Genomic DNA, 57,671 nt, shown 5'->3' with positions numbered 1-57,671 from the left:
GATGGGCCACAACAGGCGCCGCGCCTTGTCCAGGTTGGCATTGTCCGGCCAGGAGTTCAGGGGCGCAAACCGCTGGTTGCCGGTGCCGCCGCCGCCGCGCCCGTCGGCAATGCGATACGATCCAGCGGCGTGCCACGCCATACGGATCATCAACCCGCCATAATGCCCCCAGTCCGCTGGCCACCAGTCCTGACTGTCTGTCATCAAAGCCGTCAGGTCTTTCTTAAGTGCCGCTACGTCGAGCTTTTTGAGTTCCTCCCGATAGTCGAAAGCACGGCCCATGGGATCGGTCTTGGTATCGTGCTGGTGCAGGATGTCGAGGTTCAGCGCATTTGGCCACCAGTCCATGACATCAACGCCAGTTGCAGTCAGGCCGCCATGCATCACGGGGCATTTGCCCTGTGGGCTCATATCATTTCCATCCATGTGGTTCTCCCTCGTTAATCTGGTGGACTCATCCGCCAGTTATTCAATGCGGGTTGCCGTTTGTCGGGATAGTAGGCGGGCTCCCGTTCAGTTTCCGCACACCGTCCCAATGGCCACCCAAGAGGCCTGTCCATCAAAAATCACAACGAGCCGGCCCTTGCCCGGAAAACGGGATGGCCCCGAAAAACGATGGTTTTGGCCTTTCTGGCGCTGATGGTACGCGTGATATACGTGGGTTCGCAAGCGGCGGTTTTTTAGTGTTTTAATCTGAGATTCTTCGAAAACAATGGAGACTGGAAGAGGGGATATTCCAGATGTTGGGGCAGGCCAGCCGAGTATGGGCTGTGCGGGACCGTACAACATACCCGCCCAAGCCGGCAGGGTTGTGATTGACTGGATATCGCTGACAGCGACTCAACACGTCCAATTGCAGCTTATGTCCGCAAACTGACCGGATCTACTCAACGTGCCATCCAAATCGTTGTTTGACAATAAATGGGGGTAGGCTTGGGAAGGCAGCAACACTTGACCGCATTCCCCTTGATGAAGGCCGCGAATATGCGCCATGCACGTTTGGATCAGATGCCGTAAGTCTTTGCGCAATAAGGGAAATGGCGGAGAGGGTGGGATTCGAACCCACGAGACGCTTCCACGCCCGCCGGTTTTCAAGACCGGTGCATTCAACCACTCTGCCACCTCTCCGGCTGTGTGGTGAGGCACCTTTTCGATTATTGGAAAACCAAAGTCAACCGCCTTTTCGGCGCTCTCCCCAAGCTGATTGGAAAAAACTGTCAAGAATGCAGGCCCGTAGACCCCAAGCCCGAAAACTGGTAGCAATATGTACTGCTGCAATTAGCCCTTGAAATCCGAAGGGGAGCACTTCGGTTTGCATCTGGTTAATATTTTTATGTGAAAACTACATCCGTAATCGGGGATCTGCTGCACTGCTTTATCTCTTCCCCTCACTGCGTGATTGTATCGAGTTGAACGCGATGAAAAAAGCTCTGTTGTTCCCTCTCACGGGCGAGAAGGGTCACACTTCGGTCTATGGAAAAGCCGAATCTGCGCCTTCTGTTGTCAAACAGACGCGGTCATTCTTGCTGGTCGCGGCGAGTTGCCTCGTATTGGCTGCTTGTGGTGGCGATTCCAGCAAGGTCAAGTTCAGCGAAAAAGATTATGGCGTGGCTGCCAGCCCGCGTGTCGTCAAAGGGGCAAAACCTGTTCCCAAGGGGGGCGGGCGTGCTGTCGTTGGCAAACCCTACAAGGTTGCCGGAAAGTGGTATTATCCCAAGGATGATCCCAACTACAAGAAAACGGGCATGGCCTCTTGGTATGGCCCCACGTTCCACGGTCGGATGACGGCCAATGGCGAGATTTTCGACCGCAATGGCCTCACGGCAGCTCACACCACCATGCCACTGCCGAGCTATGCGCGCGTTACCAACGTGGAAAACGGTCGCTCGATGATCGTTCGTGTGAACGATCGCGGTCCTTTCCACGGCAACCGTGTGATTGATCTGTCCGAGCGTGTTGCAAACATGCTCGATACCAAGAAGCACGGCGTTGCCAAGGTGAAAGTGGAGTATGTCGGTCGGGCTCCGCTCCATGGACAAGATGAGAGTTACCTGATGGCGTCCTATCAGGGACCAGGTGCTGTTGCGCCGGGAGCAACTCGTCCGGGCACATTGTTGGCATTCAACAAGCCGTCCAGCAGTGGTGTTGTTGGTCGGGCGCCTACGCCCAAGAATCGGCCCTACACGGCCCCAAGTCTGGTGGCCAGTGTCGATGCAACCGGGCTTCCTGCGGCGCGGGTGGCGTCTCTGGACCCGGCATTGGTGTTTGAACGGAATGGAGCCTCCATCCAGGTGGCGTCCAACAACACCTTCCAGCGACAGATCGAACAAACACTTCAGGGGCAACAGCCTGTGGGCTATCAGAGCCAATCAAGCCAGTTCCCCGCGCCGCAGGCTGGTGCAGGGGGGCTACTGCCACCGCCCTCGAAAGGCGTGCCACAACCTGCATGGCAACCCGGCAACGCGGTATCTTCTTATGCGGCTGACAAGCGTGTTTCCGATGCACATGAGGCGTTTGACGTCTTTTCGGGCGGAATGGGATTGAAACAGCTTTTGCTCGCCAATGCAAAAAAGAGCCGGTAACACTTGTTGAATAAATCTCGCCGAGTATCTTGGTCTGAACAAAACACTTTGGTGCATGGGCGATATGGATACTCTGCGAGATTGGTTAGCGATCACGCTAACGAGTTTGCTGTTGGTTTGGGCTTGGTCAGGGCCTGCCAACGCGGTTGAGTTGAGCGCAAACTCCGCGTTCTTGTACGATGCCAACCGCGACGCCTTGGTGTATGCCAAGAATGCGCGTGAGCCCATTGCGCCCGCGAATCTCACAAAGATCATGACTGCGCTGGTGGTGATTGATGCCATTCGCAATGAGGAAATCGCAGCGCAGACTGAGCTGCCGATCTCCGTAGATGCATGGCAACGGGGCGGTGCGCCTGCACGGGTGACGACGATGTTTGCCCGCGTTCGCAGCAATGTGTCCGTTGAAAACCTGCTGAAAGGGTTGGTGGTGCACAACGCCAATGATGCAGCCATCGCGCTGGCGGAAGGTATTGCCGGCGATGAACCTTCTTTTGCCCAGCGTATGACGCAAAAAGCGCAGGAACTCGGAATGACGGAGACCCGGTATGCAAATGCAACCGGCTACCCGGACTCTGGCAACCAGACCACTTTGGCCGATCAGTTGCGGCTCATTCTTCATATCATCCGTGAGGAACCGGAGCTTCACGGGCTGTATGGGGTGGAGCGTTTCACCTGGAACAACATCACACAACGCAACAAGAACCCTCTCATGAGGGAAATTGAAGCACTGGACGGCTTTACGGCAGGCTTTTCCGAAACCGAAGGCTTTGCAGCCCTTGGTACTTTGGAAATGGGTGGGATCCGGTATGTAGCGGGTATAGCGGGAGCCCCGACGGAAAAGGATCGGATTAACGACATGAAGACCTTGTTGGTTTCAACTTTTTCCGGCCTCAGCATTCGTCCTGTATTCACAAAGGGTGAAACGGTTGCAGATGCAAAGGTGTATGGTGGCAGCCAGCCCAGTGTTCCGCTGGTCACTCCGGGTGCCTTGCATGCTTTGATCGATCTGAGCCACAAGGAAGACTACAGCTTTGAGGTGGTTTATGATGGCCCGCTTTCTGCGCCGGTTCAAAAGGGTAAAGCTGTGGGGGAGTTGCGCCTTCTGTCAAAAGACACTGTGATTTTCACATCCCCACTCGTTACTGGTATGCAGGTACCAAAAGGAACGTTGCAACAACGCAGTATGGACGCTATTGCAGAGCTGTTCTGGAGTGTCTTTAGGTAGTAAGGCTTGATAGTCAAGCCGTTGATGGGGGCTTGTGCCGCGTGGCCGGAAAATTCATAACCTTTGAAGGTGGAGAAGGGGCGGGTAAGTCCACGCAGATCAAGCGGCTTCAAACACGGCTTGAAAACGCTGGCGTGCAGGCCCTTGCAACCCGTGAGCCCGGCGGCACAGCCGGGGCCGAAATGGTCCGCAAGGTGTTGTTGTCTGGCGCTGCCCGTGTTTATGGGCCGGAAGCTGAGGCGGTATTGTTTTCTGCTGCAAGGGCGGACCATATCGATACGTTGATCAAACCCGCTCTTGCCCAAGGGACGTGGGTCCTTTGTGATCGATTTGCAGATTCTTCAAGAGTTTATCAGGGCGAAGCCGGCGTATCTGATGTCCTGATCGAACAACTTCAAACACTGGCCATTGATGGCCAGGTGCCTGATTTGACTATTCTGATTGATGTGCCGACCGAAGTCGGTCTGTCCCGTGTGACAACGCGCTCCGAACAAGGAGTAGACCATGCACCCGACCGGTTTGAGCAGGACACGCTGGAAACCCATGAACGTCGGCGCCAACTCTTTCTGGAGATTGCAAAAAACGCCCCGGAACGGTTTGTCGTAGTCGATGGCAGCCAGACTCTGGACGATGTGGAAGAGGCTGTCTGGAGGGCTGTAAACGACAGGTTGGGAGCCCACTTGCCGGTTTCGGCGCAGAAAGGATCTGGGAGCGATGGCTAAAGCCCCTGCAATGGCACCAGCGCCCATTCTAGATGCAATTGAAGGTGTTCCATTGCCACGCGAGCATGGACATTTGTTTGGCCACGGCGAGGCGGAACAAGAGCTGTTGAGCGCGTATCAATCCGAGCGCATGCACCATGCATGGATTTTGGGTGGCCCCAAAGGCGTCGGCAAAGCAACGCTAGCCTTCAGGTTTGCTCGGTTCGTTCTTGAAAATCCTCAGCGAAATTCGCCTGTAGTCCAAACGGCAACGTCATTGAGTGTGCCGGAAACGAGCCATACGGCACGGATGATTGCCGCCGGTTCTCATGCTGACTTGCTTCATCTGAAACGCCCTTGGGATGAAAAAACAAAGCGGTTCAAAAGAGACCTGCCGGTGGATGAGGTACGACGTACTGTGTCGTTTTTCGGATCCACCTCGGCGGGAGGAACCTGGCGGATCTGCATTGTCGACGCTGCCGACGACATGAATGCCAGCGCAGCAAATGCCTTGCTCAAGGTGCTCGAAGAGCCTCCAGAGCGCTCGCTGTTTCTGGTTCTTTCGCACAATCCGGGGCGCCTTTTGCCCACTATCCGCTCAAGATGCCGCCGCTTGGAGCTACGTCGTCTTGATGACGGGCAGATGAGTCAAACACTTGGAGCGTTCGGGTTCTCGCCTGATGAGGCAGGAGCGTACTCGCCGGCCGTTCTTGCCATGGCGGATGGCTGCCCACGCCACGCCATGTTGGCCTTGGGGGGCGAGGGGCGAGAGGTGGCAGACCGCTTCTTTGGACTCATGCAGTCGGTGCCAGCCATTGATATGGCCGAGGGGCATCGGTTTGCCGATCTTGTGGCAGCCAGAGGCTCCGATGATGCCTGGTACACCTTTCTTGATCTTGCGCGCGGCTTTTTGTCTGATAGGGTCCGGAAAGATGCGCAACAGGGGGCAGGCTCTCTTGTCAGGTGGGCCGAGGTGTGGGAAAAGGTCAGCGACGCGGCCGCTGCGGCCGATGCCTTGAATCTTGATCGCAAGCAAGTCGTCCTGAATTTCCTCAAGGACTTACGCGGCTGATGCGCGTGGCTGTGACCCGATCAATCCATTCGTCGAAAGCTTCCAGTGCTCTTTTAGGGAGCTTTTAGTGTCTTACGATCCAACCCTTCGAGATCGATCGAATAACATGACAGAAAAATCGCCTTTCTTTATCACGACTGCGATTTCGTATCCCAATGGCGCGCCGCATATCGGTCACGCCTACGAGGCAATCGCAACTGACGCGCTGGCCCGCTTCCAGAGACTGGACGGCCGTGAAGTACACTTTCTGACCGGTACGGATGTTCATGGTCAGAAGATGCTTCAGACCGCTGTCAAGGAAGGCATGTCTCCCTCCGATCTCGCTGACATGAACTCCAAGCGGTTCCGCGAAATGGTTGAGGTTCTTGGGTGTTCCAATGATGACTTCATCCAGACAAACGAACAGCGTCACTATGAAGCCTGCAAGGCCATCTGGCTGAAAATGCAAGAGAACGGCGATATCTACAAGGATAGCTACGCCGGCTGGTATTCGGTTCGTGATGAAGCCTATTATCAGGAGAGCGAAACGGAAGTTCGCGATGATGGCGTCCGCTATGGTCCGCAAGGCACGCCGGTGGAATGGGTGGAGGAGGAGAGCTATTTCTTCCGCCTTTCGGCTTATCAGGACAAGTTGATGCACCTTTATGAAAGCCAGCCAGACTTTATCGGTCCGGCAACCCGGCGCAACGAAGTGATGAGCTTCGTCAAGGGCGGCTTGAAGGATCTGTCGATCTCGCGGACGACGTTCGACTGGGGTATCCCTGTTCCGAGTGACGAAAAACACGTGATGTACGTGTGGGTTGATGCTCTCACCAACTACATCACCGCACTGGGATATCCGGATATGGAAGGCAACATGGCCAAGTTCTGGCCCGCCAATGTTCATATCATCGGCAAGGATATTATCCGGTTTCATGCCGTCTATTGGCCGGCGTTTCTGATGTCTGCCGGCCTTCCGGTTCCTCATCGCGTCTTTGCTCACGGGTTCCTGTTCAACTCCGGCGAGAAGATGTCCAAGTCTTTGGGCAACGTGATCGCGCCGGCTGATCTTGTGGCGCACTATGGCTTGGACCAGATCCGGTATTTCTTCCTGCGGGAGGTCTCTTTCGGCCAGGACGGCAATTATAATCATGAGGCCATGGTCAATCGGATCAATGCCGATCTTGCCAACGATCTGGGCAATTTGGCGCAGCGTTCGCTGTCCATGATTCATAAAAATTGTGGGGCGCAACTTCCTGAACCAAAAGAGTTTTCCGAAGAGGACAAGGCAATTCTCGCGCAAGCGGACGCCATGCTGGAAACCTGTCGGGCGGCCATGGCGCGTCAGGAGATCCACCAGGCGTTGAGCTGCATTTGGTCCACGGTTGGTGAGGCCAACCGCTACTTCGCCTCGCAAGAGCCTTGGGCGCTGAAGAAAACCGATCCGGAACGCATGGCTACCGTGCTTTATGTCACGGCGGAAATTATCCGGCAGGTAGGCATTCTCGCTCAACCGGTCATGCCGGAGTCTGCATCCAAGCTGTTGGACTTGCTTGTTCTTTCTGAAGACGAGCGCCAGTTTGATCAGCTCGGGGCAGCTGGCCGTCTGGATGCGGGGCGCGCGCTGCCGAAACCTCAAGGCGTGTTTCCTCGGTACGTTGAGCCCGAAACCCCCGCTTGAGGATAAGCCTTTGAAAATCAGAGGAAGGGGTGTTTCGGCACCCCTTTTTTGCGTGTAAACACGGATGGGCTACCGTCAGGAACCTCCCATACCTGTACGGTGGGCCGCACCAATCGATAGGAATTGAAGTCAACCATGCTGATTGACAGCCATTGCCATCTGGACTTTCCGGATTTTGCTGAGGAGCGGGACGAGATCATCCACCGGGCACATGCGGCCGGTGTTGAGTTGATGGTCACCATATGCACGCGCGTGCGTCGGTTTGAGCAAATCAAGGAGATTGCGCACAATTATGCGTCCGTCTTTTGCTCTGTGGGAACGCACCCCCACAACGCCGCCGAAGAGGTTGATGTAACGGCTGAGGAAATACTGAATCTCAGCAAGGATTCGAAAGTGATCGCCATCGGAGAGGCCGGGCTCGACTACTTCTACGACAACTCGCCACGCGAGGAGCAGCGGGCCGTGTTCCGCAAGCATATTGCTGTGGCGCGTGAGACCGGTTTGCCACTGGCCATTCATACCAGAGATGCCGATGAAGACATGGCCTCCATTCTGGAAGAGGAAATGGCAAAGGGAGAGTTCAAGTTCCTGTTGCACTGCTTTTCCTCAGGCCGGGATCTGGCCATGCGTGCTTTGGATCTGGGAGCCTATTATTCCCTTTCCGGCATTTTGACCTTCAAGCGTTCGACCGAACTGCGGGAAATCGTTGCCGATTTGCCAAAGGATCGGCTTCTGGTGGAAACCGATGCGCCTTATCTGGCCCCGCAAAAATGGCGTGGCAAACGCAACGAGCCATCCTATGTTGTTCATACCAATAAGGTGTTGGCAGAGGTCCATGGAGTTGATGAAGAAATCATGGCCGCCCAAACCACCGATAATTTCTTTAGGTTGTTCTCCAAGGTGCCGAGGGAGCTGCATACTCGCTCTGAAGGATAAGTCTTCATGCAAAGCCAGTTAAAATTCACGATTTTGGGGTGTGGGTCGTCCACCGGGGTGCCGCGGATCGGCGGCGATTGGGGCGCATGCGATCCAAGCGAACCGCGCAATCGCAGGCGTCGGTGTTCGCTGCTGGTAGAGCGTATCAGTGCCCATGGACGCACAACTCTGGTCATTGATACTGGCGCTGATTTGCGCGAACAAATGATCAGCGCTGATGTAAAAGCGCTTGACGCGGTGCTCTATACCCATGCCCACGCGGATCATATCCACGGCATAGATGACCTCAGGTTCTTCGCTTTGATGCAGCGGGCGCGGGTACCGGTTTACATGGATGAGCCCACATCAAAGCGCGTCCGAACCGCCTTTGAATACTGCTTCACCACGCCGCCGGGCTCAGGTTATCCGCCCATTCTTGACGAACACCCTTTGGAAGATGCGGTGCCCGTGACCATTGAAGGGCGAGGGGGACCGATTACGGCCCTGCCGTTTCGAGTTCAGCACGGTGATATCACGGCGCTCGGCTTCCGGTTCGCTGATGTGGCCTATTCACCCGACCTGAATGATATTCCCGAAACGGCCTATCCAGCTCTCGAAAATCTCAATATCTGGATTGTTGATGCACTGCGGCACAAGCCCCACCAAAGCCATTTCTGTGTGGCTGATGCGCTGAAGTGGTCTGCTCATTTCAAGCCCAAGCACACGGTGCTGACGAACCTGCATTGCGATCTAGACTATGCCAGCCTGATGCATGAGGTGCCAGAGGACGTGGTTCCTGCCTATGATGGCATGACCCTTTATCAGGATACCTAGTTGGGAAAGTTATGCCCCACGGGGAAACAGTGTTTAGTCTTACCCGTAAATGGCGTGGTGCTACTGACTTGTCACCTTAAGGTGTGGAGATAAAGGACGGAGATCGCTGCGTCAGATTGCGTTCGCATTGATGAGTGGCATTTAACCGGAAGCAACGAAAATGCGCGGAAATTCAATATGATAACGCTGCGTACTCAGGGTATTGTCAGGGCTTCTTGATCTTCGGTTTCAATTGGGCTGGATCCAAAGGGGCAGATCAAAGGTCAGGTTTTAGGCGAGGGACGGGCAATGCGAGATTGGGATAAAGCATATTACAACAGCGGTGCGGTTCCGGAAGCCGAAGCGATCTTCGCAGGCTGGCAAACGAAGGCACAGGAATTCCGGGCAGACTGTCGGGGTGAGTTGTCGGTTGCCTACGGAGACACACCGCGGCAAAGCTTTGATGTGTTCTGGCCTGAGGAAACGCCTCGCGCGACTATGGTTTTCGTTCATGGCGGCTATTGGAAGGCGTTCGACAAGGAGAACTTCAGCCATTTTGCAGGCGGCGCGATGCAGCACGGCTTATGCGTGGCCATGCCCGGTTATGATCTGTGTCCAGCAGTATCAATTCACCAGATCACGCGGCAAATACAAAGGTCGATAGAAACGATTGCGAAAACGTGTCTTGGGCCAATCGTTCTGACCGGGCATTCTGCTGGCGGCCATCTGGTTGCGCGGATGGTTTGCGACGACATTTTGTTTCCAGCGAGCCTGCGCAGCAGGATCAAACGCATCATCGGTATCAGTGGTCTTTATGATCTGAGACCACTTTGTCGAACCAGAATGAATGACACCTTGGGTTTGACTGCTGAGGAAGCTCGTGCCGAAAGCCCGGTGCTGAGCGCACCACATGAACCTTGTGATCTGGTGGCATGGGTAGGCGCTGATGAACTGTCCGAGTTTCGGCGGCAGACTGCGAGCCTCAATAACCTCTGGCGCGGCTTTGATATCCGGATTGAACATCATGAGGCAATGGACCGAAATCACTTTACGGTTCTGGATGATCTTTGCGATCCGGGCTCGCAGTTGATTCAGACTGCCTTGGCCGCTTTGGTCTGATCGTCAACGCTAATGGGAATGTTGGTCATAGATATTTTGTTGGGATGAGCCTTCAGTGTTCATTGAGGTCACAATGGTGATGAACACCGAACGAAGATGCGCCAACCAAAGGCAATTCCGCAGCCTATCTATTTTATTTCCATAATCTGTCTTATGCGTTTTTTGCGTGTAGCCGGGTGCGCGCTATTCCCAAGTGCGACTTCTGTATGAAACCAATAGGTTATCAGGCAGGAGGAATATGTCATGGGATCAAATTACAGCCATCTTACCCTTCATGAACGCCGCAAGATAGAGCGTTGGCGTCGAGCAAATGTGTCTCCGACCCGGATGGCAGAAGTTCTCGGCAGGCATCGTTCGACTATTTTCCGCGAGCTCAAGCGCAATTATTTTGAGGATCATCAATGGCCGGACATCAATGGGTACTATGCTGTAGCCGCTCATGAGGACTGTGCAAGGCGACGCTCCAGAAAGCGAAAACTGATCCAACATGCAGATTTGCGCCGTCTTGTTGAAGAGCACATCAAAGCGGGTTGGACACCAGAACAGATTGCAGGCCGGATGCGTTTGGAAAATGCAGCTCTGCGTGTCTGCCAGGAAACCATCTATCGATACGTCTATTCCAAAGAAGGAATGGCGCAGGAATTGTGGTGGTATTTGCCGACCCATCGTAAGGCACGCAGACCGAGGCGAGCCAGAAAGCGCCTGCCCTCTAAATTTCATCGTGAAGTCAGCATTCTGTTCCGCCCGGATGTAATTGCCCACCGAAAGGAATTCGGTCACTGGGAAGGAGATCTGATGATGTTCATGCAGCATCTGGGTTTGCGGAATGTCACGTCTCTGGTCGAACGCGTGAGCCGATTTACCGTCCTACTTAAAAACGACGACAAGAAGACAAAAAAAGTTCTTGGTAAAGTCATCGACGCGATCTCGCATCTACCCCTCAAATCACGCAAGTCGATAACGTTTGATCGGGGCACTGAGTTTGTCGCCTGGCCACACCTTCAAGCCGAAACGGGAACGCAGACATGGTTCTGTGATCCTTCGTCACCGTGGCAGAAAGGTACCGTTGAAAACACCAACCGGCGCGCACGCAGATGGCTGCCCCGAAACTTAGATTTGAAACATGTCAGTCAAGCAGATCTGAAGACTATCTGTGACAAGCTCAATTCGACCCCGCGCAAATGTCTTGGATGGAAAACACCTGCAGAAGTCTTCAAGGAAAAAATGTTGGCCACATGACCAGCTGCACCCTACCCTTGGCGCCAGCAGAAGTCGCACCTCAAGTATCGCTCACAGTCTGGGCCCCGCTCCGCTCTCGTTGCATCAGGTGTCCTCCCGCGCTTGACGCGGGATCCAGGCGGATGCAGCCACATCGCTCGGACAGGGTTGGCTCTGGATGCCGGATCTGCGCACTGCTTGTCCGGCATGACCTCAGTGGGACTGGAGGCGTATGATCACAGACACATCTCACACGTCCCAGTGCTTCTGCTAGGTGTTCGGCTTTGTCAGCGGGAATGGGTGGCGGGTTATCCCTTTGCCTTTCATGTGTCCTCCCGCGCTTGACGCGGGATCCAGCCGGATAGCAGCCACATCGCGCGGACAGGGTTGGCTCTGGATGCCGGATCTGCGCGCTGCTTGTCCGGCATGCCACCGGTGGGACTGCAGAGCGCGTATCAGGGTTATTTGACGCTGTGGCGTTCCCTCTGCCCGTGCCGATCAGGCATTATCACCAACGGGAGTACCCACATATCCCGCAGTCGGAGCTGCGTGTATGGTTTTGAATGCCTCCTATTTCAAAAACATTCGATGGTGCTACTGGTGTGACCTCAGAAATGAAATGACCGTTCGGCATTGGGGCAAGGCTTGGGTACACCACCGGCGCCAAATGCGTTCAACTTGAAAGTGTTGTGCGACTACGGCCTTTCTCTCCACACATAACCCCGCGTTGGGCAACTACATCCCGCCAATCTCCCGCATCAGGGAACCTGTCGAGGTGAAACCCTGCCCGAAAGCACTCGCACATCGCTGTAATGGCCCGGTAGAAAATGATTCCACCTCACGCTCAAAACGAGTGGAAGTCACCTCATTTAAAACAGATGTATTTAAATCAAAGTTTATTAAAATAAAGGTTGGATCATATTGAAACAGTTTTCGTGATTGCAGAGAGTTTTTCCGCAAAAACTCAATATTATTATGTGAATTTAGGGATTGATTTACTTTTATGGCGATTTGAGAACAGATAAATTAAAAATAGATACAAATAGATGACCGATGAAACGCACAAAGCGACGGCCATCAAGAGAGCTGGCGCCCCACTTTACAGCGGTTCCAGCCCTTAAAGAACGTATCATGACAGGGTTTGGCAACAAGGCGGGTGTCCCGACATGGTTATGGTTCTGGCGGAATCCTTCTTTGAATTCATAGTGATAGCAGTGCTTGGTGTGCTGACGTGTGCTGTTTTGATGAACCATGCACTGAAAGCGCGCGAGGCTGTGGCCGCGCCCTCCTCCGGCCGGGTTGGTCCAACTCGTGCCCAAGGATCAGCGCCCGGTCGCATGGGTACAACCTCAGGCGCACGCCCTCGCCGCCGCTATGATCCGGTACAGGCCGCTCATCCAATCAGCGATCGCCTGCGCAAGGAAGAGCGCAAGCGTATCGTGGACGTCCTGAACCGCTCAACACTTGTTGTGGCCACCCCAAATCATACGGCAGTCGTTTTGCGTTATGAGTTTGGCGATGGGTCCACTCCAACCGTGACCTTGAAGGGAAATAACCTCAAAGGCCTGAAGATCCTTGAAGTGGCTCGGCAACTGGATGTTCCCGTCTTTCGCAGTTCCAAACTGGCAATGCAGCTTTACAACAGCGTCAATGCCAACAAGCCCATTCGTCACGAACACTATGTGCCGGTTGCCGAGCTGGTGTCCCAAGTGGTTTGAAACTCGTTCGGCCCAACAACGATCCGACAGGGTCAGCAAGAACCATGGTGACGTTGTGACCTTGTATGGGCCTGACATTGCGGCCCATGGCACCGGGATGTGCCGCGCGGTGGGGGCGCCCGCCGCACGGCTTTGATCTTTATTCTGATTTCAAGAGGTCCGACAGCGCTTCAGCGACAACGATGGTGGCCGCGCGCAGATCACTCAATTGCAGGTGTTCATCGGCTCCATGGGCGTTGGCCTCCAGAATGGAACGTGGGCCCGCGCCATACAACACCGTGGGAATGCCGGCAGCGCTGTAGTGGCGTGCATCGGTGTAGAGCGGGACACCTGTGGCCTCCACGTCCACACCGAGGTTCGCTTTGGCAGGTCCTTGCAAGGCTTTGACCAACCGATCGACTCCGGGTAGTTCCCGCAAGGGTTCCGCCAGCATGATGCGTCGGCACTCCACTTCGACGCCGGCGTTTTTCGGAACAGCACTCTCGATCAACGCAACCAGCTGTTCTTCAACCTGCTCTCCGTTTTCCTCTGGGATCAGGCGGCGATCAAGGCGCAACGCGACGCGATCCGGCACCACATTCGTATTGATGCCGCCGGATATCAGACCCACAGTGATCTTGGGGCTGTCGATGCCCTTTTGACCGCTTTTGATTTCGGCGAGGCGCGCCCGTTCGCCATAAATGCTTTGCAAAACGGCGGTGGCCGCCTCAAGTGCATCCGCACCGGTTTCCGGCATGGCGGCATGAGCTTGCCGTCCCCGCAAGATGACTTCCATGTGCAGGCAGCCATTGTGTGCGGTGGTGATGGCATAGGAAAAGCCAGCGGAAATGGCCAGATCCGGTTTGCTGAGATCCTGCTCAAGGATCCAGCGCGGCCCAACAAACCCTCCGGCTTCTTCATCATAGGTCAGATGCAGTTCGACCGTCCCGTTGAGGCCCTGCGGGTTCTGCTTGAGGGCCAACAGAGCAAAGGCATAGGTGGCGAAATCGGATTTGGAGACCGCCACACCGCGCCCATACAACGCACCGCCATCGATCTCGGCGCCATAAGGATCCTTGGTCCAACCATCGCCCGGTGGAACCACGTCTCCGTGCGCATTGAGGGCAATAACCGGCCCCTCACCCGAGCCGAACGTCTCCCGCACGATCAGATTGGTAACGGATACCATACCGTTCTGGCGCACGAATGGTTCGGGTACCGGATGGCGTTCCACTGTGAACCCCAGATCCTCAAGCAACTGTGCCGCGTCCAACGCGTGGGTACCCGTATCTCCCGGCGGGTTGTCGCTGGGCCGCTTGACCAGCTCCTGCAAGAACGCCACTTCGTCTTCAAAACGCGCCTCGATGAAGGCTTTCATGATACTGCCCTTTCCTCCTCGGCAATTGTCTCGATCCAGCGGATCAGGGCTTCGACGGCCAGCCCCATGTCGTCTCTGTCCACATTCTCAAGCGGGTTATGGCTGATGCCGCCCTCACATCGGACGAACAGCATGCCGATATCTGTCAGTTTTGCCATGGCCTGTCCATCATGACCAGCGCCCGACATCAGGCGCAGCGGACGGACACCAAGCGTGCGAAGAGCGGTTTCCGCCGCATCCTGGAACCGGTCCGCGCAAAGGCAAGTCACGACCTCATGGTACTGGTTGAAATTGATGGTGAGCCCGTGACGGCTCGCGATCTCTGCGCCCGCTTTCTCGATAGCCCTGGCTGCTTCATGGCGCGGCTCATCCGTTGCCGCTCTCAGGTCAAGCGAGAACACCACATCCTGCGGAATGACGTTGACCGCTCCGGGTGAGACGGACAATTCGCCCACAGTGGCCACCACACCATGGTCACTGGCCTGGCCGGCAATGCGGTGAATGGCGCAAATCAGTTCAGCGGCACCGACCAAGGCATCACTGCGCAAGTGCATGGGAACCGTACCTGCATGACCGGCCATGCCGCTGACGGTGACCGAATATCTGTTGGCCCCCGCTATGGACGTGACAACACCAACGCCGAGCCCTTCAGCCTCAAGAACCGGCCCTTGCTCGATATGCACCTCAAGATAGCCCAGCACGCTGTCCCGGTCCCGGCCAAGGTGCAGCGCGGCTTCTGGTTGGCCTCCAAACGCCGTCAACGCATCTGCAAGGCGGACCCCGCTGGCATCCGTTACTTCCAGATCGGCAGGTGTTACCGTTCCTGCAACACCGCTGGACGACAACAAGGTCGAGGGAAACCTCACGCCCTCTTCATCGCCAAAGGCCAGTATTTCCAGAGTAAACGGCAACTTGATGCCACGAGCCTTGATTTCCTGAGCCGCCAGAATGCCGGCGACGACGCCGAAAGTGCCGTCATAGGCCCCGGCGTTTATCACGGTGTCGATGTGAGACCCGACAAGCAGGGTCTTGTTGCCCGCGTCAGGCTCAGAGGCAGGCAACACGCCACATACGGTGCCAAGGGCATCTTCTCGGACGGTAAGCCCGGCATCCCCCATCCAGTCCGCGACCAGAGTAGCCGCGCGCCTGTGTTCCGGGCTCAGATACAACCGGGTAATCTGGCCCTCATCGGCGCTAATCCGGGCCAAGGCCTCGATCATTTCTTCCGAACGCACTCCCAGGTGACGCAAGCGGTCAGCTCCAGCGGCCTGTGTCATGGCTATTGATCCTTTCCGGTGGGTTCCAGAACCAGCGCTTCCAGTCGAAACCGGAGGATGCGCTCAATTTGACGCAACGCCTCCTGAAACTCAGTGGGGGCGTCATTGTGCAACCGTGGTTCGAAACCTGCAAGAATTTGCTGTTTGGTTGCACCTTTTACCGCAAAAATGAAGGGGAATCCGAACCTTTCCCGGTATAACGTGTTGAGCCGGGTAAATTCCTCATACTCCGCGTCCGTAAGGGAATCGAGACCGGCTCCCGCTTGCTCCTCTCGCGAGGCGGCGGCTACCTCTCCGGCCCGCGCAGCCTTGCCGGCAAGGTCCGGATGGGCTTTGATGAGCGCGCGCTGCCGAGACGGTGTGGCGGCGTGCATTGCCTGTACGAAGGCATCAACAAGCTGTTCCCGGTTGGCGAAGGGCCGCTTGGAACACGCAGCCGCCGCAACCCACGGCGAGTATTCGGCCACATCGGCAAACACACGTCCAAAGGTCTCGGCATCCATGGCGTTGACCGCCTCGATTGTATAGGCCATGACGGTCCCTCCCCATCAAGTGGCAGAAAAAGATAGGCGGGGCTCAGTGGCTGAGAAGCCAGGCCCCCAACCTTTCGCGTTCTTGCGCTGTCATGCCGGTCATGTTGCCAAGCGGCATGGCATTGGAATGGACCGCCTGCGCCAGAACCAATTCCTTGTAGCGTGTCAGATCTGCAGTAGTTTGAAGGATGATGCCTTTTGGAGGCTCTTCAAATGCCGGATCGCTGGGTGTGGGCGCATGGCAGGCGGCACAATGGGTCTGAACCATGGCGACAGCTTCCGCGTCCGCTACGGCGAGCCCTCCGGCACTCAAGTCACGCGGGGCTGTATAGATCAGCGCTGCAATGAGGGCCACGCCCGCCGCAGGCAGGCTCCACCAATAATCTGCAATGGAATCCTGTGCATCGTGCCGGTTGATGAAATGGCGAACCATACCGCCGATCACAAGGATCAGGGCAACAATCAGCCACAACTGCGGATGCCCGGTCAGCATGGGATAGTGATTGCTGACCATCAACAATAGAACGGGTAGCGTCAGATAATTGTTGTGAACCGAACGCTGCTTTCCAATCTGACCAAGCTGCGGATCGGGTGCATCACCCGCCATGAGTGCAGCGGTGATCTTTTTCTGATTGGGGATGATCACACGAAACACGTTGAACGCCATGATGGTCCCAACCAGAGCACCAACGTGGATGAGCGCCCCGCGGCCGGAAAAGATCTGCGAAAAACCCCAGGCTGCGCCAATGACAAGCACAAACAGGGCCGCAGCCAATGCCGGGGTGTGCCTCCCCAGTGGCGACCGGCACAGCATGTCGTAGATGAACCATCCGGCGAACAGTGAGAAAACAGAAAAAACGATGGCCTCGGAAGGATGCAAACGCATGACCGCCGGGTCGATCAGGTAGGCCGAGGCATTGAAATAGTACTGCACCACCAGAAGAGCAAACCCGGTGACCCAGGTCAGATAAGCTTCCCAGCGATACCAGATGAGATCACTGGGCAACTCCTTGGGAGCGACCATGTACTTCTCGACGTGGTAAAAGCCGCCGCCATGGACTTCCCATGCGGTGCCCAGGACGCCCGGTTTCATCTGTGCGCGCTTGCGCAGCGACAGATCAAGGGCGATGAAATAAAAGGAAGTCCCAATCCAGCCAACGCCGACGATCAGATGTGCCCATCGGAACAGCAGATTGAGCCAGTCCATTGCAAACGCTGCGGTCATGGCTCTGCTCGTGTCTATTGCGAAACTACAGCGGTCCGATCAGGGCGGCAAGAAGACCCCACCGCCCTGATCTGGGGTTAGTCGTGCAAGTGTGAGCGTGTCATGCCGCTTATTTCGGCAGTTGGTCGTCTACGCCTTCAATGTAGAAGTTCATGCCCAGAAGAGCTTCATCCGTGGCTTGATCCCCTTCTTCAAGGAAGACGGAGCCATCCTGCTTCTTGATCGGTCCGGTGAACGGAACCAGCTTACCGCTGCGAATGGCTTCCGTGGTTTCAGCAGCCTTGGCAGCCACGTCTTCCGGCAGGTTGGTGTATGGCGCCATGACAACCATGTCCTTGTCCAGACCGCCCCAGGTATCACCGGCTTCCCAAGTATCATCCATAACCGCCTGAACGCGGTTGATGTAGTAGGCGGACCAGTCATCCACGATCGCAGTCATTTGTGCGTTGGGCGCAAACTTGATCATGTCGGAAGCTTGACCAAAGCCCTTGACGCCGCGCTCTTCGGCAACCTGCAACGGCGCCGGACTGTCCGTGTGCTGAACCATGATGTCCACGCCCTGATCGATCAGCGCTTTGGCAGCATCAGCTTCACGGCCCGGATCGTACCAGGAGTTTACCCAGACAACCTTGACCTTGAAATCAGGATCAACGGACTGTGCGCCCAGCATGAAGGAGTTGATGCCGCGCACCACTTCCGGGATTGGGAACGATCCGATGTACCCAGCGGTACCGGTTTCAGAAACCTGTGCGGCGATCTGACCGATAATGTAACGCCCTTCATAAAAACGCGCGCCATAGGTGGACACGTTGTCAGCCTGTTTGTAGCCGGTCGCGTGTTCGAACTTCACATCAGGATACCGCTTGGCCACTTTGATTGTCGGGTTCATGTAGCCAAAGGATGTTGTGAAGATCAGGTCATGACCGGAACGGGCAAGGCGTTCAATGGCACGTTCTGCGTCCGGGCCTTCAGAGACGCTTTCAATGTAGGTGGTTTCCACCTTGTCACCGAAGTGCTCTTCAATGGCCAGACGGCCTTGATCGTGCTGATAAGACCAGCCGTGGTCACTGATCGGACCCACGTAAATGAAGCCAACCTTCAGTGGATCTTCTGCTGATGCAATGCCGGCGGTAAGACCAAGTGCAACAGTAGCCGATGCGGCCACGCTCAACAGTTTGCGCATATTTGCGCCTCCCCTCTCAACAGCAGTCCGAACGCTCGAGGCCTCTCCAAACCGGTCGGACTGCAGCCCGGCCTGGAAAGAATGGCCAAATCTCCTTGGACCCAATGACACTTGCGGACAGGCGCTCTCCTTCGCCATCGACACAAGCCGGTCTTGTCTTGCTTGGGCCGAAGGGCTGTTCGGGGCAGCCCTTCGGCTTGTTTCAAAAGATGTCGAGCGACGCCAGATCAGTTCGGCAGCGACGCGTCGAAACCCTTTACGAAAAAGTTCATGCCGAGCAATTGCTCGTCGGTGACTTCAACACCGTCTTCCAGGAACACAGTGCCGTCCTGCTTGTAAACCGGTCCGGTGAACGGTTCGAACTCACCGCTTTCGAACTTGGCAATGGTTTCCTCGGCAACAGCTTTCACCTCATCGGAGACGTTGCGCAGCGGTGCCAGCTTTACCATTCCGGAGTCGATACCACCCCATGTGTCGGTTGCTTCCCAGGTACCATCCATCACAGCCTGAATACGGTCAATGTAATATGGTGCCCAGTCATTGAGCAGAGCCGAGGCCTGAGACGTCGGGGCGAACTCGATGTTGTCGGAAGCCTGACCAAAGGCCAATACGCCGCGTTCCTGAGCAATCTGCAACGGAGCTGGGCTGTCAGTGTGCTGCAGTATGACATCAACGCCCTGATCGACCAGCGCCTTGGCTGCGTCTGCTTCACGGCCCGGATCGTACCAAGAGTTTACCCAGATCACCTTGACCTTGAAGTCGGGATCAACGGACTGCGCGCCCAACATGAAGGCGTTCATGCCGCGGACAACTTCTGGAATTGGGAATGCCCCGATGTACCCGGCGGTCCCGGTTTCCGAAGCGGTTGCCGCGATCTGCCCCATGACGTAGCGAGCTTCATAGAAGCGGCCGTTGTAGGTTGCCATGTTCTTGGCGCGCTTGAAGCCCGTTGCATGCTCGAACTTCACATTCGGAAAGCGCTTGGCCACCTTCAACGTCGGGTTCATGAAACCGAAGGAGGTTGAGAAAACCAGCTCATGGCCGGAGCGTGCCAGGCGCTCAACGGCGCGTTCGGCATCAGCGCCACCGGGAACGTTTTCAATGAACGTCGTTTCGACCTTGTCCCCGAAGTGCTTTTCTACCGCCTTGCGGGCCAGATCATGTTGGTAAGAATAGCCATGGTCGGACACAGGTCCAACATAAACAAAACCAACCTTGAGCGGCTCATCCGCGAAGGACGAACCGGCACCAAGGCCAAGTGCCAGTGCAGCAGTGGCAAGAATTTTTGACAGTTTGCGCATGGATGCACGATCCCATCTAGTCGTTAGGTCCACTGGAGGGAAACGGGCCAAAGGCATGGACCGTACCTTTGGCCTGTGAATGCCCTATCGGTCGGGCGAGAATGGTCGGCCCAGACATGCCGGTGTGTTGGCACGCGTGACCACCAGATTGCGAGAAATGATGACCAGCACCACGATGGTTGCAAGATATGGCAGCGCCGACATGAACTGCGACGGCAGACCAATTCCCGCAGCCTGAGCGTGGAACTGAAGAACGGACACGGCCCCGAACAGATATGCGCCCACCAGAAGGCGCAGCGGTCTCCAACTGGCGAAAACCACCAGAGCCAAGGCAATCCAGCCCCGCCCTGCGGTCATGCCTTCCACCCATTGCGGGGTATAGACCAGAGACAGATACCCGCCAGCAAGGCCAGAGCATGCCCCGCCAAACAGAACCGCAAGATACCGTACCTTGAGGACGGAATAGCCCAGGGCGTGAGCCGAGCTGTGATTGTCTCCAACGGCGCGAACAACAAGGCCTGCGCGGGTTTTGAACAGGAAGTAGTAGACTGCGGCAACAAGCGCGAGGGAGATGTAAACGAGGATGTCTTGCGACAGGAGCACGGTGCCAAGGAACGGAATTTCCGAAAGCCCCGGGATATGCAGAACCGGCAGTTTGATGCCCGGTTGCCCGATAAAGCCCTCGCCTAGCATACCCGACAGCCCAAGGCCCAAAATCGTTAGCGCAAGGCCGGTCGCCACCTGATTGGTCATGAGGTTCAGCGTCAAGAAGCCGAACAACAATGCCATCATCATCCCGGCGAACATGGAAGCGATGACACCCATGTAGGGGTTGCCGGTCATGGCCGTGATGGAAAAGCCCATGACGGCGCCGACAATCATCATCCCCTCAACACCCAGATTGAGTACGCCGGACCGCTCGGTTATCAGCTCGCCCATCGCAGCCAACAGCAGCGGGGTGGATGCGGTGATGATAGTGAGCAGAATGGGTTCAAGCGCGCCCATGAGCGCCTCCTGCTTTCCTTGCGGTTTTGATCAAACGGATGCGGTAGAGGATCAGCGTGTCACAGCCCAGAACAAAGAACAGAAGCATGCCTTGAAAGACGCGTGTGATCTTGTCCGTCAGACCAATGCTGACCTGCGCAGATTCCCCGCCAATGTAAGAAAGAGCCAAGAGAAGACCGGCAAACACAATGCCGATCGGGTTCAGACGGCCCAGAAACGCGACGATAATGGCGGTAAAACCATAGCCCGGTGAGATGACAGGAGTGAGCTGGCCGATGGATCCCGACACTTCAGCCATGCCGGCAATGCCGGCACAGGCTCCGGAAATGAGGAAGCCGAACCACACGATGCCGCGATGGGAGAAACCGGCGAAACGGCCTGCCCGCGGCGTCTCGCCCATGACCTTGATCTCGAACCCCTTCAGAGTTTGAGAGAGCATGAACCAGACAGCGAGCACGGCAACCAGAGCAAACACGATGCCCAGATGCAGGCGGCCATCTCCCAAGGTCATCAGAGTGTGAGCGTCATCAAACAAGCGGCTTTCAGGGAAGTTGAACCCATCCGGATCCCGCCACGGCCCACGCACCAGATAGTCCAGCAGATACTGGGCGATGTAGACCAGCATGAGGCTCGTGAGGATTTCGTTGGTACCAAACCGTGTTTTCAAGAATGCCGGGACGGACGCCCACGCCATACCGCCAAGCGCACCCATGAGAACCATGAGGGGCATGGCCATTGGCCCAGTGTACTCGTGAAACAGGATGGGAATAATGGACCCTGTCAACGCACCGATGGTGAACTGGCCTTCCGCGCCGATATTCCAGTTGTTGGACAAGAAACAGACCGATAATCCAACCGCAATCAGGATCAACGGTCCGGCTTTGACCAAAAGCTCTTCAATGGACCACTGGTTGGTCAGAGGTTCAAGGAAGAACGCATAGAGCGCTTCACCCGGATTGTAGCCCATGGCGGCAAACAGAATGCCACCGGCAATCAGCGTCAGAACCAGCGCCAGAACCGGCGACAGAATGGTCATCAACGCCGAGTGCTCGGATCGTTTCTCAAGCTCCAGCCGCATGTTTCTGCCCCTTGTCGGTATTATTATCGTGTTTTTCGCCCATACCGGCCATAAGCATGCCAATTCGCTCACGGGTCATGGTCTCAGCCGGCTCCGGTGCAGACAATTGACCGCGCGAAATAACGGCGATGCGGTCACTCACCTCGTAGATCTCATCAAGATCCTGCGAGATCACCAGCACGGCCGCGCCGGTGCGTGCCAAGTCAATCAAGGCTTGCCGGATTAATGCCGCAGCACCGGCATCCACCCCCCATGTGGGCTGATTGATCACCATGACACGCGGTTTGCGATCCAGCTCACGACCAACGACGAATTTTTGCAGGTTCCCCCCGGAAAGAGAGCGGGCCTCGGGATTGTCATGGGTCATGCGCACGTCGTAGTTGACCTTGATGCGCTGTTCCATCTCAGCGGCATTGCCGCGCTTGAGAATGCCGCGCAGCAGCAGGCTCGGCTCGGTACTGAACCGGGTCAACATGACATTGTCTGAAAGCCGGAAGCCCGGCACAGCGCCATGGCCAAGGCGTTCTTCCGGAACGAAGGCGGCCCCCAGTTTGCGCCGGTGATTGATCTTCTTCTTGCCCACCGGCACGCCCAGAAGATTGACCGCATGAACATCTTCAATCCGGCGCTCTCCGGAAATGGCGTCAAACAGCTCACTCTGACCATTGGCCGCAATGCCCGCAATGCCGACCACTTCGCCGGCGAACACTTCCAGATCGATGTTCTTCAACTCAACGGCAAAGGCGTTCTCTGCCGGCAAACAAAGATTGCGCAGCGTGATCAGCGGGTTGCCCGTCGTAATTTCAGAGTTTGATTTAATGGCATGCACATCCGCACCCACCATCATCCGCGCCAGAGTGGCCGGTGTCTCCAGTCGTGGGTCACACTCGTTCACCACCTTGCCGTGCCGCATGATGGTGGCCCGCTGGCAGATCCGTTTCACTTCCTCGAGACGGTGGGAGATGTACAAGATGGCGCAGCCTTCCGCCGCGAGCCGTTCCAGCGTCTTGAACAGCTCATCTGCCTCTTGAGGTGTCAGAACCGAGGTCGGCTCATCCATGATCAACAGGCTCGGTTCCTGCAGCAGGCATCGGACAATCTCGATGCGCTGGCGAACCCCGACCGGCAAATCCGCTACCGTTGAAAACGGGTCCAGTGGCAGACCGTACTTTTGCGAAACCGCGACAATGCGCTCTGGCAGGTTGGACAGATCCGTGTCCTTTGGCAGAGCCAGTGCAATGTTGTCGGCAACCGTCAGCGCCTCGAACAGGGAGAAGTGCTGGAACACCATGCCGACGCCCAAAGAACGGGCCGCCGCCGGATTGGGAATTTTTACCGACTGGCCACGCCAGACGATGTCCCCTGCGGTTTGCTCCAAAGCCCCGTAAAGGATTTTGACCAGCGTGGATTTGCCTGCGCCGTTCTCACCGAGCAGCGCATGGATTTCGCCTTCGCGGATGGTCAGGTCAACGCTGTCGTTGGCCAGGACTTCCCCGAACCGTTTTGATATCGAAACCGCCTTGACGAGAACCGGCTTTTCCGCTGGTTCCGACGATGGCACCCCTTGATTGCTCACGCCACGCACTCTCCTTCGTAAAGGCTTTTAATGGTCGGGGGAACCCGACTTGGCAAGCGCAAAGTTTGACCGTTCCTTGCTCTCATTTTGGTCACGGACCATCAGCAACTGGGCGGCAACCGACGCGGCGATCTGCGGGGGCTGCTTACTGGTAATTCCAGAAATGCCAATGGGACAAACAAGCCGATTCAACTGCTCGTTCGTCACCCCTGCGCTGCGAAGTCTGCTCAGTACCCGTGCTTTTTTGGTCTTGCTGCCGATCATTCCCACATAGGCGAGATCGCCTCGGCGCAATGCTGCATCGACCAGCCTTTGATCAAGGGCATGATCATGCGTCATGACCACCACGTAGGCGCCGGATGGAACCGACGCTACTGCGTTTACAGGGTCCTTTAGATGAATACAGCTCACATTGCTAGGGACGTGGCTGGGAAAATAGTCGCGGCGCGTGTCAACCCAGGATACACGAAAGGGAAGAGGCGCAAGGGCAAGCATGAGGGCCCGCCCTACATGGCCTGCTCCAAAAAGAGCCAGCGGCGAAGCTGTTTGCCCGAAATGCTCTTTCAAGATCCCGTTTTCCAAAGCGACAGGATGTGGCGGCGACCAATCAAAAATCTCCCTTTGGACCGGCTCCTCGAAGCGTATGACGGCCCGAGTGGCAAAGGGCCCCTCTTCTTCCAGTTTGGCAAGTTTTTTTGATAAATCTTTCAAGACGCTAGGGACGATTTCGATAAAAATCTCCACCCAGCCGCCGCAGCACTGGCCAAGGTCGGGACCCAACGAGAACGTATGGACGTGCAGACCAACCGCTTTTTTGTCCATCAAGGCGCAGGCCTGACGGATCACATCATATTCGAGGGCACCACCGCCAATGGTGCCGTTGAACGCACCATCCGAACGCACCACCATGCGGGCGCCGACCTCACGCGGGGCAGATCCGCGCACCTGTGAAATAGTCACCAGCGCGCACGAATTTCCAGCGGATAAGTGGCTGACTATGCTCCGCCATACGCTCATACGCCGTTCCCCCGGCGAATCTCTTGCACCGCAATCAGTACGGCCTCCGGCGTAGCCGGAGCGTCAAGACGCGGAATGAGACCGGGACGTAGGCTCGAAACGGCATCATTGATGGCACAATAGACTGATATTGGCAACATTAACGGCGGTTCGCCAACGGCTTTTGAACGAAAAACCGTGGGTTTCGGGTTGCCGTTGGAGGCGTAAAGCCGCACAGAAAAGGCTTTAGGCACATCCGAAGCGGTTGGGATTTTGTAGGTTGAAGGCGCATGGGTGCGCAGGCGCCCGCGGTCATCCCAGCACAGTTCTTCGGTGGTCAACCATCCCATTCCTTGAACGAAACCGCCTTCGATCTGGCCGATATCCAGAGCAGGATTGATGGAGCGCCCGACATCGTGCAGCACATCCACCTGATCAACACGGTGTTCGCCGGTGAGCGTATCGATTGTGACTTCAGAACAGGCGGCTCCATGAGCGAAATAAAAGAATGGACGTCCCTGTGCCGTTTCTCTGTCCCAATTGATCTCCGGCGTTGCATAGTATCCTGCCGCAGATAGTGAAATCCGAGCGGTATAAGCGGCGCGTGCCAGATCAGCCACCGACATGACCTTGTCGCCGTCCACGTATACCCAGTCCGCGTGCATATGAACGCCCGCCGGCGCCACGTCGTACTGGCGCGCAGCAAAGGCCGTCAAACGCTCTCGAATTTCCTTGCATGCATTGACCACAGCCATGCCGTTGAGGTCCGTACTGGATGAAGCTGCCGTTGCCGATGTATTGGGCACCTTGTCCGTGCGGGCAGCAGTCACGTGAACACTTGCCAAGGACACGCCCATTTCATCGGCAGCGATCTGGGCGATTTTCTGATAAAGCCCCTGGCCCATTTCCGTGCCGCCATGATTGAGATGGACAGAGCCATCCTTGTAAAGATGAACAAGGGCTCCGGCCTGGTTCAAATGTGTGAGCGTAAACGAAATACCGAATTTGACGGGTGTAAGGGCCAGCCCCTTTTTCAGGAAAGCATTGTCGGCATTGAAAGCTGCAATCCGCTCTCGGCGAGTGCGATACTGGCAGTCTTGCGCGAGGCTCTCCATGATGTCGCGCAGGACAGCATGTTCTTCAACGACCATGCCATAGGGTGTGGTTTCCCGGTCCGGCCCATAAAGGTTGTCCAGCCGCACGTCGAGAGGGTCTCTGCCCACCGTAATCGCAATGGCATCCATCAACCGCTCGGCAGCCAACATGCCTTGCGGCCCTCCAAAGCCGCGAAATGCCGTATTGGAAACCGTGTTGGTCCGCATCCGGCGCGATCGCAAAAGCGCCTGCGGGTAATAATAGGCGTTGTCGGCATGAAACAGCGCTCGGTCGTTGATCCCCAAGGACAGGTCGGCCGAATACCCACAGCGACTGGCAAAATCCATCGTGGTTGCCAGTATCCGGCCGGTGTCATCAAAGCCTGCGCGCATGTCGACCCGAAAATCATGCCGTTTGCCGGTCATGATCATATCGTCATCCCGGTCCAGACGCATCTTGCAGGGGCGACCGGTGACGTGAGCTGCCAGCGCCGCCAACGCGGCCCATTGATTGGCTTGGGACTCCTTGCCACCAAATGCCCCACCCATGCGCCTCACCTCAACGGAGACAGAGGCCTCCAGTCGGTCGAGAACCTTGGCCACCGTGTGTTGTACTTCACTGGGATGTTGGGTGGATGAAAAAACATGCAGATCTCCATCCTCCCACGGAACGGCCATTGCGACCTGCCCCTCCAGATAAAAATGGTCCTGTCCGCCAATGTGAAGCCGGGTGGAAAGCTGGCACGGTGCCTCGGTTACCGCTGCCTCTGGCTCACCACGTTGAAAGGCATAATCCGGCAAGACGGTATCATCTGCGGCCAAGGCATCATCCACCGTCAAGATGGCGGGTAGAGGTTCGACCTCAACCGAAACCTGCAGGGCCGCGCGGCGAGCAGCATCACGGCTGACAGCCACAACCACGGCAACCACTTGTCCATGAAAATGAATGATGCCATCGGCAAGAATCGGATCGTCACCCATGGCGGGCGCACAATCATTTTCCCCCGGTATGGATGCTGCGGTCAGTACCGTTATCACACCGGGCATCGCCTGCGCGGCCGACGTATCCACATCGAGAATGCGGCCATGAGCACAATCGCGCGCCCAACATGGAGCCAGATGGAGGAGTCCCTCAGGCTCCGGCAAATCGTCGGTATAAGGTGCGCGCCCCGTGACATGTTTCAAGGCACTGTCGTGCGGTACTGCCTTGCCCGCTTCGGTGTCCCGTGCGGTTGTTTGGGCCATCGCCTCTTCCGGCGTCGGTGTTCTATGCAGCATGACCGGCCTCCTGATATCGATGCCCACAGATGCGCGTCTCTTGAGAGGAACGACCGGATACTTCAAGCAGTGCTTTGAAAAGCAACCCCTTTGCGGCCTCACGGCGATACTCTGCCGATCCCCGCATATCACTCAGAGGCGTGAAATCGTTATCGAGCGCCTCCACTGCAGCATTCCAACTGTCGGGTGCTGAAAGAACACACCCCATCAGCGCGGTTTCGGCATGCGCGGCGCGTTTGGGAACGCCAGCCATGCCGCCATAGGCAAGCCGAGCCTCTACGATGCGGTCTTGAACCAGCGTGAACCTGAAGGCAGCCAGTACCGTTGAAATGTCCTGATCAAACCGCTTGGACAGTTTGAAGGCGCGGAAGGCGTGGCTTGCATCCAGTCGGGGGATATGGATTTGTGTAATGACCTCGCCCGGTCGCCGGTCCTGTTTGCCATAATCCAGAAAAAAGGCTTCCAGCGGCATTCGCCTGGTTTCATTGCCTAGGCGCAATGAAATCTGCGCACCAAGCGCAATCAATAGCGGTGGACTGTCACCGATTGGCGAACCATTGGCGATATTCCCACCCATGGTACCGGAGGTTCGGACCTGAATCGATCCCAAGCGCCGAAGTACCTCGGCAATGTCAGGTTCGTGCTTGCCAAGAACCTCATGGAGCTTTTGAAAGGAGACACTTGCCCCCACATCAAAGCCAGCGGATGTAACATGAATATCCTGAAGTTCCTGCACCCGATTCAAGGCAATGATCTTGGGCAGGTCCCTCAATTGCTTGGTAATCCAAAGACCCACATCCGTTGCACCTGAAACAAGCGTTGCATCCGTGTGCGTCGCCGATAGCGCGCAAAGGCTGTCCAGCGTGCTTGGCAGGGCGATAAACCGATCACCATCCGTTTCCATGAGAATATCGTCGGAATCGGCAAGATCGCGTAAAAGCGCCTCGGTTTTTTCCGCGCGGGCCCGAAAGGCGTCATTGGCGGCGCTTCTGCACGTTTCAAGAGCCGCGTCCACAATCGGGCGATATCCCGTACACCGGCACAGGTTGCCAGCCAGCCAGGTCGTGACATCATCGCTCGTCAAACCCGGCGTGTCCCGGTGATACAGCGTGAAAAGCGACATGATGAACCCCGGCGTACAAAACCCGCACTGTGAGGCATGGTGATCCAAAAAGGCCTTTTGGACCGGATGCAAGCCGCCATCCCGGGACAAGTCCTCTATGGTGACCAACTCGCATCCATCGATTTGAGCCAAAAGAAGAATGCAGCTATTGACGGGTTCATAAATCAACTCCCCGTCGATGAGCCGGCCCAGAGCCACGGTACAAGCGCCACAGTCGCCCTCAGCACAGCCTTCCTTGGTGCCTGTTTCCCGTGCCCGCAACCGAAGGTAGTCCAGCAATGTCTCAGTTGGAGCCACGTCGTTCAGTTCGACCACATGCCCTGACTTGATGAAGCGAATGCACTTGCGCATGACCTAGCTCCCCCGGTAAGTGCTGTAACCATACGGCGACAGCAGAAGGGGCACATGGTAGTGCTCGTCCGGGTGAAAAATGCCAAATCGGATCGGGATTTCATCCAGAAACAGCGCTGTTTGCGACAGGCCTCCGGCCCGTTGCAGATACTCGCCAGCTTCAAAGAGAAGTTCATAAGTACCCGCCTGAAGCGCTGCACCTTCAAGCAACGGCGCGTCTACGCGCCCATCGTCATTGGTGCTGAAACGTCCCAGCAACTCGCGTCCGCTTTCACTCACCGCATACAAGCGAATGCGCAGCTGCGCAGCTGGCCGGCCGCGCGCCGTGTCCAGCACATGTGTTGTTAACCGCCCCATGGCCTTGCCCTCTGGATTTTGTAGGGATGGCTTGGTGCCATCTCGCCTTTTTACCTCTACGGGATGTTAGACGTAAAACTACTGATCCAGAAAGCTCTATTTTTCATTCGGTGTGATGCTTTTTTGGCATCACCTATGATTTTTCAGGGGTTTTCTTGGGGTTTGGTCAGAACTTTCTGCTTCGGGAAGCAGCTTTTTCAATGTTGCAACCGCATGGTCGAAGAACATCGCCGGTGCCAGTGGAAGACCACGCATGGATGACGTGATGATCGACAACCGATCATCATTCAGATGCGGTTCGTCCAATTCCCGAAACACGATGCGTCCTGCGGCAATATCCTCCTCAAGACCGATCGTGGTCTGAAAGCTGATCGTTTGCCCGTCTCGCGTCAACATTCTCATGAAAGTGAGCGAATTGGCCTCGATACATGTCTTGCTGCGCGGAATTGCGTTTTCCAATACGGCATCCAATTGGGTGCGCAGCGACAGCCCCTTGCTTGGAAGCGCAACGGGATATTGAAAACACTCGTTGAATGTTAACCTGGGATTCGCAGCCAAAGGGTGGTTCGGAGACAGGATCGCCCCGATTTTCAACGCGCGCCGAAAGGCCACATCGATAGATCCTGAGCTGGGCGGATCGAAAGTGAACCCCACATCGGCCTCGGCATTTTCGATTGCCTCAATTACACCGCGCGATGACGAGATGTGCAGGCTGACATGAATGCCGTTGAACGACTTGCGAAAAGCGCCGATGATTTCGGGCAGTAGGGTCTGAGAGACACTTTCAACACTGGCGATGGTCACCGAACCGCGACGGACGCCTTTCAGCGCATCAAGCTCTTCAATCGTACTTTCAAAATCCGACAGGGTCCGTTTGATATGAGCCAGAATGATTTCGCCAGCTGTTGAAAGGCGAATGGTGCGTCCAACCCGCTCGAAAAGCTGTACGCCCAGTTGATCCTCCAGGGACAGGATTTGTCGGTTCACTGCCGAGGAGGCCACGTTGAGTTTACGCGCCGCCGCACGAATGGACCCCTCTTCCGCCGCAAGTGCGAAATATCGCATTGCGGGACCATATAAGAAACGAGAGCGATCCATTGTGCGTTGGTGCCTTGTGCTGGAGTTATGGAAGCAGAACAGTGGTGCCGGTTGTCCGCCGACCTTCAAGATCCCGGTGGGCCTGTTCAGCATCCTTGAGCGCATAGCGTTGATTTATAGGCACCGTCACCGCTCCTGAACCGACGATATCAAACAGATCATTTGCCGTTGCAACCAGGTCTTCTCGTTTTTCGATGTAGTTGAAAAGGGTTGGTCGCGTTGCAAACAGGGAACCCTTACGCGCTAGAATGCCCAAGTCGACCTCTGGTAGCGGTCCTGAAGACTGGCCAAAGCTGACCCACATGCCGCGGTGTTTCAGACAATCCAGCGAACCGGGGAACGTATCCCGTCCGATGCTGTCATAAACCACGTCGCAGCCCTGTCCGCCGGTGATTTCCTTCACCCGTTCGATCCAGTTTTCACTGCGATAGTTGATGACATGGGCGTATCCATTGGCCTTGGCCAGTTCTGCCTTCTCGTCAGAGCCCACGGTGCCGATTGCAGTTGCTCCCAGATGAGCGGCCCACTGCCCTGCAATCAAACCAACTCCCCCGGCGGCGGCATGGAACAGTATGGTCGTGCCAGCTGTGACCGGATAGGTCGCCTTGAGCAGGTAGCGTGCTGTCATGCCTTTCAGCATCATCCCGGCTGCGGTTTCATCAGCGATGCGTTCCGGGACCTTTACAAGATTGGCCGCTGGAATGTTCCGTTCCTCACTGTAAGCACCCAATGGGCCTGCATAGGCAACCCGGTCACCCTCTTTCAGATCGGTAACTCCTGCTCCTACGGCAATGACAACCCCTGCCCCTTCGTTACCGGGAACGAAAGGAAGGCCAAACGGTGCGGGATACAAACCAGAGCGAAAATAGGTGTCGATATAGTTCAGACCAACAGCCGTGTGCCGGATCCGAACATCACCAGGCGCGGGTGGGCCCAACTCGATCGTTTCCCACTTGAGTACTTCCGGGCCACCGGTTTCATGAATTCTGACGGCATTCACCATGTCCGCTTTCCTCCCAACGAGACAGAGTTTCAGTAGGCTATCAGGTGTTGATGAGACTTGAAAATGCAAGAGGTGGCAAGACATGCCACCCACAACTACGCTTTAAGGCCAATGTAAAACACGGCGTTTTTCAGCTTGGCGCAAGCTTAGCCAACAGCTGTTGCACCGCACCAACGCACAGCAGGTAGAGACTGGTTGTGGTGATCACTGCTGTCAGAATCGTATCCACTTGGAAGTTCAAAATAACGGACCACGCAATCGCTCCGGTCCAGACAGCCAGCACAACGAGCGTGAGAAGACGCCATTGCTTGGTGCGCACGGGATGAACGAAGTAAATCGGCAGGAATGTCAGAACCGTACAAAGGGCCACCATGGCCAAGATCAGCCACGGATCCGCCTGAATGGCAATCAACGCAACAATGACCATGTTCCACACGCCGGGAAAGCCGCTGAAATGCCCCGTATCACACTTCATGTCCGTGTCAGCGAAATAGATTGCCCCGGTGAAAACGATAATGGAGCCACTGGCGAGCGCCCAGAAATTGCTCAAGAGGCCGCTCTGATAGAGGGCGAAGGCTGGCAGGAAAACATAGGTGGAATAATCGATGACCAGATCGAGAATGGCACCGCTCCAGCGTGGCAACCGTGTCTGGATCTGAAACCGTCGGGCCAAGGGGCCATCCACGCCATCCACGAACAAGGACACAGCCAGCCACAGGAACATCATGCCCAAGTCTCCTTGCGCGCCTTCAATCAGCGCGAGCAAGGCCAATGGCGCACCCAGAGCAGTGAACAAATGAATTATAAAGAGTTTGTGTTCAGGTTTATCAGACAATTCGAGCTCTTTGATCCAGTGGTGACGCCATGCGTCTACAGTGTGAACAAGCCGGCAAGGGCATTCATAAACGGCGTTGATCCCGAATTAAAGTAGAGGTTGACGGCTCCCCACAAAATGAGAGCCACCCCGATGCCATAGGTCACCGGACGGGAATTCGACGTCTTCTCAATCGCCATAACAAGTCCTAGCAGCGCAATCCAGATGATGTTCATGATGCCAACAGCAAACATCAATGCCATGAGTGCCCAACAACACCCAAGGCAGTACAACCCCTGATCCAGTCCGAATCGGAACGCGGAATGATCGGACTGCGCCTTGTGACCGGCCAACAACGTGTTGGGTACCCTGCACCGCACAAGACATGCCATCTTGAATGGCGTGAACTGATAGATGCCCGCGGCAAAGATCGTCGAGGTTGCCAGAATGCTGATCGTGGGAACCATCATCGGCGTCAGCGCGCCAAGCGTATGCAGAGCCATTTGCAGCAAAGTGGCCAAAACGCTGAACCCGGTCCAGATGGCCAGATATCCAGCCGCAACCACGAGCACGGCGTTGCCGGGGCGCGCCCTGTGGTAACTTGTCAGCATTGGAACGGCACTGGGCAACATCATGGCCAGAACCATCATCAACCACATCAGGAAAATGAGCAGAAAGTCTGCAAAGGATCCGTCCACCAGCCCTGGCATGCCGAAGGCTTCATTGGCCATGGGCAAGCACAGGACCGCCAACTGCGCCCGAATGGCCGGGTCCAGCCCCTTGAACATGTTGAACTGATTGAACAGCTCCATGCCCGGTCCCATGGCGCCCATATCCATTCGTGTGACCATGTCGACAACCATGTAGCCCAGATAGGCCCAGCCGAGCGCGATAGCGCCCGTCAGTACCAGCACAGGAACGGCGTCTCGCCAAAACCGCTGCGAGGAAGAAACATCGTTACCCATGGCTCTTTCTGTCCTGTTGTCGATCACGTTTTACGCCCGAATGGCGACTGTGCGATGGTGGAATCGCGTGTTAGGCGTTATCTGCTTGTCTTTTCGCAGAATTTATCCAACTTCTAAAGTGTTGAATCCGATTCAAGAGTGTCCAGGAGCCGGAAAAATGACAATGCCATCTGAAACCTTCGAGTGCGTCGTGGTCGGAACCGGTCCGGCAGGCATGATTGCCGCCCTCGCCCTTGCCTCGCGCGGGGTGCGAACTGCACTCGTTGGTCCGGCGCCGAACATGAATGACAGCCGAACCACCGCGCTGATGGCGGCTTCCAAGGATTTCCTCGAGAACATCGGCATTTGGGCGGCACTTGAAGCCGACTTTACCGCATTGGAAAAGATGCGATTGATTGATGGGACGACCCGTCTGATCCGAGCCCGGGAGACAACTTTCGACGCACATGAGCTCAAACTACCGGCGTTTGGCTACAATATCCTGAACAAGAACCTGAACCGTGGCCTTGAAAAACTGATTGGCGAAAATTGCGATGTGACGTTTATCGAGGGTTCTGTCACCTCAGTTCGATCCAGCCCGACCGAAGCGACCTTGACCCTCGCCGGGGGGCAGACCCTCGCCGCAAAACTGGTTGTTGGCGCTGATGGTCGCAAATCGTTGGTGCGGGAAGCGGCGGGTATCGATGTGGACACGTGGGCCTACAAGCAATCCGCGTTGGTTATGAACCTTTCGCATGACCTGCCTCACTATAACGTCTCGACCGAATTCCATCGCGAAACAGGTCCCTTCACGCTGGTGCCGTTGCCCGGCCGCGAGAGCGCGCTGGTCTGCGTGGAAGCTCCGGATGTGGCTGAACGCCTCAGCAGGCTGGATGATGAGGCCCTAGCCAGAGAACTGGAGGACATCGCGCACTCTGTTCTTGGAAAATTCAAGGTGATCAGTGAGCGTCAGGTCTACCCCATGTCCGGTCTGAAGGCAAAACGGCTCAGCGGCAATCGTTCCGTTCTGGTGGGGGAAGCGGCCCATGCCTTCCCTCCCATTGGCGCCCAGGGGCTCAACCTTTCATTGCGAGACATTGCGGTGATCGCAGACCTGGCAGGCAAGGCCAAAGCCCATCATCAGGATCCCGGCGGCGACGATGTGCTCGCAAGCTATGAGCGACAGCGCTGGAGCGATATCAACTCACGCACCAATGCCGTGGATCTGTTGAACCGCTCCTTGCTCACTAGTGCTTTGCCTATTCAGGTGCTGCGGTCCATTGGCCTTTATACCGCATCAACTCTAGGCCCCGTGCGCCGCTTGTTGATGCGTGAAGGCATTGCGCCAACATTTCTGCTGCCAAGACTGATGCGCCGCACCGCCCCTACAGCAAATAGCCGTGCGTGATCAGATAAATGACAACCGGCACCGTGAGCACGGACGCCATGGTGCCGATCAAAACGGCCGTTGACGCACGCTCGACATAGGCGTGGTATTGCTGAGCCAATACATAAACGTTAGCTGCTGGCGGCAGGCTGGCCATCAAGACGCCGGTGTAGACCCACTTGTCTTGAAAACCGCCGATGCTGGTGAGAATGAAATAAACCAGCACCGGATGCAGGACCAGCTTGATCACCAGAAGAACGGGGAGTTCCGCCGCCCGCCGACGGGCTGGTTGCAAGGCAATCGTCACCCCCATGGCAAACAAGGCACATGGTGCAGCCGCATTGCGCAAATACGTCAGCAACGTGTCAATTGCCACCGGGGGCTGAAACTCGACCGCTGCAGCCAGAATGCCCGCAAATACCGCCACGATGAACGGGTGGGTTGCAATGCGAAATAGGACCTGTCTCACAACAACATGCGCTGGCTGCCGCGCCGTGCCCCCCAGCGACATCATCATCGGCACCAGTATGAACAGCAGGATCGTGTCAAAACACAGGATCAACGCGGTGGGTACGGTCGCCGAGGCCCCCAGCACAGCTAGCGTTACCCCGGGCCCCATGTAGCCGATGTTGGAGTAGCTGCCGACCAACGCTTGCACCGTTGCCGCATTGACCTCGGTTTTGGCCAGCACCTTACCCGCGACAAAGGACAGGACAAAAGCGATGAAGGTGGCCGCCGTAGTACCCGCCACAAAATCAAACGTTGCCAGTTCTTCAAGCGGAGTTTCGGAAAGAAGCTGAAAGAACAACGCCGGCAAGGCAATATACAACACGAAGAAGTTGATCCACGCCAGCCCTTCCTGAGGTAGTTTGACCCGCTTTCCTGAGACGTAGCCAATGAAAATAAGCAGGAAAAACGGCAAGGCCAAGTTGAGTACATTGAGCATGAAAAGCTGAGCAGCGACACTGCTCTCCCTGTGGGCCGACGGCGGTCGATTTTTAAACGGACTATATTGCCTTTATCTAACTGATTGGCTAAGCAAACTGCCTTATCGGGAACGCTCTTTCACGTCAATTGGTTGCCATTGGCCTTGTAACGCTGTAGGAGCAGCCCGACACAAACTTCGGACTCCATGTTTCAATGCAATTCTGGACCAATCTCAAAACGCGGATCGAGTGGCTCGGCCTTGTTGTGGCGGATAAACTGCTTGCCATCCTGCCCCTGGACGTTGCCTCTGCGGCCATGGGTAAGGCGTGGCGTTGGATTGCGCCTTTGACAGAGCGCCACCCCCGCGCAATTTCTCATTTGCAGGCCGCATTTCCGGAGATGAGCGCGGCGGAAGCGGATTTTACTATCAGAAACATGTGGGAAAATCTGGGTCGTATCGCTGCCGAAACACTTCAGCTACCCAGATTGTTACGGGACCGAAATCGTGTTGTTTTCCGGAATCCAGAAGTGCTTGAAAAAGTGCACCAGAGTGGCCGTGGCTGCGTTTTTGTTACAATGCATGGCGGAAACTGGGAGGTTGTTGGTATTCCCAATCAAACCCAGAACCTTCCTATTGCGGGGGTTTATCAAGCCCTGTCCAACCCGCTTTCCGATGCCTACTTGTCGAAAAAACGGGCGCCCATCTATCGGCTCGGGTTGTTCAGCAAGAGTCATCGTACCGCCCACAAGCTGATCTCAACGTTACGTGGCGGGGGCTCTACAGCGTTTGTCGCTGACGTGCGCGATCGGCGCGGGGTCGAAATCACCTTTTTTGGCCGCAAGGCAACAGCAACACATATTCCGGCCTATCTGGCCCGAAGCGCCGGAGTGCCGGTCATTGCAGTTCGGGCATGCCGTACAACGGGGGCTCGCTATGAAATCGAAGGCAAAGAAGTTGAGATCCCGCGCACGCCTGATAAAAGACAGGATGCACTGGATGGTACCCAAGCCATTCATGACCAGTTCGAGTGCTGGATTCGTGAAGACCCCGCCCAATGGATGTGGATCCTGAAAAAGTGGCAGTAGGTGCGCCCTGCACAACTGAGAGATCTGGCAGGTTGCTTGAAGACTTGTGACTTGACTTTCAGGGCTTCTCGTGAATTTTAGGGCGCCCTGAAGCGCATGAAGACGCATGCGCAGAGCAGTAGGTTTGTGATGGAGAAGATAAGAACGGCAAAGTTTCGGATTGGTCAAGTGGTACGGCACAGGCTCTACCCATTCCGTGGAATTGTGTTTGATGTCGACCCGACTTTCGACAACACCGACGAGTGGTACGACTCCATTCCTGAAGATGTGCGACCAGACAAGGATCAGCCGTTTTATCACCTTCTCGCCGAAAATTCCGAGACCGAATACATAGCGTATGTCTCAGAGCAGAATCTGGAAGAAGACCAGAGCGGAGAACCTGTTCATCACCCGCAGCTCGACGAGATTTTTGATGAGAATGAAAACGGTGAATATGTGCCGCGCGATGTGGAGATCCACTAGGACGTAAAAAGGCGCAGTCGGCCATGAGTCAAAATGAAAACGCCGCCCGGATCTGATCCGGAGCGGCGTTTTCTATTTCTTCTTCACGCAAGTTTTCGTGAAAGACGACTTACTCAGCAGCCTCGCTGGCTTTGCGCTGCTGCTCGATCAGACGCTGGCGAGCTTCTTCAGCGCGCTTTTGCAGTTCTGACTGGAGGCGCTCTTGCTTGCGCTGCAATTCTTCAGGCTTGATCGGCTCACCGTCATAAACCCGGGTGAAGCCGGAAAGCGTCATGTCGAACGGGCGCGGCTTGCCCTGTTGATTCAGTGTGGTGATGACCAGCTTTGCGCCGCGCTTCATGGAATCGATGAAGGCATCATCAATCACCAGTTCAGCGATACACGCATTCGGGAAGCAGATGGTGTATTTTGCTTCCGTCGGGTTTGCAGCATCGATCTGGACCCGAAGACCCGGCTGGATCAGCATTCCGGGAGGCACGGCAATGTGAAGCAGCTTGCGGCTTTCGCCGGTCACTTCACGTACAACTGCCTGAGCGAGGAACTGGCCGGTATCCGTACGCAGTTCCTGGGTGATGAGGCAGAATTCCTTCTTAGAGTTCGGATCGGTGTTACATACCTTCACCCAGGCATCATCCGGCTGAGCCTGTGCAGAGGCCGCAGTCGAAAGGCCGAGTGCGGCCACAACAGCCATCGCCCCACCAGCAACAATGCGCTTCAAATGATTGGCCATTCCAAATTCCCTCAATAGTTTGCAACCGAATTTGCCAGCAAGCAGTGCTTATCGGCGACCGTTAATTCTGTGAGGCAAGCTCTCTCCACCACCAGATTGTTGTGGCTCTCAGCGCAAAGGGCGCCCGAAGTATGGGCCGAATTAAGCACCAAAGCACGAAGAGGGATGCCAGTCGCCCCTGTTTAACGATCTCCAAGACAAATTTCTAGGCATAGAATACCCGTGAATGGGGGCTTTTCCAAAGGTCGGTGGGCTGGTGTTGTGACAGAATCATATTAAACATAAATCCTAAACAGTTTCCTAGGAGAAATCTTAATGGCTTTTTTCTGCAGTTCCCGACGGACCCGCGCAACCGCACTGGGAAGGCTGGCGCTTGCCTCGGTGATGTGTGCTGCGCTGCTGGGCGGGCTGACGGAGATGGGCGCCAGCGCTTATGCAGAAGAAACTGTTCCTTGGTCCCATGGAATCGCGATGCACGGAAAACCCGCCTTACCACAAGGGTTTAGCCATCTTCCCTACGCAAACCCGGAGGCACCCAAAGGCGGGCGAATCCGGCTCGGCGTGCAAGGAACCTTCGACAGTCTGAACCCGTTCATTCTCAAGGGAGCCTGGACATCGGCCCGCGGCATGAAAGAGCGTCAGATGGGACAAAACATCTTTGAAAGTCTTCTCCTACGCTCCAACGACGAGCCGTTCACGCTTTATGCCCACCTTGCGGAAGCTGTCCGCCTTCCCGAAGCGCGCGATTGGATCGAGTTTCGCCTGAATCCAGCTGCGAAGTTCTCCAATGACAAGCCGGTGACTGTGGAAGATGTGGAATTCTCGCTCAAGATCATGCGTGATAAAGGACGCCCCCCCTATTCGGACTGGTATGGGCGCATAACAGAGTTCGAGCGCACCGGTGAACGATCAATCAAGCTCCACTTCAAGGATGGAACTGACCGAGAACTTCCACTGCTGATCTCCCTCGCCCCGATTTACTCCAAGACGGACACAGATGCGCAGACCTTTGATCAAAGCACGCTGGAGCCTCCAGTGGGTTCCGGTCCTTATACCTTCAAGGAGATAGATCCGGGCCGCCGGGTTGTTTATGAGCGCAACCCAAACTACTGGGCAAAAGACTTGCCGGTTAAAGTCGGCTTTGACAATTTTGACACCATCAGCGTTGACTATTTCCGCGATCGCAATGCGTTGATCGAAGCCTTCAAGAAAGGCGACGTTGAAGCTTTGGCGTTTGGCAATCCCGCAACATGGGAAACCGGCTTCGACTTCCCCGCTTACAATGAGGGAAAGGTAGTCAAGGATGTGTTTGAAAAGGGCACACCAGCGCCCATGCTGGGTCTGGCATTCAATACACGCCGACCGCATTTCCAAGACAAGCGCGTGCGCCGCGCTCTCAGCATGTTGCTGGACTTTGACTTCATCAATCGCACGCTGTTTCGCGGTCTTTATGAACGAACGGCTGGCTATTGGGATAATTCCGAGTTGTCCTCCATTGGCAAGCCAGCATCTGACAAGGAGCGGGCGCTTCTGGCTCCCTTTGAGGGCGTTGTCGACCCTGACGTGATGGCAGGTACGTGGGAACCTGCGCAGACGGATGGATCAGGTCGGGATCGTGCGGTACTGCGCGAAGCGGTCTCGTTGCTACAGGAAGCCGGCTATGCTCTAGAGGGGCGGCAGATGGTCAACAAGCAGACCGGTCAGGCCTTGTCCTTTGAGATGTTGGTGCGGACCAAGGATGAGGAACGGGTGGCTCTGTCTCTCCAACGCACGATGAAATTGATTGGCGTTGAGATGCAGGTGCGCTCTGTAGATGCCTCGCAATTCGAAGAGCGGCGTTTCAACTTCGATTTCGACATGCTGTTCAACAGTTGGTACGCCTCCCTATCGCCAGGCGGTGAACAGTATGCGCGCTGGTCATCGGATGCCGCCGATCTGCCCGGCTCTCGCAACATCGTCGGGGCGAAGGAGCCTGCAATTGATTCTCTGATTGATGAAATGGTTGCCGCGCGAACCCGTGAAGACTTTGTTGCCGCAGTACGGGCGTTGGATCGGGTCCTGATTTCAGGGGCCTATGCCATTCCGCTGTATCACGTTCCTGCCGAATGGGTTGGACGTTGGACCACGCTGGACCATCCGGAACAAACACCGGTCTACGGCCATCAGTTCGACAATTGGTGGTCCGCCACCGCCGCTGAATAAGGGCACTGACGGGGGAAAAATGATCCTTTGCAGCGACGCGATCATCTCGCACTACACCACCAGCGGTGTCTGGGGTACCGTTACCCTTGATGCGCTGGTCAAACGGGCCGCACAGACGCACCCGGACCAAATGGCGCTGGTGGATGCCCCCGACCGGGCCCAATGGACCGGCGGCAAACCCCGCGCTGTCACCTTCCGCGAGGCGGAGGACGAGATTACGCGCATCGCGACCTTTTTCGCTGCCGTTGGTCTGGAACCGGACCGTGTCATTGGGATACAGGCGCCAAACACCGTCGACACGCTCCTGACCATGCTCGGTGCCTGGCGCGCCGGCTTGATTGTCTCCCCCTTCCCCCTGCATTGGCGCCATCGCGAGATTCTGAAGGCTTTGAGCACAGTCGGTGCGAAGGCCTTCATCACCGCCGATCGGGTGGAAGCCCGGTTCCTGGGCGAAGACGCACGCGATGCAGCCGCGGATTACTTTTCTTTGAAATTTGTGTTCGGGCTTGGGTCCTCTGTGCCCGAAGGGGTTCTCGAATTGTCGCCGCTGGTCAAGGAATACGGCGATGCGATGGATGAGGTGGGCCGCGCCGTTGACAAGAACGCCGCCAACCATATCGCCACCTTGACCTGGGTGCAGACCAAGGAAGGTCCTGCGCCGGTGCCCCGCAGCCACAATCACTGGATTTCAGCGGGGCTGATGCCGTTTCTGGAAGCAAGGTTGAAGTCCCACAGCAGCTTGGTGGTGCCCTTTGTCATGTGCGGCATGACCGGCATTGGCGCAGGCCTGGTGCCATGGCTTTTGAGCGAGGGTACGCTCCATCTCCACCATCCCATTGCGCTGCACAGCATGACAGACCACGCCAGAACGGTGGATGCAGACTACATACTGGCGCCCGGTGCGCTTGCGCCTCACCTGGATGAAGCCATGCAAGGCTGGGATACCGCTGTTCTCGCTGTATGGTCGCCAACCTCCACCAAGCCGGCACCTTACGTTACACGCTCCACCTTCATCGACTTGCATGTTCTGGAGGAGTTCGGATTCGTGGCAAAGCTTCGGGGTACACATGCCCTGCCCCACAATCTGGAGCTGGGGGCGGTCCATGCGCCCTCCGGCAATAGTTTGGGGCCGAAATTGCTGGATCTGGATCGCCACGACGATACCAACCAAACGCTGTTGGCGTTAGAGGGCGCCATGGTGCCTACCGCCTGTTGGCCAGACGCCGCGCCATGTATGACTACAACCGACGATGGTGCCGTGCGGACCACATTGCCCGTTACCATCACAGACGGGGCCATTACAAATGTGGGGCGAACAGGAACCATTGCACCTGATTCCTCTGAATTACCACACCTTGATATAATCTACAGTGCATTCTCGGGGGTGAGCGAAGCAGCCGCTTTTCTGGTAGAAGATGACATACTGGGCGCTCGACTGATGGTCGCTGTGGTACCGAGTGAAGGAGCGACGGTGGATGTGGATGCGTTCTATGCCTATCTGGATGCGGAACGTGTGAGTCTTGCCATGCTGCCGCATCGTATTCTGTCCCTCCGGTCGTTACCGCGCCTGGATACCGGTGACGTGGATAGAGAAAAGCTGGCACGCCGATCGCAGCCAAGAGAAAAAACCGCGGTAGCCTGAGAGGAATAATGACCCATCTGACGTCTATCAATGTGCAGGCAGAAGAGACGAGCTCGTTCGGCAAGATCTTGCTGTTGTCTCCCCTCAAGACGCATATTCTTGAGGTGCTGGCACCCTTGGCGGAGTTGTCGGATCGGTTGGTGATCGTTTCTAGTTTGCGCCAGTTGGAGCACGAACTGGAGAGCGACACACCGCTGCCTGTATGTGTGATCCTGCCCTGGAACGTGGTCAATCCACCCGAGTTGCTGGAGATGGCTGCGTACCTCAAGGGATATCGACGCAATCAGTCCGTTGAAGTCCCGCTTGTCATGATCACAACGGGCAACGCTCAAATACCACTCAATTTGAAAGCAAGCGCCTGCTTTTCTGACAGCATTCCCCCTAGCGTTTTGATCCCCAGACTGGCTCAGGTACGGCGCATGGCGCTGCGCTCGGATGAGGCCCGGCTGCGGCGGCGTCTGCTGGGCAGTCACATCACGGTTGATGGTGTGTTGGAGGAAATGGAAACCCCGAGCCTGCTCGTTGCCGGGATGGGGGGACATTTCACCACCATACAAAACCTTACATTGCGCCGCGCTGAAGTTGTTGGAACGCTGAGCGCTGATATGACGCTCGATTTTCTCGGTCAGAAAGGATTTGAGGCGGTTATTCTCGACGGCGAAACATGGGAGAGCAGTGATCTGATTACCCGTTTGCGCGCCGATCCTCGCTTCTTCAGCTTGCCTGCCTTGGCCTATGCCAAAACGCCAGCAGATGCCGAAATGCTGTATGCGGCTGGGGCAACCGATGTGATCCTTGGAGACATGAGTGAGGCTGCGCTTTACGGACACGTGATGTCTGCGCTGCGCGCCGGTCGCCGCCAGCGCTTGTCTGATGGCATATTGACAGCCTCCAGCAAATGGCTGACCAGAGGTCACGACGATGGCACGGTGAGTGAGAAGATCTATGATGATTACGTGGCAATGCTGCGCGAGACGACGGGTAAGCGTGGTGAAGCGGTTCACGAGTTGAAGCTGATGGATCTGATAGCGCGATTCACGGCTCATGACCCCTCTCTGATGCGCCGCAACAGGGAAGCCTGGACAGGCACCGTCCTTTCGATTGCCATGGCGGTGTGTCGCGATGAAGATTTTGTTGCCAATGTTCAAAATCGAGGTCCGGTGGCCGTGCTGCGGACGAAAAAAGGCATGGATCAGCTGTCAAACCGGATTATGATGATGGTGCGCACAACGGGCCTCGGCAACTGAGCGCCAGGAACATGTAATCGCTTGTTGCAAAGGCTCCCAACTTTTTATAGCAAGGCAAATCCATGTACGGAGTTCCGCCGCTGAAGGTCAGCATCATCTCGGATGTCATGTGCCCGTGGTGCTACATTGGCAAAAAACGGTTCGAGGCGGCAAAAGCGCTCCTCCCAGAGCTGCCTGTCGAAACGAGTTGGCTGCCGTTTCAACTTGACCCGACCCTGCCCTTGGCAGGAAAGGACCGACAAACATATCTGAATGAGAAGTTCGGAAACGCAGAGCGCGCCTCACAAATCTATGAGACCATTCGTCAGGCCGGTGAGCAAGACGGACTTGCCTTCGCATTTGACAAGATCCAGAAATCACCCAACACGCTGAATGCGCACCGGCTCATCCTGTGGGCCGACGAACTGGGGCAGCAGGATGCCATGGTGGAAGCCCTGTTTGCCGCGTACTTCCAGACAGGAGCAGATCTAACGAACGTGGATGCTCTTGCCGACGTCGCCGAAACTGCTGGCATGGACCGGCAGGCCGTTCTGGTTCGCCTACACTCTGACGAAGGCATGGAAGAGGTTCGAACAGCTGTGGGCCAGGCCGCAGAGATGGGCGTCACTGGCGTTCCATTCTTCATAATTGACGACCGTTTTGCTTTGTCCGGCGCTGAACAACCCGAAACCATTGCCGCCGCGCTCAAGCATGCTGACGCCACCCGAACTCTGAGCTAAAAGAAAGCCCTCCCGATGTTGAGTGTCTTGCGCCAACTGACCCGGCCGCGAACGTTGGTGATCCTTTATTTCTCGATTCCCATTGGTATTTGGTTCGCCTGTGTCGTTGTCATGATGGTTGTCGGAACTCTGACCGACTGTACTACCCACGAAGGTGCGACGATGCCTTGCATCATCCTCGGGTTGGAAATGGGCGAGTTGTTGTACACGATCGGGATGATCAGCGCGTGGGGGCCTTTGTTTCTGCCGCTCATCTTCGGTTATACCGCCTTGCCATTCGGTCTGATCCTGTTGATCTCATGGTGGCTGAATAAACGCGCAGATCGCCAAGCTTGAAAAAAGGCAAGTAAATAAGCCCCTACCCTGCAGATAGCCCCGCCTTCCCCTTGGGGGCAATCGAAATAACAGACCGTCAGTGATGATAGGCCTATAAAAAAGCCGGTCCCAAGAGACCGGCTTTTCACTCACAGTGATGCCACTGAAGCTTACTTGTTACGCAGGATGGAACGGCCTGCGAAATGACCCTGAGGGCCCAGCTCTTCTTCGATGCGAATAAGCTGGTTGTACTTTGCCATACGGTCGGAACGGGACAGAGAGCCTGTCTTGATCTGACCACAGTTGAAAGCAACAGCAAGGTCGGCAATGGTGTTGTCTTCCGTTTCACCGGAACGGTGAGACATAACGGAGGTGTAACCAGCGCGGTGCGCCATTTCGACAGCTTCCATGGTTTCGGTCAGGGAGCCGATCTGGTTCACCTTCACGAGGATGGAGTTTGCAATATCACCTTCGATGCCACGGATCAGACGCTCAGTATTGGTTACGAACAGGTCGTCACCAACCAGCTGGCACTTGTCGCCGATCGCTTCGGTGACAGCCTTCCAGCCTTCCCAGTCTTCTTCCGCCATACCGTCTTCGATGGAGAAGATCGGGTACTTGGAAACCAGATCTTCAAGGTAGCGAGCCATTTCCTGCGGACCGAGAACCTTGTTCTCACCCTTCAGGTTGTACTTGCCATCCGCGAAGAATTCGGTGGAAGCGGCATCCAGTGCCAATACGACGTCATCGCCTGGCGTGTAGCCAGCGGTTTCGATTGCCTTCAGAACGAAGCCGATTGCTTCATCTGTAGAGCCAATGCCCGGCGCAAAGCCACCTTCATCACCAACGTTGGTGTTGTGGCCAGCTGCGGAAAGACCCTTTTTCAGCGTGTGAAAGATTTCCGAACCCATACGCACAGATTCACGCAGAGAAGTTGCGCCAACCGGCATGATCATGAATTCCTGGAAATCGATCGGATTGTCAGCGTGCTCACCACCGTTGATGATATTCATCATCGGTACTGGCAGGGTACGGGCGCCAACACCACCAACATAGCGGTACAGCGGTAGGCCAGAAGCTTCAGCAGCGGCCTTGGCAACAGCCAGAGAGACACCCAGAATTGCGTTTGCACCCAAACGGCCCTTGTTGTTTGTGCCGTCGAGTTCGTTCATTGCGCGGTCGATCTTGATCTGATCTTCAACGTCCATACCGCCGATTGCGTCGAACAGTTCGCCATTTACGGCTTCAACTGCGTCTTCGACACCCTTGCCGAGGTAACGCTCACCGCCATCGCGGCGTTCAACAGCTTCAAATGCACCGGTGGAGGCGCCGGACGGGACCGCTGCCCGACCAAAAGAGCCGTCTTCCAATAGAACATCGACTTCTACAGTCGGGTTGCCCCGGCTGTCGAGGATTTCGCGGCCGATAATATCGATGATAGCAGTCATCTAAAACTCCAGTGTACTGGTCGAGTGAGGAATTTTGGCTCGCTGCGCTTGTACCCGAGGTTCGACTAAAGTTAAAGTGCCGAACCTCACAACCTGAGAGCTAATGGACACACCACGCCGTTTTTTTTCTTGCTCTCGGTGGATATGTCCATAACGGTACGTAATTACCCCGAAAAGCTTTCGAAATCAAAGCGTAAAATTTCGTGATTTTGCGACGCTGTCGAACTCCTGAAGCCAGGAAAGCAGCTCTTTCAATCGGTTCAAGGGAATCATGTTCGGGCCATCAGACGGCGACTTTTCGGGATCGTCGTGTGTTTCGATGAACAAACCCCCAATACCGGTTGCGATGGCGGCGCGAGCCAGTACGGCGACGAACTCACGTTGTCCGCCGGACGCACCACCCAGACCGCCCGGCTGCTGAACCGAATGGGTTGCATCAAAGACGACTGGCGCTCCCATGGCAGCCATGATCGGCAGCGCACGCATGTCCGAGACCAGCGTGTTGTAGCCAAAGGTTGCGCCGCGTTCGCACAAAAGCACGTTGGAGTTGCCGCTTTCAACAATCTTGTTCATGACATTTTTCATGTCCCACGGCGCCAGAAACTGGCCTTTCTTCACATTGATCGTGCGATCAGTCTTGGCCGCAGCCACCAGAAGATCAGTCTGGCGACACAAGTATGCCGGGATCTGCAGGATATCGCAGACTTCGGCAACTGGTGCGGCCTGATTGGACTCATGAATGTCCGTGATGACCGGAAGACCATAGGTTTCCTTGATTTCGGCAAAAACCGGAAGCCCCTCCTTCATCCCAATGCCGCGTCCCCCGCCAAGGGAGGTTCGGTTGGCCTTGTCAAATGACGCCTTGAACACATAGCCGATGCCCAACTCGTCGGTTATTTCCTTCACTGCGTGCGCCATTTCAAGCGCATGGTTACGGCTCTCCATCTGGCACGGCCCAGCAATGAGTGAGAACGGGGCGGTGTTCGAGAATTTGGCGTTACCGACAAGGACTTCTGAGTTCGGCTGTGTCACGGCATAAGGCTCCATGAAATGATTCAAGTCATCGGGTGGTAGAGCTAGAATATGGAAAAAACAAGGGGTGGCGCAGGCCACCCCTTTCAATTGCGCAGTTTTTCTGGCTATCCTCTAAATATGCCAGTCCAATGGGCGTTCCAAAACCCCGTCGGCTTCGAGGCGGTTAATGATGTCATCCGCGATGGCTTCGGGTGTGTGGCCCACAGTGTTCACGCGGATTTCCGGGGTCTGCGGTGCCTCATAGGGGCTGTCGATACCGGTGAAGTTCTTGATCTCACCGGCCCTTGCCTTGGCATAAAGCCCCTTGGGGTCGCGCTTGGCGCAGTCTTCCAAAGGCGTGTCCACGTGGATCTCGTAGAACTCGCCCTCTTCCATCAGCGAGCGCGCCAGACGCCGCTCGGAGCGGAACGGCGAGATGAACGAGACCAGCGTAATCAGGCCTGCATCCACGAACAACTTGGCCGTTTCGGCCACCCGGCGGATGTTTTCCACCCGGTCGGCTTCGGTAAAGCCCAGGTCCTTGTTGAGCCCGTGGCGCACGTTGTCCCCGTCCAGCACGTAGGTGTGCTTGCCGCGCTCATGCAGCTTTTGCTCCAGCGCATTAGCAATGGTGGACTTGCCTGAGCCGGAAAGCCCGGTGAACCACAGCACAGCCGGTCGTTGGTTCTTCAGTGCGGCCCGCTCGGCCTTGTTGATGTCCAGTGCCTGCCGGTGCACGTTGGTGGCCCGGCGCAGACCAAACCAGATCATTCCCGCCGCCACCGTCTCGTTGCTCATGCGGTCAATAAAAATGAAGCTGCCCGTATCCTTGTTGGCCTCATATGGATCAAACGCAACCGGATGGGATAGAGCCAGATTGCAAAACGCGATCTCGTTGAGTTCCAGCTGCTTGCCCGCCAGATGGGTGAAGGTGTTCACGTCGATCTTGTGCTTGATCTCGGTCACCTGTGCCGCCACCGTGCGGCCCGCGATCTTGAGCAGATACGGCCGGCCCGGATACATGGGCTGCTCCGCCATCCAGATCAGATGGCTGGCAAACTGATCGGAGACATCCGGCCGGTTGGCAACCGGCGCCAGCACATCGCCGCGGGAAATGTCGATTTCATCGCGCAAGGTCAGCGTCACCGCTTGCCCTGCCGGGGCTTCCGGCAAGTCTCCATCCATGGTGACCAGCCGGTCAACAACAGATGTCTTGCCAGACGCTGCGACCACGACTTCATCGCCAACCCGCACTGGTCCGCCGGTAATGGTGCCTGAATAGCCGCGGAAGTTCAGGTTCGGCCGGTTGACCCACTGCACGGGCAGACGGAACGGCCCGCTGGCCTCGGCCGTGGCCGTGTCAACGCTCTCAAGGTGCTCCAGCAGGGTTGGGCCCTCATACCACGCCAGCTGCGGGCTGCGCTGGGTGACGTTGTCGCCAAAGCGCGCCGACAGGGGAATGGCGACAGCACTGTCAAAATCGAAGCTTTCGGCGAACTGGTCGAACGCGGCGCGGATTTCCTCGAACCGGGCCTGACTGTAGTCCACCAGATCGATCTTGTTGATGGCCAGCACCACATGGCGCACGCCCAAAAGCGAGGCAATGAAGGCATGCCGCTTGGTCTGGGTCAGAATGCCCTTGCGCGCATCCACCAGAAGCACGGCCAGATCCGCCGTTGAGGCCCCGGTGGCCATGTTGCGGGTATACTGTTCGTGGCCGGGCGTATCGGCCACAATGAACTTGCGTTTGTCGGTGGCAAAAAAACGATAGGCCACGTCAATGGTGATGCCTTGCTCGCGCTCGGCTTCAAGCCCATCCACCAACAGCGCCAGGTCAATCTCCTCGCCCACCGTGCCGTGTCGCTTGCTGTCCTTTTCCAGCGCCATCAACTGGTCTTCGAAGATCAGCTTGGTGTCGTATAGCAAGCGGCCAATCAGGGTGGACTTGCCGTCGTCCACGCTGCCGCAGGTCAGGAAGCGCAGCAGCCCCTTGTCTTCCTGTGAGGCGATGTACTCGGCAATGTCTTCGGGCTTCAGATCAGGTGCGATGTTCATCAGAAGTAGCCCTCGCGCTTTTTCTTTTCCATGGACGCGGCCTCGTCATGATCAATCAGCCGGCCGTGGCGCTCGGATGTGCGGGCAATCAGCATTTCGCGTACCACCTCGGGCAAGGTTGCGGCGGTGGACTCGATCGCCCCGGTCAGCGGATAGCACCCAAGGGTTCTGAACCGCACCATCTTTTCCTCAATCTGTTCACCCGGTTGCAGGCGAAAGCGTTCGTCGTCCACCATGATCAGCATGCCGTTGCGGTTCACCACCGGACGCTTGGCAGCCAGATAGAGCGGCACGATGTCGATTTCTTCGGCCAGAATGTATTGCCAGATGTCCAGCTCGGTCCAGTTGGACAGCGGAAAGGCGCGAATGCTTTCGCCGGGCTGAACACGGGCATTGTAAAGCGTCCACAGCTCGGGGCGCTGGTTCTTGGGGTCCCAGGCGTGGGTGCTGGTGCGAAACGAGAACACGCGCTCCTTGGCGCGGGACTTTTCCTCATCGCGGCGGGCACCGCCAAAGGCGGCGTCAAACCCGTGTTCACTCAGCGCTGCCTTGAGCGCCTCGGTCTTCATGATGTGGGTGTAATTCGACGACCCGTGGTCAAACGGGTTGATGCCTTGGCGCACTCCCTCCTGATTGGTGTGGACCAGAAGCTCCAGCCCGTAGCGCTGCGCAATGGCATCCCGAAAACGGATCATTTCCTGGAACTTCCAGGTGGTGTCCACGTGCAGCAAGGGAAATGGTGGCTTGGAAGGGTAAAACGCCTTCAACGCCAGATGCAGCATCACCGCTGAATCCTTGCCAATGGAATACAGCATGACCGGCTTCTTGCACTCCGCTGCCACCTCGCGGATGATCTGGATGCTCTCGTTCTCAAGCCGCTTCAAGTGTGAGCGCGTCGTTATCGCCATCAATATCTCCGGTAAAACCACCATGTAAAACAAGCTTGGCTAAGCTAGTCGGGTTTTACCGGAGATCCCAAGTTTACCAGCCTGACTTCAGGCGGAACCGGGAAATAATTTGCTCATCCCCAACGGCAAGGAAAAATGGATTTTCGAACCGCTCTTCGGGCGTTGTTCCCTGCTTGTTGTAGCGCAGAGGATCTCCCCCCTCTACAAACGTCCGTCCCCCGGCAGCCCGCAGTACGGCCTGACCAGCCGCTGTATCCCACTCCATCGTTCGACCGAACCTAGGGTAAAGATCAGCCTCTCCCTCAGCAACCCGGCAAAACTTGAGAGACGACCCGGCGGATATGACCGAAACATCCGGTAGCTTTTCCAAAAACGCCTCTGTTCGTTCTGTCCGGTGGGACCGGCTGGCAACAACGGTCAGGGAACCTTCGCCTGCTGCCCGGCAGCGTATCGGCCTTTCATCCGTCAAATGACCGTTTTCCACCCGCGCCTTGAAAGCGCCGTCTTCCAATGTGCCCCAATAAAGATCACCAAGCGCGGGAGCAAAGACCACGCCCGCCACAACCTCGCCGTCTTCCACAAGACCGATGTTGACAGTAAACTCGCCATTACGCTTGATAAACTCCTTGGTGCCGTCAATCGGATCGACAATGGCGAAGCGCGAACCAATCTGAGGGATCCTGCCAGCCGCAACGCTCTCTTCACCGACCACCGGCAATTGCGGACACTCCTGCCCCAGGATTTTTACAATAATGGCTTCTGCTCGTTGATCGGCCAGTGTAACCGGGGAGCCATCCTCCTTGTCTTCCACGTTGAAATCCGTCGCGTAGATTTCCATGATATCGGCACCAGCCGCCAAAGCGGCGTTGATAAACGTCTTGATCATCCAACCATCCCATTGGGGTTCCACAGCTGCAGTTATATGGGCCAGACCGTAGTAAACCCGCTTGCGCTAGGCGAGTCCCTACCCGATAGCCTGCACAGCTTTCCCGGATGTTTCACCCGCTGTATTCACGAAACCATTGACCCTGCGAGGTTTCTGAGCCTATCAAACAAGGTGGATTGAATGTTAACCGATCGAACGAGGCGAAAATGAAAAAATCCATTCGTAAGGCAGTACTTCCAGTGGCTGGTCTGGGGACGCGGTTTCTTCCCGCAACCAAAGCCGTGCCCAAGGAGATGCTGACTGTCGTGGATCGGCCAATCGTCCAATATGTTGTCGATGAAGCGTTGGCCGCCGGAATTGAACACATTGTGTTTGTAACCGGCCGTAACAAACACGTCATCGAGGACCATTTCGATATCGCCTACGAACTGGAAGAAACGCTGGAAAAGCGCAACAAGAAGGCCGCGCTTGATCTTCTGGAAGCCATGCGTCCTTCTGCAGGTTCGACAAGTTTTACCCGCCAGCAAGAACCTTTGGGGCTAGGTCATGCAGTATGGTGCGCCCGCGAAATAATAGGAAACGAACCTTTTGCCGTGCTGCTGCCGGACATGGTGATGAAGTCCGAGCCGGGCTGTTTGGCGCAAATGGTAGAGGCCTACAATACGCACGGTGGCAACGTGATCTCCGTCGAAGAAGTTCCGTGGGATCAAACCCAGAACTACGGCATTGTTGAACGCAGCGACGTGATGGATGACGGTAGCTTCAAGGTGACCGGCATGGTGGAAAAACCAGCACCAGGAACCGCACCCACCAACCTTTACATCAACGGACGCTACATCCTTCAGCCCGAAATCTTTGGTCTTCTGGAAAATCAGGAAACCGGCGCTGGAGGTGAGATCCAGTTGACAGATGCCATGCTCACCCTGATGGGGCAGCAGGACTTCTTTGGGGTTGAGTACAAGGGGCAAACCTACGACTGCGGCTCAAAGGCAGGCTTTCTGGCTGCCAACATTGCCTACGCAATGGATAACCCGGAGCTGGCTGCCGAGGTCCGTCCCCTCCTCGAAAAGTTGCTTGCCAAATAATATCAGGGCTTTATAGCGAGAAACCTTTGATGGAAAAAATCCTTGTAACCGGCACGGCGGGCTTTATCGGCAACGCCGTGGCCCGGAGACTGCTCGACATGGGCTATCACGTCATCGGGCTCGACGCCGTTACGGATTACTATGATGTAGTTCTGAAAGAAAACCGGCTCAAGCGCTTGCAAGGCTCCAACCATTTTGAGGAGAAACGCGTTTTTCTCGAAGATCGTGAAGCTGTTGCTCGCATTTTCGAACAGGACAAGCCGGATTACGTCATACACTTGGCCGCACAGGCCGGAGTTCGGTACTCGTTAGAACAGCCCCAAAGCTATGTTGATGCCAATATCACCGGTTTCCTGAACATCCTTGAAGGCGCGCGGGCCCACCCGGTCAAACATCTGGTCTTTGCCTCGACTTCCTCCGTTTATGGCCTTGATCAGGATATGCCGCTGTCACCTCACAAGGGGGGCAACCATCCGGTCTCATTTTATGCGGCCACGAAAAAAGCCAACGAAGCCATGGCTCATTCCTACGCCCATCTGTTCGGTACCGCTTGCACAGGGCTTCGGTTTTTCACCGTTTATGGTCCTTGGGGGCGTCCGGATATGGCTCTTTTCAAGTTCACCAAAGCGATTTTGGAGGACAAGCCTGTTCCGCTTTATAACAGCGGAAACATGGTCCGCGACTTCACCTACATTGACGATATCGTTGAAGGGATCGTGCGTGTTGCTTTTGTCCCGCCACAACCAAATTCGAAATGGGATGCCAAAACCGCTGATCCTGCTTCCAGTAGTGCGCCCTATCGCATTTGCAACATTGGCAACAACGAACCTGTTGAGCTGCTGAATTATCTCGCAGCCATCGAGAAAACCCTTGGGAAGCAAGCCAAGCGAGAACTTCTGCCGTTCCAGCCGGGCGACGTTGCGGCTACGTGGGCTGATGTTTCCGACTTGATCGAGATCACCGGTTTCAAGCCCCAGACCACTGTGGAGGATGGCGTTGCCGCGTTTGTTGATTGGTATCGGACCTATTACGGCTGCTAACGCCTTTGAGAGAATGTCATGTCTGTCACTATATCTGTAATCGGTTTGGGGTACGTGGGACTTCCCGTTGCCTGTGCCTTCGCTAGAAACGGCATACGCACCATCGGTTTCGACATCAATCAGGCACGCATTTCCGCGCTGCGTGAGGGAAATGACACAACCGGTTCTGTTGCAGCATCTTCCCTGAATAACGAAATGTTGCACCTTACCGACAAGCCGACGAACTTACAGGCTGCACGCATCCATATCGTCGCCGTTCCCACACCCGTTGATGAAGCCAAGCGACCTGATCTGACCCCGTTGCGCCATGCCACAGAGACGGTGGGTGAGCAAATGAAGGCGGGGGATATTGTCGTTTTTGAATCCACCGTGTTTCCCGGTGCAACGGAAGAGATTGCCGTCCCCATTCTCGAGGAACGCAGCGGCCTCGTGTTCCGGCAAGACTTCGAAGTGGGTTATTCGCCGGAACGTATCAACCCCGGAGATGACGAACATAGCTTTGAAAGCATTTTGAAAATCGTCTCTGCCTCGTCGCCTGTGGCACTGGCAGAGCTGGCCGACCTTTATGGACGCGTCGTGAAAGCCGGCATTCATCGAGCACCCAGCATCAAGGTTGCAGAGGCGGCAAAGGTGATCGAGAACACCCAAAGAGATTTGAACATCGCCTTGATGAATGAGCTGGCGATGCTGTTCAACACGATGGGGATTGATACCTGCGACGTACTGGCCGGCGCTGCAACGAAATGGAACTTTCTCCCTTTCAAACCCGGTCTGGTCGGTGGACACTGTATTGGAGTCGATCCGTACTACCTGACCCACAAGGCGTACGAACTGGGTTTTTCACCGCAGGTCATCCTGGCGGGACGCGGCACCAATGAAGGCATGAGCCGATTTGTTGCCGGGGAAGTCATACAAGGTTGCGTGCGTCTTGGTCGCCCGATGCCACCACGCATTACTGTGTTGGGTATCACCTACAAGGCGGATGTTCCCGATACCCGTAATTCGAAAGTGGTTGATCTGGTCCATGAGCTGCAAAAGTTTGGTGCTGACGTCCAAGTTATTGATCCCCTTGCAGACCCGGATGAAGTCCGGTCGCATTACAAACTAGATCTGACGCCGGAAAAAGAGGTTCTGCCAGCGGACGCTGTTGTTCTTGCGGTCCCACACAAGGCACTTTTGAAAGAAAGCAAGTCTTGGGATTGCATTATCCCTCTTTTGGCCGAAGGGTCTGTTTTTGTGGCGGACCTGCATGATCGGTTGCCACGCGATAAAAAACCAGATCACGTGGAGTTGTGGCGTTTGTGAGTGCCCACTCCCCCGTTTCTCGATAGGCCCACTCGACAGACTGGCTCATTACCTTAGGTTAGGTTAAGGTAGCTAGTATAACAAGAATGGGACCAGTGAGATGCGTTATGGACTTTTCGCGCTGCTGTTCATCCTGATCGGCATCACCGCGCACACCGATAAAGCCCGGGCGGACGAAACCTCTCCGGGTGATGAAATCAAGACAATCATCCTTGAGCAGTTAAACGCCTTCAAGCAAAGCGACGCTGTCAAAGCCTACAGCTATGCCGCAAATGCCATTAAGGCTCAATTTCCTTCACCACAAGTGTTCATTCAGATGGTACGCAGTGGCTATGGCCCGCTGTTCAGCGCCAGAGAGATTGGGTTTGGCAAAACGATTGAAGCTGATGAAGGTTTCTACCAAGAGGTTTGGTTGAGCGATCGCAATGGCGACTCCTGGCTGGGAATCTACCGCATGAACCAATTTGAAGGCGATTGGAAGATCAACGGTGTGCTTTTGAAGAAGAGCCAGTCAACAGCAAGCTGACTGGCGTCTTATTCAGACGGGCCTACGACCAGACATATGGTGCGAGGTCCCCGCGCGCCCAATCTTCTTTTGTTTTCTGACGAAAATCTTCAAAGGTGCCGGCTTCAATAGCGTCACGAATACCTTGCATCAGGAACTGGTAATAAGCCAGATTGTTCCAGGTCAGAAGCATTGCGGCCAGCCCCTCATTCACACGCACCAGATGATGCAAATAGGCGCGCGAATAGTCTCGCGTTGCGGGACAATCCGCTTCTTCATCGAGCGGACGAGGATCCTCAGCGTGGCGCGCGTTTTTAAGGTTCACCTTGCCAAACCGTGTGTAGGCCAAGCCATGACGGCCCGCTCGCGTCGGCATGACGCAATCAAACTGATCAATACCGCGAGCAACACTTTCCAGAATGTCTTCGGGTGTCCCCACGCCCATCAGGTAGCGGGGCTTGTGAACCGGCATAACGGGTGTTGTCACTTCCAACATGCGAAGCATCACCTCTTGTGGTTCACCAACCGCAAGGCCGCCAACCGAATAACCTTCAAAAGGCATTTCACCCAGACGCTGAGCCGATTCCACGCGCAGTTCCGGGTTGTCGCCCCCTTGTACAATGCCGTAAAGGGCCTGGCCCTTGCCGGGGCCACCCATTTTTTCAAACTGGGTGCGAGAACGGTCTGCCCATCGTAGGGACAGGTTCATGGCCTCTTCGATTTCGCTGCGCTCTGCGGGCAAGGCTATACACTGGTCCAGCTGCATTTGTATATCCGAACCCAGCAAACCTTGAATCTCAATGGAGCGCTCCGGACTCATCATGTGCTTCGATCCATCATGGTGGGACCGGAAACTCACGCCCTCTTCGCTCATCTTGCGCAGTTGTGCCAAAGACATGACCTGAAACCCGCCGGAGTCGGTCAAAATCGCGTGCGGCCAGTTCATGAAGTGGTGCAAACCGCCCAGTTTCGCTACGCGTTCAGCCGTTGGGCGCAACATGAGATGGTAAGTGTTGCCAAGAATGACATCTGCCCCAAGATCACGCACTTGCTGGGGATACATCGCTTTCACTGTCGCCTGCGTGCCTACAGGCATGAACGCCGGCGTGCGAACAACGCCATGGGGCGTCGTTATCTCACCTCGACGCGCGGCTCCGTCCGTCTTTAGAAGTTTGAAGGAGAATGGTTTTTGAGCTTGATCACTCATTGGTCACCTTTGGGAAAAAGGAGAGAACTGTCGCCGTAGCTGTAAAACCGGTAGCCGTTGCTAATCGCGAACTCATAGGCGCGACGCATTTCCGATAGCCCGGCAAAGGCCGACACCAGCATGAAGAGCGTTGACTTTGGCAAGTGGAAGTTCGTCATCAGTCCATCAACGGCTTTAAAACGGTAGCCGGGTGTGATGAAAATGTCCGTGGATCCGGAAATCGGATGGATCACATGATCCTCACTGGTGGCACTCTCCAAAATGCGCAGGGAAGTCGTGCCAACAGCAACCACCTTGTTGCCCCGCTTCCGCACGGCGTTTAACGCATCAGCGGTTTCGGAGGTGATTTCGCCCCATTCCTCATGCATTTGGTGGTCATTAGTGTCATCTACCTTGACCGGCAAGAAGGTTCCGGCGCCAACATGAAGGGTAATAAAATGCCGCTGGATCCCTCTTGAATCCAACGCATTCAAAAGGCGTTCCGTGAAATGCAGCCCGGCAGTGGGAGCAGCAACGGCGCCTTTGTGTTCGGCATAAACCGTCTGGTAGTCCTGTCGATCCTGAGCATCTTCGGGACGCCGTGAGGCGATGTAAGGCGGCAAGGGAATGTGACCAACTTGGGCGATCGCTGCATCCAGTTCACCCGCGCCGCGATCAAACTGCAAGAGCACATCTCCGGCAGCGGATTTTTCTTCAACGCGAGCCCGAAGCAGCGGATCGCTGTCGGCATTTTCTTCAACAAAGAACTGAATCACATCACCGGGGCGAAGCTTCTTGGCTGGTTTGACAAAGGCACGCCAGGAATCTGTCTGCGTTTTTTGGTGGAGAGTAACGCCGAGTTTGGCCCGTGCGCCCTCTCGATCACGAAACCCTACCAACTGAGCCGGAATAACCTTGGTATTGTTGAATACCAAGGCATCGCCGGGATTGAGCAAGTCCGGCAGTGACAGTACCGCATTATCGTCAAGCAGCGGGTTCTGCCCCGGACGCACGACCAGCATGCGAGCAGCATCCCGAGGTTTCACGGGACGCAAAGCGATGCTTTCCGGGGGAAGATCAAAATCAAATTCGTCTACGCGCATATATCGCCTTGATAAGGACCGTCTCCGCCACCTGCGTGGGCGCCGGATGCGTCTCTCTTCCTCTGTTTTACGAGAATCTCTTCAAGGGCAAGCCGCTGTCACCAACTCGCAACCTCAAGAACGGTCAGCGGTTTAGCGCGATATCAAGCCCATGGTCAACAATAACCGGTTTGCGATGACACAAAAACGGCGGCCCTCGCATGGAAGGCCGCCGTTCATCACGTTCTGAAAAGGCAGAAAATCAAGCCGCGTCGGCGACGACCTTGACCGAAACCATCTTGTCAGGATTTTGAACAGGTTCGCCGCGCTTGATCTTGTCGACGTTTTCCATGCCCTCAACGACCTGACCCCAAACGGTGTATTGACCGTCCAGCCAGGGTGCGTCCTCGAAGCAGATGAAAAACTGGCTGTCAGCAGAGTTCGGATCCATGGCGCGTGCCATGGAACATGTGCCCCGTACGTGCTTTTCGTTGCTGAACTCGGCCTTCAGCTTCTGGCCTGAACCACCCGTGCCAGTTCCGTTGGGGTCGCCAGTCTGCGCCATGAAGCCGTCAATCACGCGGTGGAACACGATGCCGTCGTAGAAGCCATCACGCACCAACTCCTTGATGCGGGCAACATGTGTTGGCGCCAGGTCCGGGCGCATTTCGACGACAACGTTTCCCTGAGTGGTTTCAATGATCAGGGTGTTTTCTGGATCTTGGATTTCTGCCACGAGCTATTCCTTGCGCTTCGAGGTTTTAAGATGGTGCACCACTTACCCTTTATTGGGCGTCGGCCGCAACCTGCATACCTACGATTTTATCCGGGTTTTGGACAGGCTCACCACGTTTGATATTGTCTACATATTCCATTCCGGAGACAACCTCACCAAACACAGTATATTGCCCGTTAAGCCATGGTCCGTCGTCAAACATGATGAAGAACTGAGAATTGGCACTGTCCGGATTGGCTGAACGGGCCATGCCCAGAGTACCGCGCTTGAACGGCTCCTCGCTGAATTCTGCCTTTAAGTCCGGTAGGTCCGACCCGCCGCGGCCTGTGCCGGTCGGATCACCGGTTTGAGCCATGAAACCATCAATGACGCGGTGAAAGACGATGCCATCATAGAATCCGTCGCGTGTCAGTTGCTTGATCCTCTCCACATGGTTTGGAGCCAGATCCGGGCGCAGCTGGATCTCGACACGACCATCCTTAAGGTCCAGGTAAAGTGTATTTTCAAGATCTTGAGCCTGTGCGGAAGTCGCAGCCAAAAGGCCGGAAAGAACCACGGCCAGAACTGCAAAAAAACGAGCTACCATCAGAATTACCTTTGCTTTCTGTTGGATTATCAGGGGTGAGATTACGAGGCCACGCGGTCTTTGAGCCGCTTAACAACACATTGGGGAACGAAGGGCGCATAGTTCCCATTCATTTTGGCAATCTGGCGCACCAATGTGGCTGTGATTGGTCGCATTGGCGGGGAGCTTGGCAAAAAGACTGTTTTCACTTCCGGGGCCAGCGTTCCATTCATACCCGCCATTTGCATTTCGTAGTTCAGGTCAGTCGAATCCCGCAGGCCGCGAACCAGAATCTTGGCCCCCTCTTCTCGTGCGGTTTCGATCACAAGCCCGGTAAACGAAATGCACCGAATCCGGTCGGCTTCATCAGCCCCAAATGCTTCAAGGCACGCTTCTTCTATCATCTCGACGCGTTCGTCGAAGCTGAACAAGGGTGTCTTTCCCGGATGGACGCCAATTGCTACCACAACTTCATCGGCAAGACTGAGGGATTGCTCAAGAATATCCAGATGACCAAATGTCA

Annotated in this window: 52 protein-coding genes and 1 tRNA gene (2 of these 53 running past the window's edge); 22 read left to right on the top strand and 31 right to left on the bottom strand. The window is 55.9% G+C overall.

From position 1 onward, the window contains the following. Positions 1-426, bottom strand: partial view of a catalase/peroxidase HPI gene (gene katG, locus G512_RS0106730; RefSeq protein ID WP_028481054.1) — the 5' end (the start) only. It extends 1,749 nt beyond the left edge of the window; 426 of the gene's 2,175 nt are visible here — the first part of the coding sequence; the start codon lies at positions 424-426; the stop codon falls past the left edge of the window. 612 nt (positions 427-1,038) lie between these two features. Then, positions 1,039-1,128: transfer RNA gene (locus G512_RS0106725), tRNA-Ser, on the bottom strand. A 290-nt stretch (positions 1,129-1,418) separates the two neighbouring features. Here G512_RS0106725 and G512_RS20255 point away from each other — a divergent pair. The 10 genes from G512_RS20255 to G512_RS0106675 all read left to right on the top strand — a co-directional run bounded on the left by G512_RS20255 (position 1,419) and on the right by G512_RS0106675 (position 13,023). Further along, entirely contained in the window at positions 1,419-2,582 is a 1,164-nt protein-coding gene (locus G512_RS20255) for a septal ring lytic transglycosylase RlpA family protein (RefSeq protein ID WP_081657389.1), read from the top strand. A 64-nt stretch (positions 2,583-2,646) separates the two neighbouring features. Continuing rightward, positions 2,647-3,807: a D-alanyl-D-alanine carboxypeptidase family protein gene (locus G512_RS0106715; protein WP_081657399.1), complete on the top strand. Its 1,161-nt coding sequence runs from the start codon at positions 2,647-2,649 to the stop codon at positions 3,805-3,807. 41 nt (positions 3,808-3,848) lie between these two features. Beyond that, entirely contained in the window at positions 3,849-4,529 is a 681-nt protein-coding gene (tmk, locus tag G512_RS0106710) for a dTMP kinase (protein ID WP_028481052.1), read from the top strand. Next, entirely contained in the window at positions 4,522-5,580 is a 1,059-nt protein-coding gene (locus G512_RS0106705) for a DNA polymerase III subunit delta' (protein ID WP_028481051.1), read from the top strand. Before tmk ends, G512_RS0106705 begins: the two co-directional genes overlap by 8 nt. A 106-nt stretch (positions 5,581-5,686) precedes the next feature. Continuing rightward, positions 5,687-7,240, top strand: coding sequence for a methionine--tRNA ligase (gene metG, locus G512_RS0106700; protein ID WP_028481050.1), 1,554 nt, complete (start codon positions 5,687-5,689; stop codon positions 7,238-7,240). 135 nt (positions 7,241-7,375) lie between these two features. Continuing rightward, the gene (locus tag G512_RS0106695) at positions 7,376-8,176 is read left to right on the top strand and encodes a TatD family hydrolase (protein ID WP_028481049.1); all 801 of its coding nucleotides are present in this window, start codon (positions 7,376-7,378) and stop codon (positions 8,174-8,176) included. 6 nt (positions 8,177-8,182) lie between these two features. Continuing rightward, positions 8,183-8,989 carry an MBL fold metallo-hydrolase gene (locus G512_RS0106690; RefSeq protein ID WP_028481048.1) on the top strand — a complete coding sequence of 269 codons (807 nt, stop codon included), beginning with the start codon at positions 8,183-8,185 and terminating at the stop codon, positions 8,987-8,989. Between the two features lie 288 nt (positions 8,990-9,277). After that, positions 9,278-10,087 carry an alpha/beta hydrolase gene (locus G512_RS0106685; protein ID WP_028481047.1) on the top strand — a complete coding sequence of 270 codons (810 nt, stop codon included), beginning with the start codon at positions 9,278-9,280 and terminating at the stop codon, positions 10,085-10,087. A gap of 243 nt (positions 10,088-10,330) precedes the next feature. Beyond that, a complete protein-coding gene (locus tag G512_RS0106680; protein ID WP_028481046.1) occupies positions 10,331-11,326 on the top strand; it encodes an IS30 family transposase in 996 nt (331 codons plus the stop codon). Positions 11,327-12,471: 1,145 nt separating this feature from the next. After that, a complete protein-coding gene (locus G512_RS0106675; protein WP_028481045.1) occupies positions 12,472-13,023 on the top strand; it encodes an EscU/YscU/HrcU family type III secretion system export apparatus switch protein in 552 nt (183 codons plus the stop codon). Positions 13,024-13,162: 139 nt separating this feature from the next. On the opposite strand, the gene G512_RS0106670 is transcribed toward G512_RS0106675, so the two are convergent. From G512_RS0106670 to G512_RS20245, 17 genes are all read right to left on the bottom strand, one after another. Further along, positions 13,163-14,380, bottom strand: a complete 1,218-nt coding sequence (locus G512_RS0106670; RefSeq protein ID WP_028481044.1) for a M20/M25/M40 family metallo-hydrolase — start codon at positions 14,378-14,380, stop codon at positions 13,163-13,165. Then, positions 14,377-15,657, bottom strand: coding sequence for an allantoate amidohydrolase (locus G512_RS0106665; protein ID WP_051269022.1), 1,281 nt, complete (start codon positions 15,655-15,657; stop codon positions 14,377-14,379). Before G512_RS0106665 ends, G512_RS0106670 begins: the two co-directional genes overlap by 4 nt. Before the next feature lie 2 nt (positions 15,658-15,659). After that, positions 15,660-16,190, bottom strand: coding sequence for a 2-oxo-4-hydroxy-4-carboxy-5-ureidoimidazoline decarboxylase (uraD, locus tag G512_RS0106660; RefSeq protein ID WP_028481042.1), 531 nt, complete (start codon positions 16,188-16,190; stop codon positions 15,660-15,662). A 43-nt stretch (positions 16,191-16,233) separates the two neighbouring features. Next, on the bottom strand, positions 16,234-17,415 hold the full coding sequence (locus G512_RS0106655; RefSeq protein WP_028481041.1) for a urate hydroxylase PuuD: 1,182 nt from the start codon (positions 17,413-17,415) through the stop codon (positions 16,234-16,236). A gap of 109 nt (positions 17,416-17,524) precedes the next feature. Next, the gene (locus tag G512_RS0106650; RefSeq protein WP_028481040.1) at positions 17,525-18,598 is read right to left on the bottom strand and encodes a BMP family ABC transporter substrate-binding protein; all 1,074 of its coding nucleotides are present in this window, start codon (positions 18,596-18,598) and stop codon (positions 17,525-17,527) included. Between the two features lie 227 nt (positions 18,599-18,825). Then, the gene (locus tag G512_RS0106645) at positions 18,826-19,899 is read right to left on the bottom strand and encodes a BMP family ABC transporter substrate-binding protein (RefSeq protein WP_028481039.1); all 1,074 of its coding nucleotides are present in this window, start codon (positions 19,897-19,899) and stop codon (positions 18,826-18,828) included. Positions 19,900-19,983: 84 nt separating this feature from the next. After that, on the bottom strand, positions 19,984-20,904 hold the full coding sequence (locus G512_RS0106640) for an ABC transporter permease (RefSeq protein ID WP_028481038.1): 921 nt from the start codon (positions 20,902-20,904) through the stop codon (positions 19,984-19,986). Next, the gene (locus G512_RS0106635; RefSeq protein ID WP_028481037.1) at positions 20,891-21,982 is read right to left on the bottom strand and encodes an ABC transporter permease; all 1,092 of its coding nucleotides are present in this window, start codon (positions 21,980-21,982) and stop codon (positions 20,891-20,893) included. Before G512_RS0106635 ends, G512_RS0106640 begins: the two co-directional genes overlap by 14 nt. After that, positions 21,966-23,558, bottom strand: a complete 1,593-nt coding sequence (locus tag G512_RS0106630; protein WP_228130479.1) for an ABC transporter ATP-binding protein — start codon at positions 23,556-23,558, stop codon at positions 21,966-21,968. Before G512_RS0106630 ends, G512_RS0106635 begins: the two co-directional genes overlap by 17 nt. A 27-nt stretch (positions 23,559-23,585) precedes the next feature. Continuing rightward, complete coding sequence (gene xdhC, locus G512_RS0106625) at positions 23,586-24,575, bottom strand: xanthine dehydrogenase accessory protein XdhC (RefSeq protein ID WP_028481035.1); 990 nt, start codon at positions 24,573-24,575, stop codon at positions 23,586-23,588. Further along, positions 24,572-26,893 carry a xanthine dehydrogenase molybdopterin binding subunit gene (gene xdhB, locus G512_RS0106620; protein WP_208974964.1) on the bottom strand — a complete coding sequence of 774 codons (2,322 nt, stop codon included), beginning with the start codon at positions 26,891-26,893 and terminating at the stop codon, positions 24,572-24,574. Before xdhB ends, xdhC begins: the two co-directional genes overlap by 4 nt. Before the next feature lie 22 nt (positions 26,894-26,915). Further along, positions 26,916-28,400: a xanthine dehydrogenase small subunit gene (gene xdhA / locus G512_RS0106615; RefSeq protein WP_028481033.1), complete on the bottom strand. Its 1,485-nt coding sequence runs from the start codon at positions 28,398-28,400 to the stop codon at positions 26,916-26,918. 3 nt (positions 28,401-28,403) lie between these two features. Beyond that, positions 28,404-28,757, bottom strand: coding sequence for a hydroxyisourate hydrolase (uraH, locus tag G512_RS0106610; protein ID WP_028481032.1), 354 nt, complete (start codon positions 28,755-28,757; stop codon positions 28,404-28,406). Positions 28,758-28,886: 129 nt separating this feature from the next. Beyond that, the gene (locus tag G512_RS20250) at positions 28,887-29,822 is read right to left on the bottom strand and encodes a LysR family transcriptional regulator (RefSeq protein WP_208974956.1); all 936 of its coding nucleotides are present in this window, start codon (positions 29,820-29,822) and stop codon (positions 28,887-28,889) included. Between the two features lie 58 nt (positions 29,823-29,880). Next, the gene (locus G512_RS0106600; protein ID WP_028481031.1) at positions 29,881-30,858 is read right to left on the bottom strand and encodes a quinone oxidoreductase family protein; all 978 of its coding nucleotides are present in this window, start codon (positions 30,856-30,858) and stop codon (positions 29,881-29,883) included. Positions 30,859-30,988: 130 nt separating this feature from the next. Next, positions 30,989-31,693 (bottom strand): CDP-alcohol phosphatidyltransferase family protein, encoded by a 705-nt coding sequence (locus G512_RS0106595; RefSeq protein ID WP_028481030.1) that lies wholly within the window; start codon positions 31,691-31,693, stop codon positions 30,989-30,991. Positions 31,694-31,728: 35 nt separating this feature from the next. Continuing rightward, a complete protein-coding gene (locus G512_RS20245) occupies positions 31,729-32,637 on the bottom strand; it encodes a DUF2182 domain-containing protein (RefSeq protein WP_051269016.1) in 909 nt (302 codons plus the stop codon). 157 nt (positions 32,638-32,794) lie between these two features. Between G512_RS20245 and G512_RS20240 the strand changes: the two genes are divergently transcribed. Beyond that, on the top strand, positions 32,795-34,024 hold the full coding sequence (locus tag G512_RS20240) for a UbiH/UbiF family hydroxylase (RefSeq protein WP_073833236.1): 1,230 nt from the start codon (positions 32,795-32,797) through the stop codon (positions 34,022-34,024). On the opposite strand, the gene G512_RS0106580 is transcribed toward G512_RS20240, so the two are convergent. Next, positions 34,002-34,949, bottom strand: coding sequence for an AEC family transporter (locus G512_RS0106580; RefSeq protein WP_028481029.1), 948 nt, complete (start codon positions 34,947-34,949; stop codon positions 34,002-34,004). The genes G512_RS20240 and G512_RS0106580 overlap by 23 nt on opposite strands. Positions 34,950-35,143: 194 nt before the next feature. Between G512_RS0106580 and G512_RS0106575 the strand changes: the two genes are divergently transcribed. Then, entirely contained in the window at positions 35,144-36,016 is an 873-nt protein-coding gene (locus tag G512_RS0106575; protein ID WP_028481028.1) for a lysophospholipid acyltransferase family protein, read from the top strand. 138 nt (positions 36,017-36,154) lie between these two features. Continuing rightward, positions 36,155-36,478 (top strand): heat shock protein HspQ, encoded by a 324-nt coding sequence (hspQ, locus tag G512_RS0106570; RefSeq protein ID WP_028481027.1) that lies wholly within the window; start codon positions 36,155-36,157, stop codon positions 36,476-36,478. A 109-nt stretch (positions 36,479-36,587) separates the two neighbouring features. On the opposite strand, the gene G512_RS0106565 is transcribed toward hspQ, so the two are convergent. Continuing rightward, complete coding sequence (locus tag G512_RS0106565; protein WP_028481026.1) at positions 36,588-37,208, bottom strand: invasion associated locus B family protein; 621 nt, start codon at positions 37,206-37,208, stop codon at positions 36,588-36,590. Between the two features lie 384 nt (positions 37,209-37,592). Here G512_RS0106565 and G512_RS0106560 point away from each other — a divergent pair, with 384 nt between their 5' ends. From G512_RS0106560 to G512_RS0106540, 5 genes are all read left to right on the top strand, one after another. Next, positions 37,593-39,410, top strand: coding sequence for an extracellular solute-binding protein (locus G512_RS0106560; RefSeq protein WP_051269044.1), 1,818 nt, complete (start codon positions 37,593-37,595; stop codon positions 39,408-39,410). Between the two features lie 19 nt (positions 39,411-39,429). Next, positions 39,430-41,052 (top strand): AMP-binding protein, encoded by a 1,623-nt coding sequence (locus G512_RS0106555; protein ID WP_028481024.1) that lies wholly within the window; start codon positions 39,430-39,432, stop codon positions 41,050-41,052. Positions 41,053-41,060: 8 nt separating this feature from the next. Next, positions 41,061-42,299 (top strand): hypothetical protein, encoded by a 1,239-nt coding sequence (locus tag G512_RS0106550; protein ID WP_051269015.1) that lies wholly within the window; start codon positions 41,061-41,063, stop codon positions 42,297-42,299. A 62-nt stretch (positions 42,300-42,361) separates the two neighbouring features. Next, complete coding sequence (locus tag G512_RS0106545) at positions 42,362-43,018, top strand: DsbA family oxidoreductase (RefSeq protein WP_028481022.1); 657 nt, start codon at positions 42,362-42,364, stop codon at positions 43,016-43,018. Positions 43,019-43,033: 15 nt separating this feature from the next. Further along, positions 43,034-43,354: a hypothetical protein gene (locus G512_RS0106540; protein ID WP_028481021.1), complete on the top strand. Its 321-nt coding sequence runs from the start codon at positions 43,034-43,036 to the stop codon at positions 43,352-43,354. Positions 43,355-43,503: 149 nt separating this feature from the next. Here G512_RS0106540 and eno read toward each other — a convergent pair whose 3' ends face one another. From eno to cysQ, 5 genes are all read right to left on the bottom strand, one after another. Beyond that, on the bottom strand, positions 43,504-44,781 hold the full coding sequence (eno, locus tag G512_RS0106535) for a phosphopyruvate hydratase (RefSeq protein ID WP_028481020.1): 1,278 nt from the start codon (positions 44,779-44,781) through the stop codon (positions 43,504-43,506). Positions 44,782-44,967: 186 nt separating this feature from the next. Next, positions 44,968-45,813 (bottom strand): 3-deoxy-8-phosphooctulonate synthase, encoded by an 846-nt coding sequence (gene kdsA, locus G512_RS0106530; protein ID WP_028481019.1) that lies wholly within the window; start codon positions 45,811-45,813, stop codon positions 44,968-44,970. A gap of 114 nt (positions 45,814-45,927) precedes the next feature. Then, positions 45,928-47,850, bottom strand: a complete 1,923-nt coding sequence (cysN, locus tag G512_RS0106525) for a sulfate adenylyltransferase subunit CysN (protein WP_028481018.1) — start codon at positions 47,848-47,850, stop codon at positions 45,928-45,930. Continuing rightward, on the bottom strand, positions 47,850-48,758 hold the full coding sequence (gene cysD / locus G512_RS0106520) for a sulfate adenylyltransferase subunit CysD (RefSeq protein ID WP_028481017.1): 909 nt from the start codon (positions 48,756-48,758) through the stop codon (positions 47,850-47,852). Before cysD ends, cysN begins: the two co-directional genes overlap by 1 nt. 73 nt (positions 48,759-48,831) lie before the next feature. Beyond that, positions 48,832-49,644 (bottom strand): 3'(2'),5'-bisphosphate nucleotidase CysQ, encoded by an 813-nt coding sequence (gene cysQ / locus G512_RS0106515; RefSeq protein WP_028481016.1) that lies wholly within the window; start codon positions 49,642-49,644, stop codon positions 48,832-48,834. Positions 49,645-49,850: 206 nt separating this feature from the next. On the opposite strand from cysQ, the gene galU reads away from it, so the two are divergent. The 4 genes from galU to G512_RS20235 all read left to right on the top strand — a co-directional run bounded on the left by galU (position 49,851) and on the right by G512_RS20235 (position 53,600). Beyond that, positions 49,851-50,729 (top strand): UTP--glucose-1-phosphate uridylyltransferase GalU, encoded by an 879-nt coding sequence (galU, locus tag G512_RS0106510; protein WP_028481015.1) that lies wholly within the window; start codon positions 49,851-49,853, stop codon positions 50,727-50,729. A gap of 29 nt (positions 50,730-50,758) precedes the next feature. Continuing rightward, positions 50,759-51,769 (top strand): NAD-dependent epimerase, encoded by a 1,011-nt coding sequence (locus G512_RS0106505; RefSeq protein WP_028481014.1) that lies wholly within the window; start codon positions 50,759-50,761, stop codon positions 51,767-51,769. Between the two features lie 18 nt (positions 51,770-51,787). After that, positions 51,788-53,074 carry a nucleotide sugar dehydrogenase gene (locus G512_RS0106500; RefSeq protein ID WP_028481013.1) on the top strand — a complete coding sequence of 429 codons (1,287 nt, stop codon included), beginning with the start codon at positions 51,788-51,790 and terminating at the stop codon, positions 53,072-53,074. Positions 53,075-53,174: 100 nt separating this feature from the next. After that, positions 53,175-53,600, top strand: a complete 426-nt coding sequence (locus tag G512_RS20235; protein WP_051269013.1) for a DUF4864 domain-containing protein — start codon at positions 53,175-53,177, stop codon at positions 53,598-53,600. Between the two features lie 22 nt (positions 53,601-53,622). Here the strand turns inward: G512_RS20235 and tgt are convergent, their stop codons facing one another. From tgt to coaD, 5 genes are all read right to left on the bottom strand, one after another. Further along, positions 53,623-54,786 carry a tRNA guanosine(34) transglycosylase Tgt gene (tgt, locus tag G512_RS0106490; protein WP_028481012.1) on the bottom strand — a complete coding sequence of 388 codons (1,164 nt, stop codon included), beginning with the start codon at positions 54,784-54,786 and terminating at the stop codon, positions 53,623-53,625. After that, a complete protein-coding gene (gene queA / locus G512_RS0106485; protein ID WP_028481011.1) occupies positions 54,783-55,868 on the bottom strand; it encodes a tRNA preQ1(34) S-adenosylmethionine ribosyltransferase-isomerase QueA in 1,086 nt (361 codons plus the stop codon). The genes tgt and queA overlap by 4 nt, the downstream gene beginning before the upstream one ends. Positions 55,869-56,109: 241 nt before the next feature. Next, positions 56,110-56,583 carry a peptidylprolyl isomerase gene (locus G512_RS0106480; protein WP_028481010.1) on the bottom strand — a complete coding sequence of 158 codons (474 nt, stop codon included), beginning with the start codon at positions 56,581-56,583 and terminating at the stop codon, positions 56,110-56,112. Between the two features lie 49 nt (positions 56,584-56,632). Then, on the bottom strand, positions 56,633-57,169 hold the full coding sequence (locus tag G512_RS0106475; protein WP_036488741.1) for a peptidylprolyl isomerase: 537 nt from the start codon (positions 57,167-57,169) through the stop codon (positions 56,633-56,635). Positions 57,170-57,210: 41 nt separating this feature from the next. Further along, positions 57,211-57,671, bottom strand: partial view of a pantetheine-phosphate adenylyltransferase gene (gene coaD, locus G512_RS0106470; RefSeq protein WP_028481008.1) — the 3' portion only. 40 nt of this gene lie beyond the right edge of the window; the window shows 461 of its 501 coding nt (coding positions 41-501); its start codon lies beyond the right edge, outside the window — the gene reads right to left on this strand; its stop codon occupies positions 57,211-57,213.

Origin of the sequence: Pseudovibrio exalbescens DSM 16456, assembly GCF_000422785.1 — a bacterium.
Taxonomy (GTDB): Bacteria; Pseudomonadota; Alphaproteobacteria; order Rhizobiales; family Stappiaceae; genus Pseudovibrio; species Pseudovibrio exalbescens.
Note: the sequence above shows the minus strand (reverse complement) of the source record. Positions and strands in the feature narration are given on the sequence as shown.

Excerpts from the sequence above, each read along its gene's own strand:
- G512_RS20235 (WP_051269013.1), top strand. The coding sequence starts at position 53,175 with ATGCGTTATGGACTTTTCGCGCTGCTGTTCATCCTGATCGGCATCACC.
- uraD (WP_028481042.1), bottom strand. The coding sequence starts at position 16,190 with ATGGCCTATACAATCGAGGCGGTCAACGCCATGGATGCCGAGACCTTT.
- uraH (WP_028481032.1), bottom strand. The coding sequence starts at position 28,757 with ATGGGGCGGTTAACAACACATGTGCTGGACACGGCGCGCGGCCGGCCA.
- G512_RS0106635 (WP_028481037.1), bottom strand. The coding sequence starts at position 21,982 with ATGCGGCTGGAGCTTGAGAAACGATCCGAGCACTCGGCGTTGATGACC.
- G512_RS0106555 (WP_028481024.1), top strand. The coding sequence starts at position 39,430 with ATGATCCTTTGCAGCGACGCGATCATCTCGCACTACACCACCAGCGGT.
- G512_RS0106540 (WP_028481021.1), top strand. The coding sequence starts at position 43,034 with ATGTTGAGTGTCTTGCGCCAACTGACCCGGCCGCGAACGTTGGTGATC.
- G512_RS0106565 (WP_028481026.1), bottom strand. The coding sequence starts at position 37,208 with ATGGCCAATCATTTGAAGCGCATTGTTGCTGGTGGGGCGATGGCTGTT.
- cysQ (WP_028481016.1), bottom strand. The coding sequence starts at position 49,644 with ATGATCAAGACGTTTATCAACGCCGCTTTGGCGGCTGGTGCCGATATC.
- G512_RS0106670 (WP_028481044.1), bottom strand. The coding sequence starts at position 14,380 with ATGAAAGCCTTCATCGAGGCGCGTTTTGAAGACGAAGTGGCGTTCTTG.
- xdhC (WP_028481035.1), bottom strand. The coding sequence starts at position 24,575 with ATGAGCGTATGGCGGAGCATAGTCAGCCACTTATCCGCTGGAAATTCG.
- G512_RS20240 (WP_073833236.1), top strand. The coding sequence starts at position 32,795 with ATGACAATGCCATCTGAAACCTTCGAGTGCGTCGTGGTCGGAACCGGT.
- G512_RS0106505 (WP_028481014.1), top strand. The coding sequence starts at position 50,759 with ATGGAAAAAATCCTTGTAACCGGCACGGCGGGCTTTATCGGCAACGCC.
- queA (WP_028481011.1), bottom strand. The coding sequence starts at position 55,868 with ATGCGCGTAGACGAATTTGATTTTGATCTTCCCCCGGAAAGCATCGCT.
- G512_RS0106560 (WP_051269044.1), top strand. The coding sequence starts at position 37,593 with ATGTGTGCTGCGCTGCTGGGCGGGCTGACGGAGATGGGCGCCAGCGCT.
- G512_RS0106500 (WP_028481013.1), top strand. The coding sequence starts at position 51,788 with ATGTCTGTCACTATATCTGTAATCGGTTTGGGGTACGTGGGACTTCCC.
- G512_RS0106640 (WP_028481038.1), bottom strand. The coding sequence starts at position 20,904 with ATGGGCGCGCTTGAACCCATTCTGCTCACTATCATCACCGCATCCACC.
- metG (WP_028481050.1), top strand. The coding sequence starts at position 5,687 with ATGACAGAAAAATCGCCTTTCTTTATCACGACTGCGATTTCGTATCCC.
- G512_RS0106665 (WP_051269022.1), bottom strand. The coding sequence starts at position 15,657 with ATGACACAGGCCGCTGGAGCTGACCGCTTGCGTCACCTGGGAGTGCGT.
- G512_RS20250 (WP_208974956.1), bottom strand. The coding sequence starts at position 29,822 with ATGCGATATTTCGCACTTGCGGCGGAAGAGGGGTCCATTCGTGCGGCG.
- tgt (WP_028481012.1), bottom strand. The coding sequence starts at position 54,786 with ATGAGTGATCAAGCTCAAAAACCATTCTCCTTCAAACTTCTAAAGACG.
- G512_RS0106715 (WP_081657399.1), top strand. The coding sequence starts at position 2,647 with ATGGATACTCTGCGAGATTGGTTAGCGATCACGCTAACGAGTTTGCTG.
- G512_RS0106680 (WP_028481046.1), top strand. The coding sequence starts at position 10,331 with ATGGGATCAAATTACAGCCATCTTACCCTTCATGAACGCCGCAAGATA.
- G512_RS0106580 (WP_028481029.1), bottom strand. The coding sequence starts at position 34,949 with ATGCTCAATGTACTCAACTTGGCCTTGCCGTTTTTCCTGCTTATTTTC.
- G512_RS0106545 (WP_028481022.1), top strand. The coding sequence starts at position 42,362 with ATGTACGGAGTTCCGCCGCTGAAGGTCAGCATCATCTCGGATGTCATG.
- G512_RS20255 (WP_081657389.1), top strand. The coding sequence starts at position 1,419 with ATGAAAAAAGCTCTGTTGTTCCCTCTCACGGGCGAGAAGGGTCACACT.
- G512_RS0106655 (WP_028481041.1), bottom strand. The coding sequence starts at position 17,415 with ATGACCGCAGCGTTTGCAATGGACTGGCTCAATCTGCTGTTCCGATGG.
- G512_RS0106675 (WP_028481045.1), top strand. The coding sequence starts at position 12,472 with ATGGTTATGGTTCTGGCGGAATCCTTCTTTGAATTCATAGTGATAGCA.
- G512_RS0106650 (WP_028481040.1), bottom strand. The coding sequence starts at position 18,598 with ATGCGCAAACTGTTGAGCGTGGCCGCATCGGCTACTGTTGCACTTGGT.
- xdhB (WP_208974964.1), bottom strand. The coding sequence starts at position 26,893 with ATGGCCCAAACAACCGCACGGGACACCGAAGCGGGCAAGGCAGTACCG.
- G512_RS0106695 (WP_028481049.1), top strand. The coding sequence starts at position 7,376 with ATGCTGATTGACAGCCATTGCCATCTGGACTTTCCGGATTTTGCTGAG.
- G512_RS0106645 (WP_028481039.1), bottom strand. The coding sequence starts at position 19,899 with ATGCGCAAACTGTCAAAAATTCTTGCCACTGCTGCACTGGCACTTGGC.
- G512_RS0106575 (WP_028481028.1), top strand. The coding sequence starts at position 35,144 with ATGCAATTCTGGACCAATCTCAAAACGCGGATCGAGTGGCTCGGCCTT.
- G512_RS0106705 (WP_028481051.1), top strand. The coding sequence starts at position 4,522 with ATGGCTAAAGCCCCTGCAATGGCACCAGCGCCCATTCTAGATGCAATT.
- G512_RS20245 (WP_051269016.1), bottom strand. The coding sequence starts at position 32,637 with ATGGGTAACGATGTTTCTTCCTCGCAGCGGTTTTGGCGAGACGCCGTT.
- xdhA (WP_028481033.1), bottom strand. The coding sequence starts at position 28,400 with ATGCGCAAGTGCATTCGCTTCATCAAGTCAGGGCATGTGGTCGAACTG.
- G512_RS0106685 (WP_028481047.1), top strand. The coding sequence starts at position 9,278 with ATGCGAGATTGGGATAAAGCATATTACAACAGCGGTGCGGTTCCGGAA.
- G512_RS0106690 (WP_028481048.1), top strand. The coding sequence starts at position 8,183 with ATGCAAAGCCAGTTAAAATTCACGATTTTGGGGTGTGGGTCGTCCACC.
- G512_RS0106475 (WP_036488741.1), bottom strand. The coding sequence starts at position 57,169 with ATGGTAGCTCGTTTTTTTGCAGTTCTGGCCGTGGTTCTTTCCGGCCTT.
- G512_RS0106550 (WP_051269015.1), top strand. The coding sequence starts at position 41,061 with ATGACCCATCTGACGTCTATCAATGTGCAGGCAGAAGAGACGAGCTCG.
- eno (WP_028481020.1), bottom strand. The coding sequence starts at position 44,781 with ATGACTGCTATCATCGATATTATCGGCCGCGAAATCCTCGACAGCCGG.
- galU (WP_028481015.1), top strand. The coding sequence starts at position 49,851 with ATGAAAAAATCCATTCGTAAGGCAGTACTTCCAGTGGCTGGTCTGGGG.
- cysN (WP_028481018.1), bottom strand. The coding sequence starts at position 47,850 with ATGAACATCGCACCTGATCTGAAGCCCGAAGACATTGCCGAGTACATC.
- G512_RS0106600 (WP_028481031.1), bottom strand. The coding sequence starts at position 30,858 with ATGGTGAATGCCGTCAGAATTCATGAAACCGGTGGCCCGGAAGTACTC.
- cysD (WP_028481017.1), bottom strand. The coding sequence starts at position 48,758 with ATGGCGATAACGACGCGCTCACACTTGAAGCGGCTTGAGAACGAGAGC.